Source organism: Streptomyces sp. NPDC102490 (assembly GCF_044765285.1).
Taxonomy (GTDB): Bacteria; Actinomycetota; Actinomycetes; order Streptomycetales; family Streptomycetaceae; genus Streptomyces.
Genome location: NZ_JBIWJU010000003.1, coordinates 171,252 through 228,922, shown reverse-complemented (window position 1 = coordinate 228,922; position 57,671 = coordinate 171,252). Strand labels below are relative to the sequence as shown.

Genomic DNA, 57,671 nt, shown 5'->3' with positions numbered 1-57,671 from the left:
CCCGCACCCGGTCCGCCTCCTCCGCGACCACCGCACGGGTCAGTGCCACCAGGTCGACCGGCCGATGGTCGGCCGGCCGCGCCGGGCCCGCCGCGAGGCTCGCGGACAACAGCAGGTCGTCCAGCACCTCACCGAGCCGGCCGACCGAGCCGACCAGTCGCGTCAGCCCCTCGCGGTGCGGCGCCGGCATGCCCTGCGCCGCCGCCTGCCGCGACAGCAGCTGCGCCCGCGTGTACACCTGGGTGACCGGGGTGCGCAGCTCGTGACTGGCGTCCGTGACGAACCGGCGCTGCCGGGTGAGCGCCTCGGCCAGCGGGGACACGGCGAGCCGCCCGAGGACCACCCCCGTGACGGCCGCGGCCAGCAGGCCCACCACCTCGGCGACGCCCAGCGCGAACCACAGGTGCCGGCGGTCGGCCAACTGGAACCGCAGGTCGAACACCGCCTGCACGACCTTTCCGTCCGCCCTGACCTGGGTGCGCACCAGATACCGGGTGTCGTCGCGCCGCACGGTGCGCTCCACCGCCTCGTGGGTCCGGCGGACCCGCCGCATGTCGGCCTCCACGGGGAAGCCCGCCGGGGCGTTGGCCAGCGCGGTCGCGCCGCGCGCGAACAGCCAGGTGCACACCGGCGGACTGGACAGGTCGCCGCGCGCCGCGCCGTAGCGCAGCTCCCGCCACACCTGGTCGCTCTGCGCCCGCGTCATGACGGTGTCGGCGACGCCGCCGACGACGGTGACCAGCAGGGTGATGATCGCGCCGGTCAGTACGGCGATGCGCAGGCGGGCCCGGCGGACGGCCGCCCGCTCCCCGGACACCGACACGCTCACAACGCGCCCAGGCGGTAGCCCAGTCCGTGCACCGTGCGCACCACCTGCCGCCCGAGTTTGCGGCGCAGGTAGTAGACGTAGGTGTCGACGATGGAGGCGGCGGGTGCCTCCTGGAACACCTGCCGGCGCAGCTCCGCCCGGGTGTGCACGGCGTCGGGACGCGAGGCGAGCACCCACAGCAGGGCGAACTCCCGCGCCGCGAGCGCGATCCGCTCGCCGTCCGGCGACTCGACCTCGCGCGGGCCGACGTGCAGGCGCCCCGAACCGATCCGCAGGACGTCACTGCCCTCCAGCGAACGCCGGCACAGGGCCCGCAGCCTGGCCCCGAGTTCGTCCAGGTCGAAGGGTTTCACCAGGTAGTCGTCGGCGCCGGCGTCCAGGCCGTCGACCCGGTCGTGCACGGTGCCCATCGCGGTCAGCATCAGTGCCGGTGTGCGGATCGCGCGGGTCCGCAGCCGGCCCAGCAGATCGAGACCGTCCAGCACCGGCAGCCGCCGGTCGACGACGAACACGTCGTACCGCCGGGTGAGGCCGAGGTGCAGTCCCCGTTGGCCGTCGGTCGCGACATCGACCGCGTAGCCCTCGTCCCGCAGCACCTCGGACAGCATGAGGACCAGTTCCCGGTCGTCCTCGATCAGCAGCAGCCGCCACGGGTCCCGCGCGAGCCCCTGTGTCATGTCCACTCCCCTTCAGCCCCGCAACGGCCTCAACGCCCTTGTGCCACAAGGAAGTTCCCGATCGAGAAGGGGGACGGACGCCGTCCTGCCGATCGCGTCCGGAGAAGGATTGGCATCGATAACATCGTCTGCCATAGTCACAGCCATCGACGGTCAAGGAGGAACCGTGCAGCGATCCACCCTCACCTACGCCGACGGCACCCTGCTGCGGAACGGGCACCCGCACCGCGTGCTGGCCGGCTCGCTGCACTACTTCCGGGTCCACCCCGGACACTGGGCCGACCGGCTCCGACGGCTGGCCGCCCTCGGTCTGAACACGGTCGACACCTACGTCCCGTGGAACTTCCACGAACGCACCCCCGGCGACATCCGCTTCGACGGCCCGCGCGACCTGGCCCGCTTCGCCCGGCTCGCCCGGGACGAGGGCCTTGACGTCGTCGTGCGGCCGGGCCCGTACATCTGCGCCGAGTGGGACAACGGCGGTCTGCCCGCCTGGCTGACCGGCACCCCGGGCATGCGGCTGCGCACGTCCCACGGCCCTTTCCTGGACGCGGTCGACCGCTGGTTCGACGCGCTGATCCCCCGCGTCGCGGACCTCCAGGCCGGCCGGGGCGGACCGGTCGTGGCGGTGCAGATCGAGAACGAGTACGGCAGTTACGGCGACGACCACTCCTACGTCCGCCACATCCGGGACGCCCTCGTCGCCCGGGGCATCACCGAACTGCTCTACACCGCGGACGGACCGACCCCGCTGATGCAGGACGGCGGAACCCTGCCCGGCGAACTGGCGGCGGCGACCTTCGGCTCACGTCCCGCCGAGGCCGCGGCACTGCTGCGCGGGCGCCGGAGCGGGGAGCCGTTCTTCTGCGCCGAGTTCTGGAACGGCTGGTTCGACCACTGGGGCGAGAAGCACCACGTCCGGTCTGCGGCGAGCGCCGCCGAGGACCTCGGCGGCATCCTCGACGAGGGCGGCTCCGTGAGCCTCTACATGGCGCACGGAGGCACCAACTTCGGGCTGTGGGCGGGCGCCAACCACGACGGCGAACGCATCCAGCCGACCGTCACCAGCTACGACTCGGACGCCCCCGTCGCCGAGAACGGCGCCCTGACCCCGAAGTTCTTCGCCCTGCGGGAGAGGCTGACCGCGCTGGACGGCGCCGCGGCCCGGCGCCCGCTGCCCGCCGACCCCCCGCTGCTGGCGCCCCGCGACCTGCCGGTCACCCGGCGCGCGGGCCTGCTCGACGCGCTGCGCGCGGTGTCCGAGCCGGTGGCCGCACCGCTGCCGCTGAGCTTCGAGGAACTGTCCCTGGCCTCCGGGCTGGTGCTCTACGAGGCCGAGCCGCTGCTGCCCCCGGGGGACCACGAGGTGACCGTCACGGGCCTGCACGACCGCGCCCAGGTCTTCGTCGACGACACACCCGTCGCCGTACTGGACCGGGAGAGCGCCTCCTTCACCGTCTCCGGGACCGGCGCGCGGGTCCGGCTGGCCCTGCTGGTGGAGAACCAGGGACGGATCAACTACGGCCCGCTGCTCGGCCAGGGCAAGGGCATCCTCGGCGGTGTCCGGGTGGAGCGGCGGCTGGTGCACGGCTGGACGACGCGTCCGCTGCCGCTCGACGCCTGGACCCCGCGGGACACGGCACGCGCCGCGGCGGCGGCCCCCTCGGACGGCCGGGCAGGGTTCGCCACCGCGGTCCTGTCCGTGACCGAGCCCGCGGACACCTTCGTCGCCCTGCCCGGGTTCGGCAAGGGGTTCCTGTGGGTCAACGACGCCCTGCTGGGCCGCTATTGGGAGATCGGACCCCAGAGCACGCTCTACCTGCCCGGTCCGTTCCTGCGCCCCGGCGACAACACCCTGACCGTGCTGGAACTCGAACGCCTCGGCGACCGTGTATCCCTGCGCGACCGCCCCGGCCTCGGGCCGTCGGAGGAGTACGTCGAGACCTTCGGCTGACGGCTTCGGCCGACAGCGGCCGGGTGCGGCCCGCCTCCCGAAGGAGCAGCGGGCCGCACCCGGCCGGAGGCTCAGCGGACGTCGGCGGGGCGTTCGCCCGGCGGATACCCCGTGGGAAGGTCCACGGGCACGCCGTACACGCGCATTTCCGCCGCGGCCGCGTAGGGCTGCCCGTTGAGCGCGTCGAGCGCGGTGAACCGCACGTAGGAGGCGCGGACCCGGTCGAAGGAGACGCGTTGGGTCTGCGGGACGTCCTTCAGGGTGCCGCGGGCCACCGTCGTCCAGTCGGCGCCGTCGTCCGACACGGCGACCTCGTAGCCGGCGACACGTCCGTTCTGGCCGCCGCTCTGCCGGCCCAGGTATCCGAACCCGTCGATGTCGGCGGCGCCGCCGAGCCTCAGCGTCACCCAGTGCGGATACGGCGCCTGGGAGGCGGTGTAGTCGGTGTGCCAGATGGTGCCGGCGTCACCGTCGAGGACGTTGGCGACCGGCCCCTCCCCGGCCCCCGACGAGCCGTTCTCCGAGTCGGCGGTCGCGGTCATCGCACCCGGCGCGAGAACGGGTTCCGCGGTCACCGCGGCGCGGGCCTCGGACGAGACGGTCCTGGTGGTCCCCGCGTGGGCGTAGGCGGCCGTCACCTTCCACGTGGCGGAGGTGTCGGTCGTACCGGCCGGCGGGGTGAGGAGCCAGGTGGTGCGCACGGTCGCGCCCGGCTCCACGCGCTCGAAGAGGTTGCCGTCCTTCTCCTGCACCTCGGCCTTCCAGCCCTCGGGCAGCCCCTGGAGGGCGATGCCCACGTTGTCGGCGTCGGCGGACTCGTGGTTGGTGAACGTCGTGACGTACGCACCGGGCACGCCGGGGCTCAGTTCGACACCGGAGGGTGCCGTGACGGCGGCGCAGGCGGTCCCGGTCTCCGCCTCGCCCAGGTCGGTCACGGCGAAGTCGTCGAGGACGAGATCGGTGCCCCGGGCGCTGCCGAGCCTGCGCAGTCCGACCCAGGTGTCCCCGCAGCCCGCGACGATCTCCCGGGAGTAGGCCGCCGTGTCCAGGGCCGGCGCCAGCACCTCACGGGTGATGTCCCGGGAGGTGGTCTTCCCGTCGGCGACCCGGTCCGCGCCGGTCACCCAGGCCCACTGACCCTCGATGTTGGTCTGGTAGGAGAAGGAGACCCGGTACCGGTGGCCCTCCTGGAAGGGCACCGTCGCGGGGGTCGTGCGGTGGACCAGCCCGGTGTTCTCGGCGTGGGACTTCAGCGAGTGCCGGCCGGCGAGCACGTCGTCGACCGCCTTGCCCCGCAAGGTGCCGGAGTCGTAGGGGGAGTAGGCGTTCTTCCACTCCTTCTGGCTGTAGGGCACGTGCAGGTCGCTGATGCTGGTCCGGGGGTCGGTGACACCGCCCGCGTCGCCCTTGACGAACGGCCCCCAGCCGGGCTGGTTGCCCTCGAAGTCCTCGTGCGCGACGACCGTGCCGTCCTGGGAGCGGGGGAGCGGGGCGGTGGTGTCCGCCATCACGCGTACGTCGTCCAGGACGACCGGGGCACCACCGGCGACGGCGCCGAGGTCCACGGTGACCGTGCCGTCGCGCGGCGCGGTGAAGGAGACCGCGGCCCGCTGGGAGTACGTGTCCCGCTTCTCGTCGGACGCCATCCGGTTCCGGGCCGGGGTGATGTCGAAGGTCCTCGCCTCCGTGTCCCGGCCGCCGCGCACCCGCAGCGTCGTCTCCCGTCGCTCGCCGGGGCCGATCTCGACGTCCGCGCCGAGCGTGTACCGCTTGCCCGGGGTCAGACCGCGGACCCGCTGCGCGATGCCCGAGGCGCCGTCGCCCAGGCGGACCACGTTGTCGCCGTTGCCGGCCCGGACGATCTCGGCGCCGCCCCGCGGGTTCCAGTCGTCGAGGTCCCCGCCGTTGAAGCCGGGGTCGGACAGACCGGTGAACTGGCCGTAATGCGCGTCCCGGTGCGGCGCTGCCTTGCCGCCGTCCGGCACCAGGACGTACGGCTGCCCCTTCTCGGCGGTGAGGGTCACCCGCCCGTCGTGGGCCGCCACCCGGGCCTTCTTCGCCCGGCCCTGGTCGGTGAGCGCGTAGAGGGTGAAGTCTTCGTGGTCCGCGAACTGTTCGGTGAGTTCGAAGGTGTGCGCGCCGCCGGAGGCGCTGTAGAAGTACATCTTGTCGGCGTCGAGGGGCGAGGTGGTGCCGTCGCCCTTCCCGGCGTTCTGCCAGGGCAGCAGGTAGGTGTCGCCCTTGAGGACGTCGGTGCCGTCCATGGAGATCCGCCGCTCGCCGTCGACGTTCCGCACGCTCACCCCGCCGGTGAGCCGCGCGGACCTGCCGCGGTCCCAGTCCAGCACCTGGAAGTGCTGGAGGAACTTGGTCGGCAGGTTGTCCGTCCAGATGTTGCGGTAGAAGGCGTTCCAGTCGTTCTGGCCGGTCCAGCCCTCGAACTCGACGACACTCGCGCCGCCGAGCAGCGGGTCGACGTTCCACACGTCGCGGTCGGAGTTGGCGATGAACCGGACGATGTCGGAGTTGATGCCCTTGTTGGTGGCGCCGCCGTAGTTCTTGTCGGCGGCCCAGTGCGACCACACCGAGGAGCCCTCGAACTTGTACGCCCACTCGGTGGCGACCTCGAAGCCCATCTTCCGCAGCTCGGCGGCCAGGCCGTCGGCCAGCCAGCCGCTGGAGTAGTAGGCGTCGATGTACACGGTCCTGATGCCCGGCGCCTCCTCGCGGAGCCGCTTGAACCGGTCCAGGACGGCGCCGGTGCCCAGGTCCTTTCGCTGGTCGATGTGGTACGCCTGGTTGAGCCAGTCCCAGCCGTTCGGCTGTCCCTCGACCATGTCCTGGCTGAAGGTCCTCGCCTGTGCGTAGGCCTCGGTGGCGTTGACGTGCACGGCGAAGTCCGCGTTGTAGTCGGCGCCGGTCCGGGTGAGTCGGTTCAGGTCCTTCCAGCCGCCCGCGCGGACGTTCTCGTTGCCGCCGTAGTCGGGGTGGGCGGAGTCGTGGCCCTCGCTCGCGTACCCCTTCTCCAGCACCCACTGTCCGAGGTCGTCGGTGGCCAGGGAGATGCGCTTGGTGTTGTCCAGCGTCTTCAGGAACGGGTTGGTGGCCTGGCTCGCGAAGTTGAACGGGATGCGCTGGACGACGCGTTCGGGCACCCGGTCCGCGCCGAGCGGGCGCCGCATGTGCTCCCGGTGGGCGAGGGCGCCGTCCTGCCAGTCGACCGTGCCGTCCCGGTTGGCGTCGGCGGCGAGGACCACCGTCGCCCGGGGCAGCGCGTAGGTGTCGACGCGCGGATCGGTCGCGCCCTGGGGGTGGTAGGTGTACGTGCCGACCGACAGCTCCGCCCGCCGCCGCCCTTCGCCCGCGTCGACGATGCGGGACCGCAGACGCGTGTTCCCGTTGGTGTTGTCGTCCTGCGGCGAGTCCTCGGTCGCGTTGGTGATGACGCCCGCGGACAACTGCGCGTTCCCGACGAACGCGTACGGGGTGTCCACGGGCGCCTTGTCCGGGACGGTGTCGCCGGTGACGGGAATGAAGCGGTCGGCGGTCGTCGTCGAGTCCGTGGAGATCTTCGTCCGGGCGAGGTTGGCGCCCGGGTCGGCGGAGTCGACCGAGACCAGGGACTGACCGGGGATCGCGAGGGTGCGCACGCCCGACGCGGCCTCGCCGGAGATCTTCTCGACGGCGAAGACGACCGTCGTCTCCCCGGTGACCGTGATGCTGGAGGTGATCGTCAGGCCGGGCAGGTCCGCGAAGGTGGAGGTGTAGGTCGCCCTGCCGCCCTTCGCCTTCATCGTCGTGGTCGCGCGATGGGTCTCGCCGTTGACGGTGAAGCCGTCCAGGGCCGTCGCCTGCCCGCCGAGACGGCGCTGACCCAGGCGGTAGGAGATGACCTGGGGGAACTCCTTCGCCACGGTGACGGTCAGCCCGCCCCGGCTCAGTTCCACCGGTGTGGCGGCCCCGGGCGCCGGGGCCGAGACGGCCCGGGGCGGGGCCGCGCCGGCGGGCAGGGCGGCGGTCGACAGCAGACCGGCCGTGAGGCCCAGCGCCGCGATGACGGCACCGGGACGCGGCACGCGTGCGCGGCCCGGTGGGGGAGATGAGGAGGCTGTCGGGGTGTCCACTCTGGCCGCTCGCTTAGGTGTGATCGCTGCCATCTCGTTGCGCTCGCCCTTCTCCGTGTCGACAGAGGCGCCTTCAGAGAAACTTGATCCGCGCGAGGTTCGCGTTGGCGGGAACTATGGCAGAGGATGTTATCGATGCCAATGGGTCGCGCCTGGCTAGACTCCGGGGCGGAACCATTACCTACGACTACCTGCGACGGCGGCCCGGGCCGCGGTTTTCGTGGAGAGGCGAGCGATGTCATCGGAAACGCCGGCGGCCGACCGGACGCCCGTGAGCAGGCGGACGGCCGACGACACCGCCGTCCGGCAGCCCGGCATGGCCGACGTGGCCCGGCTCGCCGGGGTCTCCGCCCAGACGGTGTCCCGCACCCTGGCCGGTCACCCCAACGTCCAGCACAGCACCCGCGCCAAGGTGCTCGCCGCGGTCGAGGAACTCGGCTACCGCAAGAACAACGCGGCCCGGGTGCTGTCGTCGGGGCGCAGCCGGACGATCGGCGTCGTGACGCTGCGGACCACCTTCTACTCCCGTGCGAACCTTCTCTTCGGCATCGAGGCCGCGGCGCGCGAGGCCGGGTACGCGGTGAGCACCGCCGCCACGACGTCCCTGGACACCGCGGCCATCGAGGGCGCGCTGGCCCGGCTGGCGGAGCAGGACGTCGAGGGGGTCATCCTGTCGGTGCCGCTGGTGCACGTGAGCCCGGGGATCGAGCGGCTCACCCGCTCGGTGCCGACCGTCACCGTGGACGGATCGAGGACACCGGCCACCGAGGTCGTCGCCGTCGACCAGACCCTGGCGGCCCGCCTGGCGACCCGGCACCTGATCGAGCTGGGCCACGAGACCGTCTGGCACGTGTCGGGGCCCCAGGCGTGGCTCGACGCGGCCAGCCGCTGCGCCGGCTGGCGCGAGACCCTGGAGGAGGCGGGACTGTCCGTGCCGCCGGTGCTGGAGGGGGACTGGACCCCCGCCTCCGGGTACCGCAACGGGCTGGTCCTGGGCAAGATCCCCGACGTCACCGCGGTGTTCGTGGCCAGTGACGAGATGGCCTTCGGAGTGATCCGGGCGCTGCACGAAGCCGGCCGCCGGGTGCCGCGGGACATCTCCGTCGTCGGGGTGGACGACATCGCGCTCGCCGAGTACTGCTCGCCCTCGCTGACCACGGTGGCCCAGCCGTTCGCCGAGATGGGTGCCCTCGCGGTCGCCCACCTGCTGCGGCACATCGCCGATCCGGACGCGGCACCGGAACCGGCCTCCGTCGAGCCCGTGCTGGTCGTGCGTGCCAGTACGGCGGCGGTCGACGGCGCGGCCGGACGCCGGTCCTGAGCGCTCACGGTACGCCGCCCGGTCAGGCCCGGTGGGAGGTGCGGGACGCCGGTGCCGGGGCAGGCAGGGGGCTGGTCGCCGCCCGGGTGACGTCCCCGACCAGCTCGACCACGTCCGGGCCGTACGCCTGCGAGTTGACCACCTTGAGCAGCAGCACGAAGGAGTTGTTGCCGTGCTTGCGGGCCAGTTTCTCGTGGTGCCGGGCGAGGTAGCGGGTGGCGGCCTGGTTGGTGACGGCGCGCTGGCCGCAGAAGAGGAACGCGGGCCGGGCCTCGCGCCGGTCCCCGGCGGTCAGGCGGGCCAGCAGCACGTACTCCGTGACACCCGCCTCCAGCCGGTAGCGCTCGCCGCCGATCTGGAAGGCGCCCCGGTCCGGACCGGGCTCGGAGTCGACGTTCATCCGCACCCCGGGCAGCATCGCCGCCATGTGGGCGACCATGCGCCGATTCGAACCGGGACCGCCCACACAGAACTCCGTACGCTCGCCGAAGCCCTGGCCGACCATGTCCTGGGTGACCACGTGGGCGTGCGCGCCGCAGTCCTTGATGAGCGCGGAGAGCTCCAGCAGCGCGAAGACGTCGAAGCGGTGGACGGCCGGTTCGGAGGCGGCCGGGTCCCGATTGACGACGAGCAGCGACTCGGAGCTGTCCGGCAGCCCGAAGAACGCCTGCTTGCGGCGGAGTTTCCGCTTCCACAGGTAGGTGCGGGCGAGCCAGCCCAGCATGGCGCTGATGCCCGCCGCGACCACACCCAGGACGATGTTGCGTACGTCGTCAGTCATGGGCGCGCATGCTAGCGGGCCTCTGCGTACCGGTGTTCGACGGTCGGCGGGGTGCGGGCGCACCACGCGCCCGACACGCGCTGCCCGCATGCTCCTGACGCGGCCATGGCGATCAACTAAGCTGCCCGGACGGCCTTTCCCTGGAGGTGCGGATGCGTCGCCCTGTCGCACGGAATCTGACGGTCCTGGCGGTCTCGGCCGCCGTGGTGGTCTCGGTGGGGGCGGCCGCGCCACCCACGGCCCAGAGCAGGCCCGCGGCCCCCAAGACCCCGGTCGCCGTCGGGTACGGCGGCGCGGTCTCCAGCGTCGACAAGGACGCCTCCGCCGCCGGCATCGAGGTGCTCCGCAAGGGCGGCAACGCCGTCGACGCCGCCGTGGCCACCGCCGCCGCGCTCGGGGTCACCGAGCCCTACTCCGCCGGGGTCGGGGGCGGCGGCTACTTCGTCTACTACGACGCCAAGTCCCGCACCGTGCGCACCATCGACGGCCGCGAGACCGCGCCGCTCACCGCTGACGAGAAGCTCTTCACGGAGAACGGCAAACCGCTCGCCTTCGCCGACGCCGTCACCAGCGGCCTGGCCGTCGGCACCCCGGGCACCCCCGCCACCTGGCAGACGGCCCTGGACCGGTGGGGCAGCCGCCCGCTCTCCTCCGTGCTGAAGCCCGCCGAGCGCCTGGCCCGGCACGGCTTCACCGTCGACGAGACCTTCCGCTCCCAGACCGCCTCCAACGAGCAGCGGTTCCGCTACTTCCCGGACACCGCCGAGCTGTTCCTGCCGGGCGGCGAACTCCCCGTCGTGGGCTCGACGTTCAAGAACCCGGACCTGGCGCGCACCTACCGGGAGCTGGCGCGCAAGGGCGTCGGCGCGATCTACCACGGCGAACTCGGCGAGGACATCGTCGACACCGTCAACAAGCCGCCCGTCGACCCGGACTCCGGCTGGAACGCCCGCCCCGGCGACCTGTCCGCCAAGGACCTCGCGGCCTACGCGGCCAAGCTCCAGCCGCCGACGAAGACCTCCTACCGCGGCCTGGACGTCTACTCCATCGCGCCCTCCTCCTCCGGCGGCACCACCGTCGGCGAGGCCCTCAACATCCTGGAGGGCACCGACCTCTCCGCCGCGGACCAGGCCGGCTACCTGCACCGCTACATCGAGGCCAGCCGCATCGCGTTCGCCGACCGCGGGCGCTGGGTCGGCGACCCCGCCTTCGAGGACGTACCCGCGAAGGAACTGCTCTCGCAGCGGTACGCCGACTCGCGCGCGTGCCTGATCAAGGACGACGCGGTGCTCACCAGCCCGCTCGCCCCCGGCGACCCGAGGCACCCGGCCTCCTGCGCGGGCGGCGGCACGGCCGCGCCGACCACGTACGAGGGCGAGAACACCACGCACCTCACGGTGGCCGACAAGTGGGGCAACGTCGTCGCCTACACGCTCACCATCGAGCAGACCGGCGGCAGCGGCATCACCGTGCCGGGGCGCGGCTTCCTGCTCAACAACGAGCTGACGGACTTCTCCTTCGCCCCGGCCAACCCGGCCGTCCACGACCCCAACCTGCCCGGGCCCGGCAAGCGCCCGCGCTCCTCGATCGCCCCGACCATCGTCCTGGACCGGCACCACAAGCCGGTCGTGGCCCTCGGTTCGCCCGGCGGCGCCACCATCATCACCACCGTGCTCCAGACCCTCACCGGCTTCCTCGACCGCGGACTCCCGCTCGTCGACGCGATCGCCGCCCCGCGCGCCAGCCAGCGCAACGCCGCCCAGACCGAGCTGGAACCCGGGCTCTACGACAGCGCCGTACGGGCGGAACTGGAGGCCCTCGGCCACTCCTTCAAGCCCAACCCCGAGATCGGCGCCGCGACCGCCGTACAGCGCCTGGCCAACGGCACGTGGCTGGCCGCCGCCGAGAAGGTGCGGCGCGGCGGCGGCTCCGCGATGGTCGTCGAACCGGTGCGACGGAAGTAGTCAGAGTTCGGGGACGGGCCGCTCGGGCGTCCGGAACGCCAGCCGCCCGTCCTCGACGTCGACCGTCACCCGGCCGCCCTCCGCGACCCGCCCGTCGAGCAGCAGCCGGGACAGCTCGTTGTCGACCTCGCGCTGGATGGTGCGGCGCAGCGGGCGGGCGCCGTACTCGGGCTGGTAGCCGCGCTCGGCGAGCCAGTCCACGGCCGCGTCGGTGAAGTCGACGGTGATGCCCTGCGCGTGCACCATGCGGCGGGTCTGCTCCAGGAGCAGGCTGGTGATCTGCCGCAGCTGCTCGCCGCTGAGCTGGCGGAAGACCACGATCTCGTCGACGCGGTTGAGGAACTCGGGCCGGAAGTGCTCCCGCAGCGGGCGCAGCACCTGCTCGCGCCGCGCCTCCTCGTCCGCCTCCGCGCCACCCGCGCCGAAGCCGATCCCGGCACCGCGCCGGGTGATCACGTCCGAGCCCAGGTTGCTGGTCATCACGACGACCGTGTTGGAGAAGTCCACCGTCCGGCCCTGCGAGTCGGTCAGCCGCCCGTCGTCCAGGACCTGGAGCAGGATGTTGAAGACGTCCGGGTGCGCCTTCTCCACCTCGTCGAGCAGCAGCAGCGAGTACGGGTGCCTCCGCACCACCTCGGTGAGCTGGCCGGCCTCCTCGTGCCCGACGTAGCCGGGCGGGGCGCCGACCAGGCGGCTGACGGTGTGGCGCTCCTGGTACTCGCTCATGTCGAGGCGGACCATCCGGTCCTCGCTGCCGAACAGCGCCTCGGCCAGCGCCCGGGCCAGCTCGGTCTTGCCGACGCCGGTCGGGCCGAGGAAGAGGAAGCTGCCGATGGGCCGGTCGGGGCTGGACAGCCCGGCGCGGGAGCGCAGCACGGCGTCGGAGACGACCCGGACCGCCTCGTCCTGGCCGACCACCCGCTCGTGCAGGTGGGACTCCAGGCCCAGCAGGCGGTCCTTCTCCTCCTGGGTGAGGCTGCTGACCGGGATGCCGGTCTGCCGGGAGACCACCTCGGCGATGGACTCGGTGTCCACGACCAGGTCGAGGCCCTCGTCGGCCTGGCCGTCGCCGGTGGCCTCGGTGATCCGCTGCTTCAGCTCGACGATCCGGTCCCGCAGCTGCGTCGCCTGCTCGTACTGCTCGTCCGCGACCGCCTGGTCCTTGTCCCGGACCAGCTGGTCGACCTCGCGCTCCAGGGCCCGTACGTCGGTGCCCTTGGTGCGCGCCCGCAGCCGGACCCGGGCGCCCGCCTGGTCGATCAGGTCGATGGCCTTGTCGGGCAGCCGCCGGTCGGTGAGGTAGCGGTCGGACATCTCGACGGCCGCGACCAGTGCCTCGTCGGTGTAGCGGACCTGATGATGGGCCTCGTAGCGGTCGCGGAGCCCGCGCAGGATCTCGATCGCGTCGGCGGTGGTGGGCTCCGGCACCAGGATCGGCTGGAAGCGGCGGGCGAGGGCCGCGTCCTTCTCGATCCTGCGGTACTCCTCCAGCGTGGTGGCGCCCACGATGTGCAGCTCGCCGCGGGCCAGGGCGGGCTTGAGGATGTTGCCGGCGTCCATCGAGCCGCTCTCGCCGCCCCCGCCGGCGCCGACGACGGTGTGCAGCTCGTCGATGAAGATGATCAGCTCGTCGGAGTGGGCGCGGATCTCGCCCACGATGTTGTTCATCCGCTCCTCGAAGTCGCCCCGGTAGCGGGTGCCCGCGACCACGCCGGTCAGGTCCAGCGCGACGACCCGGCGCCCGATCAGCACGTCGGGCACGTCGCCGTCGGTGATGCGCTGGGCCAGGCCCTCCACGATCGCGGTCTTGCCGACACCGGCGTCGCCGATCAGGACCGGGTTGTTCTTGCCGCGCCGGGAGAGCACCTCGACGGTCTGCTCGATCTCCTGCTCGCGCCCGATCACCGGGTCGATCCGGCCCTGCTGGGCCAGCTCGGTGAGGTCGCGGCCGTACTTGTCGAGGGTCGGCGTGTTCGTGGTCCGCGCGCCCTCGGTGCGGCCCTTCGCGGCCTCGGGCGTCTCGGTGGGCAGGTTCGAGGGCGCGAACCGGGCCGCGTTCAGGATGTGCCCGGCGGCCGAGTCCGGGTTGGCGGCCAGGGCGCTGAGCACGTGCTCCGGACCGATGTACCCGGTGCCGGTGGAGCGGGCCAGCTCGTGCGCGTCGAGCAGGGCGCGCTTGACGGCCGGGGTGAGCGAGAGCGACGTGGGCGGCGGGACCTCGCCCGGCGGATGCTGCACCGGGCCGGTCCGCTCGTCGATCTGCGAGGCCAGCGAGTCGGGGTCGGCACCGGCCCGGCTGAGCAGCCCCCGGGTCGGCTCGGTGGCGAGCGCGGCCCGCAGCAGGTGCTCGGTGTCCAGATCGCGGCTGCCGTGCTCGGCGGCGTACTGCGCGGCGCCGCGCACCAGCTCACGGGCGGGCTGGCTGAGCAGCCGGCCGATGTCGATCTGCCGAGGCCTGGGCCCGCCGAAGAAGCGTGCCAGGAATTCCGCGAACGGGTCGCCCTCCGGGCCCATGTAGCCGCTGGTCATCGTGTACCGACCTCCGCTGCATCGCTGATCGACGTGCCGGGGCCGGGTAACCCGGCAGGCGTGCGGTCATGCCCAACATGACACGTTATGTTCCGCCGGGCATGTCCGGCACCCGGCCGGAACCAGCGCCCTCGCCCGAGCCGTGGGCCGTGGGCGATGAGCCGGGCCGTGGCCCAGGAGCCGGGAGTCGTGGCCGGTGAGCCGTGCCGACCACCGGTCCGGGCTGCGGCCCGGCTCCGGGGCCCGACCACCGGGCCGCGCCTTCGATCCGGGCTCGGCCCGCGGCCTGGCTCACAGCCTGATCCCCGGGTGCTCGCACCTCGGGCCCGGTTCGGGCCCTTGGCCCGGTCGCGGTTCGCGCTTCGCGGTTCGCGATTCCGGCCGGTCTGTCGATTTGGCCCGACATGCGGCCTTGCCCCGCGGCCTCGACCTGTGGTCCCGGCCTGCGCCCCGCCCGCGGCCTCGACCTGTGGCCCCGACGCGTGGCCCCGACCCGTGGCCTTGCCCCCCGTGGCCCCGACCCGTGGCCTCGGTCTGCGGCCTCGGCCGGCGCCCGGCTCACCGCCCGGTCGCAGGCGGGCTCGCGGCTCGGTCCGCAGCTTGGGCATACGGCCACCCGGGACCTTGGTCGGTCCCGGGCCCGGATTCCAGCAGGGCTCTTGGCCCGGACGCGGCCCGGCCCGGGCCCCCGGGCCCCGCCCGCCCCCGACCCCGCCGTCTCTCAGATGCCGTCCCTCGACGTCAGGACGCGTGGGCCGCTGTTCGTGATGGCCACCGTGTGCTCCACGTGGGCCGCGCGGGAGCCGTCGTTGGTGCGCAGGGTCCAGCCGTCGGGGGCCGCGTGGTAGTCGTCGCGGCCGCCGGCGATCAGCATGGGCTCGAGGGCGAGGACCATGCCGTGCCGCAGCGGGAGCCCGCGTCCCGGGCGGCCCTCGTTGGGCACCCCCGGGTCCTCGTGCATGTGCCGGCCGATGCCGTGGCCGCCGAAGTCCTCCATGATCCCGTAACCGGCCGACCGGCAGACCGTGCCGATGGCGTGCGCGATGTCGCCGATGCGGTTGCCGACGACGGCCGCGTCGATGCCCGCCTCCAGGGCCCGCTCCGCGGTCTCGATCAGTGTCACGTCGGCGGGGCGCGGGGTGCCCACCACGAAGCTGAGCGCCGAGTCGCCCGCCCAGCCGTCCAGGAGGGCGCCGCAGTCGATGGAGACCAGGTCGCCGTCGCGCAGCCGGTAGCCGTCCGGGATGCCGTGCACGATCGCGTCGTTCACCGACGCGCAGATGACGCCCGGGAAGGGCGTCGGAGCGAAGGAGGGGCGGTAGCCGAGGAACGGCGAGCCCGCGCCCGCCTCCCGCAGTACCTCGTGCGCCACCGCGTCCAGCTCCAGCAGGGACACGCCCACGTCCGCGGCCTGCCGTACGGCCGTCAGGGCGCGTGCGACGACCTGTCCGGCCGCGTGCATGGCGTCGATCGATGTGTCCGTCTTCAGTTCCACCATGCCAATTACTATACCGGTATTTTAATTGGGAGCGTGCACGGTGGTGATCGATCCGCCACGGGCGGGTCCGGTACGGGAAGCCGGTATTAGAATGACGTCATGGTACGCACCCCTCTGACCCCCGAAGAGCGCGAGCGCGGCGAGCAGCTCGGGCGGCTGCTCCGCACGGCCCGCGGCGAGCGGAGCATGACGGCGGTCGCCGCCGAGGCCGGCATCTCCGCCGAGACGCTGCGCAAGATCGAGACCGGCCGGGCGCCCACCCCGGCGTTCTTCACGGTGGCCGCGCTGGCCCGCGCGCTGGGGCTGTCCATGGACGAGCTGGTGGGCAGGTGCGCGCCCGCGATGGCCTGAGCCGGCGGCACTCACCCACAGGAGTGCGAAACACGATCGACACCGCGCCTTGACGACGATGGTCTTGGCAAGCCCCTCCGGCCAGGCTTACGTTCGTCCCTCTACGGCCCGCTCTACGGGCGTAGAGGCTCTGACGTCGTGTCGAAGGAGCAGCTCATGGCCAACGTCGTACGTGCCGCTCTCGTCCAGGCCACCTGGACCGGCGACACCGAGTCCATGGTGGCGAAACACGAGGAGCACGCCCGCGAGGCCGCCCGGCGGGGCGCCCAGGTCATCGGGTTCCAGGAGGTGTTCAACGCCCCCTACTTCTGCCAGGTCCAGGACCCCGAGCACTACCGCTGGGCCGAGCCGGTGCCCGACGGCCCCACCGTCCGCCGCATGCAGGCGCTGGCCCGCGAGACCGGCATGGTGCTCGTCGTCCCCGTCTTCGAGGTCGAGCAGTCCGGCTTCTACTACAACACCGCGGCCGTGATCGACGCCGACGGCACCGTCCTCGGCACCTACCGCAAGCACCACATCCCGCAGGTCAAGGGCTTCTGGGAGAAGTTCTACTTCCGCCCCGGCAATCTCGGCTGGCCCGTCTTCGACACCGCCGTCGGCAAGGTCGGCGTCTACATCTGCTACGACCGCCACTTCCCGGAGGGCTGGCGCCAACTCGGCCTCGGCGGCGCCCAGCTGGTGTACAACCCGTCCGCCACCCACCGCGGCCTCTCCGCCCACCTGTGGCAGCTCGAACAGCCCGCCGCGGCCGTCGCCAACGAGTACTTCGTCGCCGCCATCAACCGGGTCGGCGTCGAGGAGTACGGCGACAACGACTTCTACGGCACCTCGTACTTCGTCGACCCGCGCGGCCGGTTCGTCGGCGAGACGGCCAGCGACACCAAGGAGGAGCTGGTCGTCCGCGACCTGGACTTCGACCTCATCGACGAGGTCCGGCAGCAGTGGGCCTTCTACCGCGACCGCCGCCCCGACGCCTACGAAGGGCTGGTGCGGCCGTGACCAAGGACCTGTTCGCCCGTCACCGCGCCGTGCTGCCCGACTGGCTCGCGCTCTACTACGAGAACCCGCTGGAGATCACCCACGGCGAGGGCCGGCACGTCTGGGACGCCGAGGGGAACAAGTACCTCGACTTCTTCGGCGGCATCCTCACCACGATGACCGCGCACGCCCTGCCCGAGGTCACCAAGGCCGTCGCCGAGCAGGCCGGGCGGATCATCCACTCCTCGACCCTCTACCTCAACCGCCCGATGGTCGAACTCGCCGAACGCGTCGCCCAGCTGTCCGGCATCCCCGACGCCCGCGTCTTCTTCACCACCTCCGGCACCGAGGCCAACGACACCGCCCTGCTGCTCGCCACCGCCCACCGGCGCAGCAACACGATCCTGGCGATGCGCAACAGCTACCACGGCCGCTCCTTCAGCTCCGTCGGCATCACCGGCAACCGCGGCTGGTCCCCGACCTCCCTCTCCCCGCTCCAGACCCTCTACGTCCACGGCGGCGTCCGCACCCGCGGCCCCTACGCCCACCTGGACGACCGGGACTTCATCGACGCCTGCGTCGCCGACCTGAAGGACCTGCTCGGCCACACCCGTGCCCCCGCCGCGCTGATCGCCGAACCCGTCCAGGGGGTGGGCGGCTTCACCTCCCCGCCGGACGGCCTGTACGCCGCCTTCCGCGAGGTGCTGCACGAGCGGGGCATCCTGTGGATCGCCGACGAGGTGCAGACCGGCTGGGGCCGCACCGGCGAGCACTTCTGGGGCTGGCAGGCGCACGGGAGGAGCGGGCCGCCGGACATCGTCACCTTCGCCAAGGGCATCGGCAACGGCACGTCGATCGGCGGCGTCATCGCCCGCGCCGAGATCATGAACTGCCTGGACGCCAACAGCATCTCCACCTTCGGCGGCACCCAGCTCACCATGGCCGCGGGCCTCGCCAACCTCAACCACCTCCTCGAACACGACCTCCAGGGCAACGCCCGGCGCGTCGGCGGCCTGCTCATCGAACGGCTGCGGGCCGCCGCCGCCCAGGTGCCGCACGTGCGCGAGGTGCGCGGGCGCGGCCTGATGATCGGCGTCGAGCTGACCCGGCCCGGCACCGACGAGGCCGCCCCCGAGGCGGCGTCCACCGTGCTGGAGGCGGCCCGCGCCGGCGGACTGCTCGTCGGCAAGGGCGGCGGCCACAGCACCAGCGTGCTGCGCGTCGCCCCGCCGATGTCCCTCACCGTCGCGGAGGCCGAGGAGGGCGCCGCGATCCTCGAACGCGCCCTGCGGAGCATCTGAGAGCCGCGTTCCGCGTCCCGGGCCCAGGAGGCGCCGCCATGACCACCACCCCCGAGACCCCGGTCCAGCAACCCCAGCAGCTCCGGGAGCCCTGGGAGCCGGCCCTGACGGTCCGTCAGGTGCTCGGCCTCGAACGGGTGCGGGCCGGACAGCCCGAGGTGGTGGCCGGTGCCCACCGGCTCGACCGGCCGGTGCGCTGGGTGCACGTCGCCGAGGCCGCCGACGTCGGCGTGATGCTCAGCGGCGGCGAGATGGTCCTGACCACCGGCGTGCTCCTCGCCGGTGACGAGGACAAGCAGGGCGAGTACATCCGCTCCCTGGACCGGGCCGAGGCCGCGGCCGTCGTGCTCGGCCTCGGCCGCGCCTTCCCCGCCCCGCCCGACGTGATGCGCAGGGCCGCCGAGCGCTGCGGGCTGCCCCTGGTCGTCCTGCACCGGCCCTTCCCCTTCGCCGAACTCACCGAGGAGGTGCAGTCCCGGCTGCTGCGGCGCAAGTTCGCCGCCGTCAGCCTCTCCGAGGCGGTACGCACCGAACTGACCGGCCTGATCACCGCCGGCGCCCCCGTGCAGCGCCTGCTCGACGAGGTGGCCCGGCACGCCGGCTGCCCGGTCGTCGTCACCAACCTCGCCCACCGCGTCCTCGCCACGGCCGGGGAGCGGGCGGCCGTCGACGACGTGCTGCGGGACTGGGAACGCATCGCCCGCCAGGCCGGTGCCGGGTCCGCCGACGGCTGGCTCCGCGCCGAACTGAGCTGCCGCGGGGAGCGCTGGGGGCGGCTGGTGCTGTGCGGCTACGGCGGTGACCGGGCCGCCGGACGGCTGCTCGCCGACCGTGCCGCCGAGGCCCTCGTCCTGCACCGCATGCTCGCCGGTGACGGGACCCACGGGTCCCAGGGGGCCGCGTCCGCGGGTTCCTGGGACGCGTGGGAGGAGCAGTCCGCGCGGAGCCTGCTCACCGACCTGGTCACCGGGGCCGTACCGGCGCGGCAGCTGCTGCCCCGGGCGCGCGCCGCGGGCCTGCCGGTCAACCGGCGCGTCTTCGTGCCCCTCGTCGTCCGCGAGCGGGACCCCGCCCGCCCCGCCCGGGTGCTGCGGCGGCTCGGACTGCCCGGGATCGCCGCCGGGCTCGCCGACGGCCGGGTGGCCGTCCTGCTCAGCCTCGCCCCCGACCAGGACGCCCGCGCCCTGACCGCCCACTTCGCGACCCGGCTGCGTGCGGAACCGGACTCCCGCCACGCCGTGGTCGCCGCCGCCGAGGCCCGCGCCGACTGGGCCGACGTACCGGCGGGACTGCGCGAGGCGCAGCACGTCGCCGACGCCGTCGCGGACTCCGCGACCGCCCTGGACCCGCCGCCCGTCGTACGCCTGCGCGACGTCCACCTGCGCGGCCTGGTGCGGCTGCTGCGGGACGACCCGCACGTGCAGTCCTTCGCCGAGCGGGAGCTGGACGGGCTGCTGCGCGGCCCCGACCAGGACCTGCTGCCCGTCCTGCGCACCTACCTCGCCACCGGCCGCAACAAGTCCCGCACCGCCCAGCTCCACCACGTCTCCCGGCCCGCGCTCTACCGCCGACTCGAAGCCATACAGGGCCGCCTCGGCGTCGACCTCGACGACTTCGAGCAGGCCGCCTCCGTCCACATCGCGCTCCTCGCCCACGACGCCCAACAGGGGTGACACCGTGCAATGCCCGACCCCCGCAGACGTGACACCGTGCCACTCAATCCGGCCACCCGGCGTCCCTAGTCTCGCCGTACACCGAGCGAGTGGAGGCCGAAGATGAGCCGAGTGATCCGTGCCGCGCTCTTCCAGACCGCCTGGACGGGCGACAAGGAATCGATGATCCAGGTCCACGAGCAGGCGGTGCGCGACGCCGCCGCCCAGGGCGCACAGGTCATGTGCTTCCAGGAGCTGTTCTACGGACCGTACTTCTGCCAGGTCCAGGACCCCCAGTTCTACGCCTACGCCGAGCGCATCCCCGACGGCCCGATCGTGGAGCGCTTCCAGCGGCTCGCCCGCGAGCACGGCATCGTCCTGGTGCTCCCCATGTACGAGGAGGAGCAGCCCGGCGTCCTCTACAACACCGCCGCCGTCATCGACGCCGACGGCTCCTACCTCGGCAAGTACCGCAAGACGCACATCCCGCAGGTGCGCGGCTTCTGGGAGAAGTTCTACTTCCGCCCGGGGAACTCCGGCTGGCCGGTCTTCGACACCGCCGTCGGCAAGGTCGGCGTCTACATCTGCTACGACCGGCACTTCCCCGAGGGCTGGCGGGCGCTGGGCCTCGAAGGCGCCGAGATCGTCTTCAACCCGTCGGCCACCTCCCGCGGCCTGTCCGGCTACCTGTGGCAGCTGGAGCAGCCGGCGGCGGCCGTCGCCAACGAGTACTTCGTCGGCGCCATCAACCGGGTCGGCGTCGAGGAGTTGGGCGACAACGACTTCTACGGCACCTCGTACTTCGTCGACCCCGAGGCGCAGTTCGTCGGCGAGGTCGCGAGCGACAAGGAGACCGAACTCGTCGTCCGCGACCTCGACCTGGCCAAGCTGCGCGAGGTCCGCGACCGCTGGCAGTTCTACCGCGACCGCGCGCCGGGCGCGTACTCCCCGCTGACCGCGCCCTGACCCGCCCGCCGGGGCCCCTGACAGGAGGGAACAGCAGCATGAGCAGCCGTACCGTCATCCGCGGTGGCCTCGTCGTCACCGCGTCCGACGAGATCCACGCCGACGTCCTGGTCGAGGACGGCCGCGTCGCCGCCCTCGCCGCGACCGGCACCCCGGCCGCCGAGGCGTTCACCGCCGAGCGGGTGATAGACGCGAGCGGCAAGTACGTCATCCCGGGCGGCGTCGACGGGCACACCCACATGGAGATGCCCTTCGGCGGAACCTACGCCGCCGACACCTTCGAGACGGGCACCCGCGCCGCCGCCTGGGGCGGCACCACCACCATCGTCGACTTCGCCATCCAGAGCGTCGGACACTCCCTGCGCGAGGGACTGGACGCCTGGCACGCGAAGGCCGAGGGCAACTGCGCCATCGACTACGGCTTCCACATGATCGTCTCCGACGTGAACCAGGAGACGCTCAAGGAGATGGACCTGCTCGTGGAGGAGGGCGTGACCTCCTTCAAGCAGTTCATGGCGTACCCCGGCGTCTTCTACTCCGACGACGGCCAGATCCTGCGCGCCATGCAGCGCGCCGCCGGGAACGGCGGCCTGATCATGATGCACGCCGAGAACGGCATCGCCATCGACGTCCTGGTCGAGCAGGCCCTCGCCCGCGGGGAGACCGACCCGCGCTTCCACGGCGAGGTCCGCAAGGCCCTCCTGGAGGCCGAGGCCACCCACCGTGCCATCCGGCTCGCGCAGGTGGCCGGGGCGCCGCTGTACGTCGTGCACGTCTCGGCGACGGAGGCGGTCGCCGAGCTGACCCGGGCCCGCGACGAGGGCCTGCCGGTCTTCGGCGAGACCTGCCCGCAGTACCTGTTCCTGTCCACCGACAACCTTGCCGAGCCCGGCTTCGAGGGCGCCAAGTACGTGTGCAGCACCCCGCTCCGGCCGAGGGAACACCAGGCGGCGCTGTGGCGGGGTCTGAGGACCAACGACCTCCAGGTGGTCTCCACCGACCACTGCCCCTTCTGCTTCAGCGGACAGAAGGAGCTGGGCCGGGGCGACTTCTCCAAGATCCCCAACGGGATGCCGGGCGTCGAGAACCGCATGGACCTGCTCCACCAGGCCGTCGTCGAGGGCCGCATCAGCCGCCGCCGCTGGATCGAGATCGCCTGCGCCACCCCGGCCCGGATGTTCGGGCTGTACCCGAAGAAGGGCACCATCGCGCCCGGCGCGGACGCCGACATCGTCGTCTACGACCCGCACGCCGAGCAGGTCCTCTCCGCCGAGACCCACCACATGAACGTCGACTACTCGGCGTACGAGGGCAAGCGGATCACCGGCCGGGTGGAGACCGTGCTCTCGCGCGGCGAACCGGTCGTCACCGAGCGGGAGTACACCGGACGCAAGGGCCACGGCGTCTACACCCCGCGCGCCACCTGTCAGTACCTGAACTAGGAGCGGTGCCCATGGACTTCGGACTCGTCCTGCAGACCGACCCGCCGGCCTCCCGCGTCGTGGAGCTGATGCAACGCGCCGAGCACAACGGCTTCAGCCATGGCTGGACCTTCGACTCCGCCGTGCTGTGGCAGGAACCGTTCGTGATCTACAGCCAGGTCCTGGCCCACACCAGCACGCTGAAGATCGGCCCGATGGTCACCAACCCCGGCACCCGCACCTGGGAGGTGACCGCCTCCACCTTCGCCACCCTCAACGACATGTTCGGCAACCGCACCGTCTGCGGCATCGGCCGCGGCGACTCCGCGATGCGGGTGGCGGGACGCAAACCCAACACCCTCGCCCGCATCAGCGAGGCCATCAAGGTCATCCGCGCGCTGGGCAGGGGAGAGGAGGCCGACCTCGGCGGCGGCACCGTCGTCCGCTTCCCGTGGATCAAGCCGGGCGCCGAGGTCCCCGTCTGGATGGCCGCGTACGGCCCCAAGGCGCTGAAGATGACCGGCGAGGAGGCCGACGGCTTCATCCTCCAGCTCGCCGACCTCTACCTGACCGAGTACATGGTCAAGGCCGTCCGGGACGCCGCCGAGGCCGCCGGGCGCGACCCGTCCGAGGTGACCGTCTGCGTCGCCGCCCCCGCCTACGTCACCGCCGACGACTCGCCCGAGGCCCTCGCCCACGCCCGCGAGCAGTGCCGCTGGTTCGGCGGCATGGTCGGCAACCACGTCGCCGACCTGGTCGCCAAGTACGGCGCCCACACCGGGGCCGTGCCCGACGAACTCACCGACTACATCAAGGCACGCGAGGGCTACGACTACGCCCACCACGGGCGCAGCGGCAACCCGGACACGCAGTTCGTGCCGGACGAGATCGTCGACCGGTTCTGCCTGATCGGACCGGTCGAGAAGCACATCGAGAAGCTGACCGCCCTGCGCGCCCTCGGCGTCGACCAGTTCGCGCTGTACGACATGCACGACGCGCAGGAAGCCGTGATCGACACCTACGGCACCAAGGTCATCCCGGCCGTCAACGCCTGACCCCGTCCCCGCCCGCCCCGCGCTCCGGGGCGGGCGGGCCCCGGGCGCACCCGCGCACCCCCCTCGGCACCGCCCGCACGGCCTCTCCCGTCCTCTCGCACGATTGGCCTGCCCATGACCGACACCGCGCCCACGGCCATACCGCCGTCCGCCCAAGTCACCCTGCCCGACGGGCGCGTGGAGCTCGCCCCGGGCTCCCCGCCGCCGAGCGGTCCCTACGCCAACGAGGACCTGCTGCCCGTCCCCGTCGAGGGGCGCACCTGGACCACGTACAACTTCTCCGCCCTGTGGGTCGGCATGGCCCACAACACGGCCTCCTGGACCCTCGCCTCCGGTCTGATCGCGGTCGGCATGGACTGGAAGCAGGCGGTGTTCACCATCGCCCTGGCCAACCTGATCGTCCTCGCGCCCATGCTGCTCACCGGGCACGCCGGACCCAAGTACGGCATCCCCTTCCCGGTGTTCGCCCGCGCCTCCTTCGGCATCCGCGGCGCCAACCTGCCCGCCGTCGTGCGGGCGTTGGTGGCGTGCGGCTGGTTCGGCATCCAGACCTGGATCGGCGGCGAGGCGATCTACTTCCTGGCCGGCAAACTGATCGGCGACGGCTGGACGGACGCCGGCACGATCGGCGGCTACGCCTGGACCATGTGGCTGTCCTTCGCGCTCTTCTGGGTGCTCCAGGTCGCCATCATCTACCGGGGCATGGAGACCATCCGCCGCTTCGAGAACTGGGCGGCGCCCTTCGTCCTGGTCGGCGCCTTCGTGATGCTGTGGTGGATGGCCGACAAGGCGGGCGGCTTCGGCCCGCTCTTCGACCAGCCGTCGAAGCTGGGCTGGGGCGGCGACTTCTGGAAGCTGTTCTGGCCCTCCCTGATGGGCATGATCGGCTTCTGGTCCACGCTGTCCCTCAACATCCCCGACTTCACCCGCTACGGGAAGAGCCAGAAGGCCCAGACCCGCGGCCAGGCCCTCGGCCTGCCGACGACGATGACCCTGTTCGCCTTCCTGTCCGTCATGGTCACCTCCGGCTCCCAGGCCGTGTACGGCGAGCCGATCTGGGACCCGGTACAGCTCGCCGCGAAGACCGACAACGTGGTCGGCCTGCTCTTCGCCCTCGTCACCGTCCTGGTGGCGACCCTGTCCGTGAACATCGCGGCCAACCTGGTCTCACCGGCCTTCGACTTCTCCAACGTCGCCCCGCGCAGGGTGAGTTTCCGGGCGGGCGCGCTCATCACGTCCGTGCTGGCCGTGCTGATCTTCCCCTGGAAGCTGTACTCCGACCCGCAGGGCTACATCTTCACCTGGCTCGGCCTGGTCGGCGGCCTGCTCGGCACGGTGGCCGGCATCCTCATCGCCGACTACTGGATCCTGCGCCGCGCCCGCCTCCACCTCGTCGACCTGTACCGCAGGGGCGGACGCTACTGGTACGACGGCGGCTGGAACTGGCGCGCGGTGCTCGCCTTCACCGTCGGCGGTGTCCTGGCCATCGGCGGCGCCGACTTCCACCCCCTGGTCGACGGCCGCCCCGTACCGTTCCTCGAACCGCTGGCCGACTACGGCTGGGCGGTGGGCCTGGGCACGTCCCTGGTCCTCTACCTGGCCCTGACGCTGCTGCCCGCCACGCGGCCGGGGGCCGAGACCGCCGGCCCCGCTCAGCCCTAGCCGTGCCGCAAGGCGGCCACGGCCTCCTTGGCCGCCTTGATGGCGCCCTTGTTGATCTCGGTGGTGCCGGGGGCCTTCTTCGACTCGAAGTCGCTGCCGTTGTACGTGATCATCACCAGGGCGTTGGCCGCGCGGACCAGTACGGTGCCCTCGCGGGTCTGCTGCTTGTCCTCGGTGGTGAGGTTCACGACCGAGTAGGCGCTGTCGCCGAGGCCCGGGACCGCGCCCCCGCCGCCGCGGTCGGCGACCCGTTCCCGGTACGACTTCCGCGCCGCCTCGTCCGTCTGCATCACCTCGAAGGAGACGTCGAGCCAGCGGTAGTCGTAGCCCTTGAGCGCGTTCCAGGAACAGGTGCGGCGCACCCCGGTGTCCGTGGACGGGATCTCCTTGCCGGCCGCCTTGGCGCCCGGCACCAGCGAGGTGACCGTCTTCCCGGCCAGGGCCTCGCACGGTGCCGGTGCGGCGGCGTACGTCTTCATCGCCGGCCGGGTCGCCGGTGCGGACGCCGATCGGTGCGCGGTGTCGGGCGGCGTCCTGTCCTGCGCGGCCGGGGAGGTGTCCGACCCGGACGACAGCGCCCAGCCCGCCGTGGCGAGCACGGCGACCGGCGCCAGACGGGCGGCCAGGGCGAGCGGCAGGGGAAGAGAACGCACGGCGCACTTCTCGTGGGGGACGGTGCGGAGGGTGCCCGCACTGCGGACGGGACGCCAGTGTCACACGAGTCCCCGTGGGGCGAAAGGCCGAACTCGGTGCGTGCCCGGGCGGTGACGCAGACGTACGGCGGCCGTCAGGGCCGTACGGCCGTCACCAGCCACACACCGGCCCGCATCCGCACGCCGGTGTCCGTGGCGTGGGGGAGCAGCGCCGCCTCCAGTTCGGCGAGCCGTCCGGCGGGCAGGGACCGGCCCGGGAAGCGGGACAGCAGGAAGTCGACGGCGTCCGGGACGTCCCGGCCCCACACCGCCTCCACGGTGACCGGGGCGACCGCCACCTCCCGGTACCCGGCCCCGGAGAGGACGTCCCGGACGTGTCCCGGATCGGAGAGCGAGGCCATCGCGCTCTGTGCGGCGGTCGCCTCGGGGCCGGGCTCCTCGCCGACGAGACGGGCGAACAGGCCCAGCGTCCGGGCCTCTTCCGAGTGCTCCCCGGGCGGCTGCGGGCAGACGAAGGCGAGCCGCCCGCCCGGGCGCAGGGCCCGCGCCAGATTGCGGAAGGCGGCGGCGTGGTCCTCGAAGAACATCACGCCGCCCCGGCTGACGACCACGTCGTACCCCTCCGCCGGAAACCGGTGCACCTGCGCGTCGGCGCACTCGTACGCGGCGTTCGCGAGGCCCTCGGCGGCGGTGCTCGCGCGGGCCCGCGCCAGCAGCGGCGCGGAGATGTCGACGCCGACCGCGTGCCCGGGGGCGGCGAGCCTGGCCGCGATCCGGGTCGTCGCGCCGGCCCCGCAGCCGACGTCGAGGACACGGTCGCCGGGAGCGACGGCCGCCGCGCCGAACAGGGCGTCGTTGACCCCGGCGAGCATCGCGTCGTAGCGGGCCCGGTGGGTGGCCCAGTGCGTGCCGACGGGGCCGTTCCAGGCCTCGGCCTGGCGGGAGTTGGTGAGCTGGGTCATGAGGTCTCCCGAGGAGTGGCGCGGGCGCCGGCGGCGGTCAGGGCCGTCTCGACGCGGTCCACGGCGGTGAACGCGCCGTACGCGACGAGGTGGACCAGGCAGTGGTCGGTGTGCTCGGGACGGCGCCACGCGGCGACGTCCGCGTCCGTGATCCGGTACGGCGCGAGCGCGGCCAGCAGCGCCAGCCGTGCGCCGGGCCGCTCCCGCCGGTCGGGGAACGGGTCGGGGGCGGCGGGCGGGTGGGAGCCGTCCCAGTCGCGCACCGCGGCGCGTACCAGGTCCTGGTCGTCGGCGTCCAGGAGACCGGCGCCCGTCGCGGCGGTGGCGCTCAGCGCCGCGTACGCCGGGCCGACCGGTGTCCCCGCCGCCCACTCCGGTCCCGGGCCGGGGTCGTCCAGCAGGGGCAGGGAGGCGCCGGGCACGGCGGTCCGGCGCACCGTGCGGGACAGCGACCGGCCCGCCAGGCTCCGTACCGGACGCAGCCGTTGCGCGTCGGCCGGGAGCAGCCTCTCGGTCACCAGGGACGACACGACGCGGTTGATGAAGTGGAAGGCCAGCACGGTGCCGAGGTAGCCGGGAGCCTCCTCGGCCGGGAACGGATACGGATCCCGCGCGGCGCCCGGGACCCGGGTGCGCCGCGCCCAGTCGAGCACGCGCGCGTGCCGCTCGTCGGTCGGCTCCTGCCCCCGGGCCAGCCGCTCGGCCAGGGCGTGGTCGCCGGTGGCGTGCAGCAGCATGGTGTGCGCGTCCACGCAGAACCGGCACCTGTTGGCCTGCGACACCCCGAAGGCGGCGACCTCCTTGCCGGTCCGGTCGCCGGGGCCGGCGAGCAGGGACTCGCGCATCAGCGCCCAGGCCGGGGCGACCAGCGCGGGCGCCGAGGAGAGGACCACGAAGGGGGCCGGTTCGGGGATGCCGAAGTCCCGCGCGGCCTGTGCGTAGACCTCGGCGACGCGGCCGGTGGCCGACTTCGGGGGCAGCGGTTCGGTGTGACGGAAGGGTGTGGGCATGGACAGCAGCCTGCGCCGCGAGGGCGCCCGGTGTCGTCGTACGGGCGGATGCGGCCGGCGCTGCGCCGCCGGGACCCGGCCGGGCGGCCGGCTACTTCGCCGGGAGTAGTACCGAAGCCGTCCACAGGGCCGACGCGGCGGTCCACGGCGGCGCATAGGGTGCGGGCATGAGTGGGCGTCGGATCGATCGCGAACGGCTCGCCGACATGGTCCTCGCGGCCGTGGTCGGCGCGCTCGGCGTGACCGTCGCCGCGTTCGACGAGGACACCACCGCACTCGACCACCTGCTCGTCGTCCTCGCCTCGGCGGCGCTCGCCTTCCACCGTGCCGCCCCGCGCGCGGTGCTGGCCGTCGCCACCGTCCTCGGCACGGCGTACGTCGTGCACGCGCACCCCGGCCCGCTGTCCGCGCTGCCCGTCCTGGGCGCCGTGCACACCGCCGCCCGGGTCGGCCACCGGGCGGTCGCGGCGGCCGGCAGCGCCGTGTTCCTGGCCGGATACGTGGCCACCGGCCCCGGCACGCAGCACGTGGCCGAGCGGGCCGGACTGCTCGCCGGCTGGTTCCTGTGCGCCGTCGTGACCGGGCTCGCCGACCGGAACTGGCAGGCGTACCTGCGCCAGACCGAACAGCGGGCCCTGGAGGCGGAACGCACCCGGGAGGAGGCGGCCCTGCGCCGCGCCGGGGAGGAACGGCTGCGGATCGCCCGCGAGTTGCACGACTCGCTGACGCACAGCATCTCCATCGTCAAACTCCAGGCGGGAGTCGCCGTCCACCTCGCCCGCAAACGCGGCGACGAGGTGCCGCCCGCGCTGCTCGCCATCCAGGAGGCCAGCGGCGAGGCGATGCGCGAACTGCGCTCCGCCCTCCAGGTGCTGCGGGCCGACGAACCCACCGGCACCCCGGCCCTGCTCGTCGAGCGGGCCCGCGCGGCCGGACTCGCCGTCGACCTCACCGTCACCGGGGACGAGCGTCCGCTGCCCCGGGCACTCGACCGTGCCGCCTACCGCATCGTGCAGGAGGCCCTCACCAACGCGGCGCGGCACGCCGGACCGGCGAGGGTGCGGGTCCGCATCGACTACGGCACGCGGAACACGGGGGAGGCCATGGCAGACGGGTCCGTGGGGGTGCTGACGGTAGACGTGGACGACGACGGGGCCGCCGATCCGGCCCGCCCGCCGGTGCCGGGTACCGGCCTGACCGGCATGCGCGAACGCGTGAGCGCCCTCGGCGGCACCCTGCGCGCCGCCCCGCGCGCGGAGGGCGGCTTCTCGGTGCGGGCACGGCTCCCGCTGGGGGAGACGGCATGAGCGGCGTCCTGCGGGTCGCGCTCGTCGACGACCAGGCACTGATGCGGGCCGGATTCCGGGCCCTGCTCGACGCCGAGGAGGGCATCGAGGTGGTCGGCGAGGCCGCCGACGGGGAGCAGGGCGTGGCGCTGGTGCGGGCCCAGGTGCCCGACGTGGCGCTGGTCGACGTGCAGATGCCGGTGATGTCGGGCATCGAGGCGACCCGCCGCATCGCCTCCGACCCGGCCCTCGCCGCCGTACGCGTCGTCATCCTCACCAACTACGGACTGGACGAGTACGTCTTCGAGGCACTGCGGGCGGGAGCCAGCGGCTTCCTCCTCAAGGACACCGAACCCGCCGACCTGCTCCAGGCCATCGACGTGGTGGCGCGCGGCGAGGCGCTGCTCTCCCCGTCGGTCACCCGCACCCTGATCGGCGAGTTCGTCGCCCGGCCCCCGGACCGGACCACCGCACCCGGCCTCGACTCCCTCACCCGCCGGGAACGCGAGGTCACCGCGCTCGCCGCGCGCGGCCTGAGCAACGAGGAGATCGCCGCCCACATGGTGATCAGCCCGCTGACCGCCAAGACGCACATCAGCCGCGCGATGACCAAGCTGGGTGCCCGCGACCGCGCCCAACTCGTCGTGTTCGCCTACGAGTCGGGCCTGGTCGCGGTGCGCGGCACGGCCTAGCGGGCGCGGGTCGGGGCCGCGGCGGCCCTCACGGCACCCGGGCGGTCCACTCGGGGGAGGAGAACTTCACGCGCGCCAACTCCCGGGCCCGGGCCAGCTCCTCGTCCGTCACCTTGCCCTGGCTCAGCCCGTACCGCCCGCCGAAGGAGGAGATCATCCGCTCGATCACGGCCTCCCGGGCCAGCCCGGTCTGCCGGCGCAGCGGGTCCACCCGCTTCTTCGCGGACTTCGTGCCCTTGTCGGACATCTTCTCCCGCCCGATCCGCAGCACCTGGAGCATCTTGTCCGCGTCGATGTCGTACGACATGGTCACGTGGTGCAGGACGGCGCCGGGGCCGCCCCCGGGACCCACGACGCGCTTCTGCGCGGCGCCCGCGATCTTGCCCTGGTTGGTGGCGATGTCGTTCAGCGGCTGGTACCAGGCGCGGATGCCCATCTCGCCGAGCGCGCCGAGCACCCAGTCGTCGAGGTAGGCGTAGCTGTCCTGGAAGGACAGGCCCTGCACCAGCGCCTCCGGCACGGACAGGGAGTAGGTGATCGTGTTGCCGGGCTCCACGAACATCGCGCCGCCGCCGGAGATGCGGCGCACCACCTCGATGCCGTGCCGGGCGGCGCCCTCGGGGTCCACCTCGTTGCGCAGCGACTGGAAACTGCCGATGATCACCGCCGGGGCGCCCCACTCCCACACCCGGAGCGTCGGCGGACGCCGGCCCGCGGCGACCTCGGCGGTCAGCACCTCGTCGAGCGCCATGTGCAGCGCGGGGGACTGCGGGCCCTCGTGGATCAGCTGCCAGTCGTAGTCCGTCCAGTCCGTGGCGTGTGCCAGCGCGCGGCGCACGGCGATGCCGACGCCCTCCGAGGTCAGCCCGTACATGACGGTGCCCTCGGGCACGGCCGCGTCGATCCGCGCGGCCAGCCCCGCCGCGTCGGTGTCCGCCGGGGCGCCCTCCAGCGCGCGGTTCACCGCGTCCAGCGCCTCGTCCGGTTCCAGGAAGAAGTCGCCCGCCACGCGCACGTGCCGCAGCACGCCCTGCTCCGCCTCCACGTCCACGACGACCAGCTTGCCGCCGGGGATCTTGTACTCACCGTGCACCGTTCTGCCTCCGTTCCGCATCCGGGGACAACCGCGCGCCCGGCCGGTGTGTTCCCGCCCGGGGCCGCCCCGGGCTGTCCCGGGCCGCCTCGGGCTGGGCCGCGCCGCGCCGGACCGCGCCGGACCGCGCCGCGCCGCGCCGCGCCGGGCCGGGCCGCGCCGTGCCGCGCCGCCTCGGCCGCCCCGGGTCGCGCCGCGCCGGTCTGGGCGGGCATACGATCCGGGCGGTCACCCGGTCCGGGCGGTCATGCGGTCCGGGCGGCCTCCCGGTCCCCGACGGGCACGGTCAGCCGGACCTCGGTGCCGCCCCCGCGCGCGGGACCGACCACGAGGTCGGCGCCGACCAGCAGGGCGCGCTCGCGCATGCCGCGGATGCCGGCTCCCTCGGTGGCCCCGCCGGAGCCGTCGAAGCCCCGGCCGTCGTCGCGCACCCGCAGCTCGACGGCGTCGCCCGCCCGCGCCAGGGTGAGCACCACCAGGCGGGCGCCGGAGTGCCGGGCCGCGTTGGTGAGGCCCTCCTGGGCGACCCGGTAGAGCACCAGGTCGGCGTTGTCGCCGAGGGCGGGCAGGCCGGGGGCGATCTCGTGGCGCACGGTGAGCGACGGCCCGGTGAACTCGTCCGACAGCGACCTCAGGGCGCTGGTCAGACCCAGCTCCTCCAGGACCCCCGGCAGCAGGCGGCGGGCGATGCGGCGGATCTCGTCCAGGCTGGCCCGGGTCGTCTCCTGCACCTGCGAGAGCTGCTCACGCACCGGGCCGGGCGCCTGGTCCGCGACCCGCTTGAGGTCCAGCAGCACGGCGGCGAGGGTCTGCCCCACCTCGTCGTACAGCTCCTGGGCGACCCGGTGGCGCTCCGACTCCTGCGCGCTCAGCGTGCGGGCGGCGCTCAGCGCGCGCTCGGCCTCCAGCCGGTCGAGCATGGTGTTGAAGCTGGTGATCAGCGCGGCGATCTCGCCGTCGCCGTCGACCTTCGGACGGACCCGCGGCCGCAGCAGGTCGGTCGTGGTCATGGCGTGCGCGAGCCGGCGCAGCGGCCCGAGGCCGATCCGCAGCAGCAGGACGTTGGCGACCAGGATCACCACCAGCCCCACCGTGAGAATCGCGGCCTCGGTGAGCAGGACGGGCGTCGACACGGTGACCGGTCCCAGCAGCAACGCGGTCGCGGCGATCAGCACCACCGAGTTGAACAGCGAGATTCTCCAGAACAAGGACACCGCAGCAGCGTCGGCGACGCACGGCACCCGGTCCATCGGGTCCGGCACCCATTTCGTCCCTCACGCACCCCCACCCCCGTGTCGCCGCCAACCCCCGGGCGGGCGACCGCAGTCCCCTTCCGCCCGCGCCACCGTCACCGTCACCGCCGACGGCGAACAGAGCCTCGTGTACCCGGCGCGGTCAGCCGAGCGGCTGGGCGCCGAGGACGGACAGCAGGCGCAGCTTGTCGTGGCTCTCGGTACCGGGGGTGGCGGTGTAGACGAGCAGGAGGTGCGACTGGTCGGGGTCGAGCAGGGTCTGGCAGTCCAGTTCGAGGAGCCCGACCTCGGGGTGACGGAAGCGTTTGACCCGGCCGGGGCGGACACCCACCTCGTGCGTGTCCCACAGGGCGCGGAACTCCTCGCTGCGCTCCAGCAGGAGGTCGGCGTAGTGCGCGGCCCGGGAGCCCGGCCCCCGCAGCGTGACGACCTGGCGCAGCCCGGACGCGAACATGCGGGAGAGCCGGGCGTGCTCCTCCGGCGCGTACAGGGCGCGGGTGTCCGGCAGGGTGAACCAGCGGTAGCCGATGCTGCGTTCCGGTCCGGTGTACTGGGTGGTGTCGCCGGTCAGGGCCACGCCGAGCGGCGTCTGGCGCAGCGTCTCCCCGAGTTCGGTGACGATCTCGGCGGGGGTGTCGGCCAGCCGGTCGAGGATGCGCAGCAGACCCGGGCCGACGTGCTCGCCGGCCGAGCCGCGCACCGGCGGGTTGTGCCCGGCCAGGCGGAACAGGTGGTCGCGCTCGTCCAGGGACAGGTGCAGGCCCTGGGCGATCGAGGCGGCCATCTGGGCCGAGGGCTGTGGGCCGCGCTCCCGTTCCAGGCGCGCGTAGTAGTCGGTCGACATGTGGCACAGCGCCGCGACCTCCTCGCGGCGCAGGCCGCTGGTCCGGCGGCGCGGTCCCCGCGGGAGTCCGACGTCCTCGGGCTGCAGCAGCTCCCGCCGGCGCCGCAGGAAGGTGGCGAGCCCGCTCCGGTCGATCTCCATGAGGCCCTCTCCTCCGGTGCCGCTTTCCCCCCCTTTCTATCGCCGTCGCGGCGGCGCAGCCACGGATCGCCGATCCCCCCTTACGGCGCCCGGCGCGTCCGCCGACGGCCGGGAAACCGGCGCCGACCTGCGGAGAGGGCAGGAGGCAGCCTTGCCCTCGGCCGGGCGATCAGGGGATCGGCAGACCCTGCATCCGGTCACCGGACCCGGTCATGGTGGAAGCGACGACACGACGAGGGCAGCAACGACACCCCCCGGGAGCCAGCTCATGCCACGCACCGACTTCGACCTCACCGTCCCCGATCTGACCGGCCGGCGCGCGCTCGTCACCGGCGCGAGCGACGGCCTCGGGCTCGGCATCGCCACCCGCCTCGCGGCCGCCGGCGCCGAGGTGCTCCTGCCGGTCCGCAACCCGCGCAAGGGCGAGGCGGCGCTGGACGCGATCCGGGCGCGGGTGCCCGGCGCGCAAGTGTCCCTGCGCACCCTCGACCTGTCCTCGCTCACCTCCGTGGCGGCCCTGGGCGACACCCTGCTGGCGGAAGACCGCCCGATCCACCTGCTCGTCAACAACGCCGGTGTCATGACACCGCCCGCGCGGCAGACCACCGCGGACGGGTTCGAGGTGCAGTTCGGCACCAACCACCTCGGCCACTTCGCCCTCGTCGCCCGCCTGCTGCCGCTGCTGCGGGCCGGCCGGGCGAGGGTGACCTCCCAGATCAGCGTCGCGGCGAGCCGGAACGCCATCAACTGGGACGACCTGAACTGGGAACGCTCCTACGACGGCATGCGCGCCTACAGCCAGTCGAAGATCGCGCTCGGCCTCTTCGGCCTGGAACTCGACCGCCGCAGCGAGGCCGGCGACTGGGGCATCACCAGCAACCTCTCCCACCCGGGCATCGCCCCCACCAGCCTGTTGGCCGCCCGTCCCGAAATGGGCCGCGCCCGGGACACCCTGAGCGTGCGGATCATCCGCGTCCTGTCCGCCCGCGGCATCCTCCTCGGCACGGTCCGCACCGCCCAGCTCCCCGCGCTGTACGCCGCCACCTCGCCGCAGGCCGAACGCGGAGCGTTCTACGGCCCCGGCGGCCCGGGCCGGCTGGGCGGCCCGCCCGCGCGGCAGAAGCTCTACAGCCGCCTGCGGAGCACCGACGACGCCCGTCGGATCTGGGCACGCTCCGAGGAACTGACCGGACTGCGCTGCGCGTGACGGCCGCAGGGCACGGATCAGCACGGCAACCGCACCAGGAACACCGTCTCCACGTGCGGCCGGCTTGCCACGGAGACCTCTCCGCCGTGTGCCCGCACCAGCTGCCCGACGATGGACAGCCCCAGCCCGCTGCCGCCCGTCCGCCTGCTGCGGGACTGTTCGGCCCGCCAGAAGCGGTCGAACACCCGGGGCAGGTCCTCCTGGCGGATGCCGCTGCCGGTGTCCTTCACCTCGATGGCGACGGCGCCCGCCACGCGGCGGGCGCCGAGGGTGACGCGGCCGTTGGGCGGGGTGTGGCGTATCGCGTTGGACAGAAGGTTGCCCAGGACCTGGCGCAGGCGGACCGGGTCGGCGTGGACCGAGAGGCCGTCCGGGACATGGACGACGGTCTCGACACGTCCGGCGTGCGCGGTCGCCCTGTGCGCGCTCACGGTCTGCTCGATCAGCGTGCGGAGGTCCAGCTCCTGTGGACGCAGGCGCAAGGTGCCGGCGTCGGCGGCGGCGAGCACCTGGAGGTCGTCCACGATGTGCTGGAGCAGGCCCGCCTCCTCCTGGAGCGAGGTGAGGAGCGCCGAGTCGGGCTCGGCCAGGCCGTCCTGCGCCGCGTCCAGCCAGCCGCGGATGTTGGTGAGGGGCGTGCGTAGTTCGTGGGCGATGTCGCTGACCATGACCCGGCGCTGCTCGTCGGTGCGTTCGCGGCGTTCCGACAGGTCGTTGAGGGCGGCCGCCAGATAGCCGGTCTCGTCCTTGGCGGTGACGGGGATACGGAGGTGCCGGCCCCCCGGGGCGCGGGCCGCACGGGTCAGCGCGCGCAGCGGACGTACCAGCCTGATCGCGATGACGCCGGTGACGGCGATGGTCGCGGCCAGGACCAGACCGGTGGTGGCCAGGACCCGGAGGGTGCCGGCCGAGGACAGGTCGAAGACCGCGGTGGCCGCGCGGGGCGGGCCGGTCACGAACAGCAGGGCCGCCGGGGCGACATGCGCCGCCAACTGCTCCCGTCGGCCTTCCTCCACACAGTCGTCCGCGACGACGGAACGCCGCGCGGAGTCGTCGCCGTCCACCCGGAAGTCCACGGTGATGGTCAGCGGTGCGGGCAGGCGTACGTCGTTGCGCTCCGCGCAGCCGCGGACGAGGCCGGTGAGTTCGGCCAGGGCCGCCGCCTCGGTCGGAGTGGGGGCGAACAGGTCCTTGGAAGCACAGGCCTGGGTGAAGTCCCCCGCGGTTCCGGGCGTGCGCACGGCGGGCCTGCCACTGGCCTCCTCGACGATGTGCGCGCGTACTCCCGTCCGGTCGTAGAGGCAGGCGACCTCCTTGCGGGCAAGCCGGCGCAGCTTCGCCCGCTCCTCGGCGGGCAGGCGGTAGGGGCCGACGGCTCGCGGGTCGATGCGGGAGACCTGCTCCGCCGGGCCGACTCCCTGATCCGTGGACGGAGCGACGTGCAGCGGATCGATCACGGCGCTCGCGTTGAGGGGCAGCCGTTCCGCGGCCGACCGGTGCGACGCGGCGATGACCTGGCGCGCCCGCGTGGTCAGGGTGATGGTGCGCCCCGTCGACCGGGAGAGACCGAGGACGGTGCGCTCGACACCGGTCCAGTTCCGGTGCGCCGCGGCGAAGCCCTCCAGCGTGTCCTGGATGGTGGCGTCGTCCGCGAGGACCTGGCCCCGCTCCTGCTCGAGGGCAAGGGTGGTGCCGCGTACCGTCAGCCAGGCCGTGGCCCCGATGGAGACCAGGGAGATCAGCACGGAGGTGATCAGGAGCCGGAGCAACAGGCTGTGGCGGAGCGGGACTTCAGACGCCACGGCGGCCTCGGGAGAGCTTGTAGCCGACGCCGTGGACGGTCAGCAGGAACTCCGGCCGGTGGGGCGAGGGCTCGATCTTCTTCCGCAAGTTCGCTATATGCATGTCAATGGTGCGTTCGGTGACGGCTCGGCCGTGGTCGGTGACGCAGTGCAGCAGCTGAGCCCGGGTGAAGACCCGCTCGGGGGCGGCCGCCAACGTGCTGAGCAGGCGGAACTCGCCGGGGGTGCAGTTCACGGGGCGGCCGTGGAGGGACACCTCGTGCCGGTCCGGGACCACGGTGAGCGGGCCGGCCTTGAGGAGTACGTGCTCCGTGTGCTCCGGATGCCGGCTGCGCCGCAGCAACGTCCGGACCCGAGCCACCAGTTCGCGCGGCCTGAACGGCTTGGTCATGTAGTCGTCCGCCCCGATGTCCAGGCCGAGGAGCAGGTCGTCCTCGGTGGAGCGGGCGGTGAGCATCAGAATGGGCATATCGCCCGTGGCGCGTATACGGCGGCATATCTCCAGCCCGTCCAGACCCGGCAGCATCCAGTCGAGAACGAGCAGGTCGGGCGGCCGCTGGATGGCTTCCTCGAGGGCTGCCGGGCCCTCGTGCACCGCGGTTACGGCATGTCCGTCGTGCACCAGGTAACGCCGGATCAGTTCCGCCTGTTTTTCGTCGTCTTCGGCCACCAGTACATATGCGGACATGGCCCGATGATAAACCTGGGGAGCGCGAGGTGAACGCCGGTACATCCGGTTCCCTTCCATGACAACTTCCTGACAATCGCGGGAAGGAGTCCGGTGGCGGGAAGTGCTGACACCTTTCTGACAAAGCCTTGTCACGCTTCCGGGCATGCGAAACAACTCAGGCCGCCCCGACGCCGGTTCGGACCGTTCGGGCAAGAAGCTCCTGTTCCTCTCCTGCGCCGTGGTGGCGGTGGCACTGCTCACCGGGATCACCGGCTGTTCCGGAGGAGACGCCGGGGGTCAGGAGGACGGAGTCGCCTCCGTCACGGAATCGGGTGGCGGCGGACAGGGCGGGGCGACGAGGAGTCCGGCGGCCGACGCCTCCGAGTCCGGCCGCCCCCAGATTCGGCTGGACAGTACGGACGCCGAGGAACTGCGCATGTACCAGGGCTATCTGCGTTGCCTCAAGGACCGCGGAGTGGACATTGCGCCGGCCGGGGACAAATTCGCGGACTGGGCCGATCCCGGATCGCTGGGATACCCCGGTGAGGATGTCGCCAAGGAACACCCGGAAGTGGAAAGGGCATGTCTCGGAAAGAAACCGATGCAGCCCCCGGAGCTCGACCCGAAGAAAAACCCCGACTACATGAACGATTACCACGAGTGGATCGAGTGCAACAACCGCAGAGGGGTCAAGGTGGACCCCCTTCCCGACGGAAGCGGCTGGAACTACAAGCCCGGTGCGAATCCGCCCGGGAATGCCGACCAGATCGACCAGGAATGCATGCGAGAGGCGTTCAGTGGTGAGTGAGCGCGACGCCGCGGACACCATGCCCCTGCGGGTGCCGGTCCAGGAGGGGGCAGACCCCCGCGAACCGGCGGCGGGCCGCCGGAAGAAGAAGGCCGTCCGGCTGGCCGTCGTCGCCGTGCTGCTGGCGGGAGGAACGGGCGCCGGGCTGCTGTGGGCCGGTCAGGACGGGAACGGCTCCGCACCCGAGTCCGGCCCGGAGATCAAACAGGTCGCCGTGGTCAGAACGGATCTGTCGGGCAGCAGGGAGATGCGGGGGACGCTCGGCTACGAATCCGCGCGCACGATCCGCAGTGCCGGCGAAGGGCGGGTGACGTGGCTCCCGGACCGGGGCGCGACGATCAGACGCGGCGGGCAGCTGTATCGCGTCGACGAGCGTTCCGCCGTGCTCTTCTACGGCAGCACACCCCTGTACCGCAGACTCGACACCCCCGGCAGCGTCGGCCGTGACATACGCGTCGTCGCCGACAGCCTCAAGGCACTCGGCTACGACATCGGTGCGCAGCCGGCGCCGGGCACGTCCGTCCGGCAGCGGACCCCCGCGGACGCGCCCCGGCCCATGACAACGGGCCCCCGGCAGGTGGAGACCACACCCCCGGCCGACCGGCCCTCGCCCCCGGACGGCGGCGCCGGCCAGGGGACCGATGCGGACCAGGAGGGGCCGCCGAGCCCAAGTCCCACGCGGTCCACGGTCAGAGAGGGGGACGGCGTACTCACCACGTCCCTGATGTCCGCGATCAAGCGCTGGCAGAAGACCGTGGGCCTGGATCCGACCGGCATCCTCGACCTCTCCGACGTGGTGGTGACGAAATCGGCGGTGCGGGTCGCGGACCTCCTCGCCCAGCCCGGGGACGAGGCGTCGGGAGACCTGATGACGGTGACCGCCACCACCAAGTCCGTGACCGTCCCGGTGGAGTCCCTCGACATCAGGTCCATCAGGTCGGGCGGTCGGGTCACCGTGGTGCTGCCCGACCGGTCCACCGCGGCGGGCCGGGTCGCCGCGATCAGCACCACCGTGCAGGCGGACCAGGACGACACGAGCGACGCCCGGCCGACCAAGATCAACGTCACCGTGTCGCTGGACGACCCGCAGGCCGTCAAGGGCATCGACTCCGCTCCCGTACAGGCCCGGTTCCAGGGGGAGTCCAAGAAGGACGTACTCGCCGTCCCGGTCGGCGCCCTGCTCGCCCTGCGCGAAGGAGGGTACGCGGTCCGGCTCGCCGGCGGCCGGCTCGTCCCGGTCGACACGGGCATGTTCGCCAAGGGACTGGTCGAGATCAGCGGCCGGGGCGTCAGCGAGGGCATGAAGGTGGAAACCACGGCATGACCCAGGTGATCAGCGTGCGGGAGGCGAGCGTGACCTATCCGCCCGAGGTGAGAGCCCTCGACCGGGTCTCCCTGTCCGTCGCGCGGGGCGAACTGCTGGCCATCCTCGGCCCGTCCGGCTCCGGCAAGTCCACCCTGCTCAACATCATGGGCACCCTGGCCCCGCCCACCAGCGGCAGCGTGGTCATCGAGGGCCAGGACGTGGCGGAGCTGTCCGACCGCCAGCTGTCCGCCCTGCGCGGGCGGCGCCTGGGTTTCGTCTTCCAGCACTTCCACCTGACGGACGGGCTCACCGCGGCGGAGAACGTGGCGACCGGCCTGCTGTACGCCGGTGTGCCCAGGAAGTACCGGAAGAAGCTGGCCGAGGAGGCCCTGGCCCGGGTCGGACTCGCCCGCCGGGCCGGCCACCTGCCGGGGCAGCTCTCCGGAGGCGAGCGCCAACGGGTCGCCATAGCCCGCGCGGTCGTCCACGAACCGGCTCTGGTCCTCGCCGATGAACCGACCGGCGCGCTCGACACCGCCAACGGCGCCGCCGCGCTCGCCCTGCTGACCGAACTCAACGCGGCGGGCACGACCATCGCCCTCATCACTCACGACCGGGACATCGCCGACCAGTTTCCCCGCAGGGTGCACCTGCGTGACGGTCGTCTGGTCGCGGACACCGCACTGACCGAAGGCCCGTCATGACCGCACCCGCCAAGCCGCCCCGCGCCGCACCGCGGCACGCTCCCCGGCGTGCCCAGGACAAGATCAGACCCGTACGTCTCGCCTTTCTCGACCTGTTGGGCCTGGGACTCCTCGGCCTGCGCACCCGCAAGCTGCGCGCCGCGCTGTCGGCGCTCGGCATCTCCATCGGCGTCGCCACCATGGTGGTGGTGACGGGAATCCCGGCCTCCAGCCACCGGGCGCTGATGGACGAGATGTCGGCCCTGGGCTCCAACATGCTGCGGGCGCAGCCGTTCTCGGGACAGGCCGTGCCGGTCCGGCTGCCCGAGGAATCGGTCGACATGGTGCGCCGCATCGAACCGGTTACCGCGGCGAGCGCGGTGGCCAACACCAACGCCGTGGTCCGGCGTTCCGACCTCATCGGAGAGGACGACTTCTCCGGTACGGGACTCAGCGTGCTCGCGGCCCGGCGCGAACTGCTGGGCGTGGTGGGCGGAGAAGTCTTCTCGGGACGGTTCTTCAGCGCCGCCGACGAACAGTTCCCCACGGCCGTACTGGGCCACGGGGCCGCCGCCCGGCTCGGCATCGGGGAGATCCCCGAGAACGACCCGGCTCCACAGATACAGATCGACAAAACGTGGTTCACCGTGATCGGCATCCTGGGTTCCCTACCGCTGGCCGACGACCTCGACAACGCCGTACTGACGGGATGGCCGGCCGCCAAGAAGACACTGCGCTTCGCGGGAAACCCCACCGTGATCTACGTCAAGGCGCGGGAGGCCCACCTGGAGGACGTACGGAACGTACTCGCCGCCACCGTGTTCCCGGAACAGCCCGGACAGGTCCAGGTCAGCCGCCCCTCCGACGCCCTGGCGGCCAAGCGCGCCACGCAGCACACCTTCTCCTCCCTCTTCCTCGGTCTGGCCGGTGTCGCCCTGCTGGTGGGCGGGATCGGCGTGGCCAACACCATGGTCATCTCGGTCCTGGAGCGCCGAAGGGACATCGGCCTCCGCCGGGCGCTGGGCGCGACCCGCGGTCAGATACGCGTCCAGTTCCTGACCGAGTCCACGGGACTGTCGCTGCTCGGCGCCGTCGCCGGAACCCTGTTCGGTGTCCTCGCCACCGTCGGCTACGCCGCCTACCAGGGCTGGCCGACGGTGATCGACCTGCTCTCGGTCACGGGCGGCTGCCTCGGCGCCGTGCTGATCGGCATGGCGGCCGGCGTCTATCCCTCGGTCCGCGCGGCACGCCTTCCTCCCACGGAGGCGCTGGCGTCGACGTGAGCCGGCGGTGGCCGACGAGGGCTGCGGCGATGCCGACGCAGGCCGGGGAGTGTGACGAAGGGGCGCAGCGCGATCGATAGCCTTCCGGGGGAGCCGGCGGGTGAGGCCGCCGGCGCGAACCGCGAGGTGAGACGCCCTATGTTCACCACCCGACCCACCCTCCAGGGCACCTTCGGCATGGTGTCCTCCACCCACTGGCTGGCCTCGCAGTCGGCCATGGCGGTGCTGGAGGACGGGGGCAACGCCTACGACGCCGCCGTGGCCGGAGCCTTCGTGCTGCACGTCGTCGAACCGCACCTCAACGGGCCCGCCGGAGAGGTACCGATCCTGCTCGCGCCGGCGGGCGGCGAGGTACGGGTGCTGTGCGGGCAGGGCGTGGCACCGGCCGGGGCCACGGTCGCGCACTACCAGGGGCTCGGACTCGACCTGGTGCCCGGCACCGGACCGCTCGCCGCCGCCGTGCCCGGAGCCTTCGACGCCTGGCTGCTCCTGCTGCGCGACCACGGCACCAGGTCCCTGGCCGACGTGCTGAAGTACGCCATCGGTTACGCCGAGCACGGGCACGCCCCCGTGGAGCGTGTCACGGAGACCGTGGAGACCGTCCGCGAGCTGTTCGAGACCGAGTGGACGTCCTCCGCCGAGATCTACCTGCCGGGCGGCCGCCCGCCCCGCCCCGGTGAGCTGCTGCGCAACCCCGCGCTCGCCGCGACCTGGAAACGGCTGCTCGCCGAGGCGTCCGGCGCGGGGAGTCGGGAGGCGGAGATCGACGCGGCGCGGGAGATCTGGCGCACTGGGTTCGTCGCCGAGGCCCTCGTACGCCAGGCCGGGCGGCCCACCCTGGACACCAGCGGCGCACGCCACACCGGCACCCTGACCGCCGCCGACCTCGCCGGCTGGTCCGCCCACTACGAGGCCCCGGCGACGTACGACTGGAACGGCTGGACCCTGTGCAAGGCGGGCCCCTGGAGCCAGGGTCCCGTGCTGCTCCAGCAGTTGGCGCTGCTGCCGCCCGAACTGCCCGCCTACGCCTCCGCCGACTACGTCCACCTGCTGGTCGAGGGCTGCAAGCTGGCCATGGCCGACCGGGAGGCCTGGTACGGCGACGCGGACGGCGCGGACCGGGTGCCGCTCGCCGATCTGCTGTCGCCCGAGTACAACGCGGACCGGCGGCAACTTATCGATGACAAGGCATCCTTCGACCTGCGGCCCGGCGCCCCGGGCGGGCGCACCCCGCGGCTCGGCGCGCGGGCGCTCGTCGCGGCCGAGGACGGGGAGGGCCTCGACGCCCTCGGGGTCGGCGAGCCGACGGTCGCCAAGAGCCCCGCCTCCCCGGTGCCCGGGGAGCCGGACGTCGCCGCCGACGGGGGGACCCGCGGCGACACCTGCCACCTGGACATCGTGGACCGCTGGGGCAACATGGTCTCGGCCACGCCCAGCGGCGGCTGGCTCCAGTCCAACCCCGTCGTGCCCGAACTGGGCTTCCCGCTCGGCACCCGGCTCCAGATGACCTGGCTGGAGGAGGGCCTGCCCAACTCGCTGACGCCGGGCCGCCGCCCGCGCACCACGCTCACGCCGTCCATCGCCCTGCGCGACGGGGTGCCGGTCATGGCGTTCGGCACCCCCGGCGGCGACCAGCAGGACCAGTGGCAGACGCACTTCTTCCTGGCCGTCGCCCTGCGGGCACGGGTGCGCGGCGGACTCGACCTCCAGGGCGCGATCGACGCCCCGAACTGGCACACCGACAGCTTCCCCGGCTCCTTCTTCCCGCGCGGCATGCGGGCCGGCTCCGTCACCGTGGAGTCCCGGATGCCGGCGGAGGTGGTCGAGGAGCTGCGGCGGCGCGGGCACGAGGTGACGGTGGGCGAGGCGTGGTCGGAGGGCCGCCTGTGCGCCGTCGCCCGGGACCCGGAGACGGGCGTGCTGTCGGCGGCGGCGAACCCGCGCGGCATGCAGGGGTACGCGGTCGGCCGCTGACGCCCGCCGACGCCCGCACGCGGTGTTCGTCGCGGTTCCACCCGGAGTACACCACCCGGGTGGGGATTGTCAGTGGCGCGTGCTCTCATGGAGTCATGATCGAGAACAACGAAACCATCGACGAGTTTCTCGCCCGGCACACCGACGACGTGGAGGAGGCCGTCCGCAAGGCGGCCGCGCAGGAGATCATGCCGCGCTGGCGCCGGCTCGCGGCCCACGAGGTCGACCAGAAGGCCGGCCCGCACGACCTGGTGACGGACGCCGACCGCAAGGCCGAGCTGTACCTCACCGAGGTCCTGGCCCGCCTGCTGCCGGGCTCGGTGGTGGTCGGCGAGGAGGCGGTGCACGCGAACCCGGCGTCGTACGGGGCGCTACGCGGCGAGGCACCGGTGTGGATCATCGACCCGGTCGACGGGACCCGGCAGTTCGTGCGCGGCGAGGAGGGATTCTGCACGCTGGTCGCGCTCGCCCAGCGCGGGACCGTGCACGCCTCCTGGACCTACGCCCCCGCCGACGACCGGCTCGCCACGGCGGTACGGGGCAGGGGCGCCTTCCAGGACGGCGAGCGGCTGTACGCGGGGCCGCCCGAGCCCGGCCGGGAGCTGCGGGTGGCCACGTCCCACCCGGACTACACGACGGACGAGCAGAAGCGGGACCTGCTGGCCCTGCGCACCCCGGGCGTGGCCCCCCGCCCCTGCGGCTCGGCCGGCCTGGAGTACCTGGCCGTCGCCCGGGGCGAGTCCGACGCCACGGCCTTCTCCTGGGAAGCGGCGTGGGACCACGCGGCCGGTCTCCTCCTGGTCGAGGAGGCGGGCGGCACCCACCTGACCCGCACGGGCGAGCCCTTCCGCATCACCGGGGGCAACGAACTGCCGTTCACCGCCGCCCGCGACGCGGCCACGGCCCGCCGGGTGGTGGCCCTGCTGTCGGGGGAGGCCTGATCCCCGGCGCCGTCAGGCCGTCACGCCCTCCTCGGCGAGGAACTTCTCCACGAACTCCCGCACGCGGCGGTCGAAGTCCGCGTACTGCGCCTCCCGCTCGGCGCCCGCGACCGCCTCGCCGACCCGCAGGTTGCCGGCGGCGTCGACGCGCTGGGGGCGTTCCTCGGCGTCGGTGAGCAGACCGACGGCCGAGTGGGCGAGACCGCAGTAGTAGGCGATGCCCTCGTTGAGGTTGGCCTCCAGGAGGGAGTGCATCCCCTCGGTGACCGGATCGTCGGCGGGGGCACCGGCCAGGCCCAGCCACAGCATGCGCTTGCCCGCGAGGCGCGGCTTGCTGCGGCCGTAGGCGAAGCCGTAGTTCCACACGCGGTCGATCCATCCCTTGAGGAGGGCGGGCACGCTCTGCCAGTACACCGGGAAGACGGCGACGATCACGTCGGCGTCGAGGACGCGCCGCATATGGGCCCGCGCCTCGTCCGAGTACGCCTTCTCCCGGTCGCCCCAGTCCGGCTGGTCCGCCGTGGTCATCCGCGGGTCGAAGCCCTCGGCGTGCAGGTCGAGCAGGTCGACGCGGTATCCGGCGGCCTCCAGGAGATCGGCGCCGCGGCGGGCGGTGTGGGCGGTGAGGGAGTCGGCGCGGTGGTGCGCGACGACCACCAGGGCGGTCCTGGCCTTGCTGCTGGGCTGCGTCACGGGGTCTCCCGGCTGGTCTCGGTCCATTGCGACGCCTCCAGTACAGCCGCGGCCGCGTAGATGATCCATGGGAGAAAGTCCGGGAGACATGTGTGATCGTCTACGCCAGCGAGGCGGATCCTTTGACGTCGCTTCGGCGCCGCCTGCAAAGGCCACAAGGGCCCCGGCCCCAGCACGTCCCGCGCACCCGCGACCGCGCGCTGTCGGACCCCGGGCATATCCTGATCCCCAGTGGCCATCGGCAGACGAAGGGGTCCGAAGGTGCCGTCGATGCTCGATGCGGTCGTAGTGGGTGCGGGGCCGAACGGGCTGACCGCAGCCGTGGAGCTGGCCCGCCGCGGCTTCTCGGTCGCCGTGTTCGAGGCGCGGGGCACCGTGGGCGGCGGCGCGCGCACGGAGGAGCTGACCCTGCCCGGCTTCCGGCACGACCCGTGCTCGGCCGCGCACCCGCTCGGCATCAACTCCCCGGCCTTCCGCCACCTCCCCCTGGAGCGGTACGGCCTCGAGTGGCTGCACCCCGGCCTGCCCATGGCGCACCCCTTCCTCGACGGCTCGGCCGCCGTGCTGTCCCGCTCGGTCGGCGAGACGGCCGCCTCCTTCGGGCCGCGGGACGCCGGTGCGTACCGCAGGCTCGTCGAGCGCTTCCTGCCCCGGTGGGACACCCTGGCCCGGGACTTCATGTCCCTGCCGCTCACCGCGCTGCCCCGCGACCCGGTCACCCTCGCCCGTTTCGGACTGGTCGGCCTGCCCCCGTCGACGTGGCTGATGCGCCGCTTCCGCGACGAGCGCGTCAAGACCCTCTTCGCCGGGCTCGTCGCGCACGTCATGGCCCCGCTCGGCGGGTTCGCGACCAGCGCCATAGGCCTGGTCTTCGCGCTGGCCGCACACGCCCGCGGCTGGCCCGTGGCCCGCGGCGGCTCCCAGTCCATCTCCGACGCCCTGACCGCGTACCTGAAGGACCTCGGCGGCACGGTGCACACCGACTACGAGGTCAAGCGCCTGGACGACCTGCCGCCCGCGCGGGCGTACGTCTTCGACACCTCGCCCACGGCCCTGGCCCGCATCGCCGGACTCGGCAACCACTACGCGAACTACCGGTACGGCCCCGGCGTCTTCAAGATCGACTACGCCCTTGACGGCCCCGTCCCCTGGACGGCCGAGGCACCGCGCCGTGCGGGCACCGTGCAGATCGGCGCCGACAGCGCCGAGATCGGCGCCGCCCTGGACGCCGCCTCCGGCACGGACCGCGCCCCCGAGCGGCCGTTCCTCATCACCGTGCAGCCCGGCGTCGTCGACCCCGGCCGCGCCCCGGCGGGCAAGCAGGTCTTCTGGGCGTACGGCCATGTCCCCAACGGCTGGACCGGCGACCTCACCGACGCCGTAGAACGCCAACTGGAGCGCTTCGCCCCCGGTTTCCGCGACCGCGTCCTGGCCCGCGCCACCGCCGGCCCGCCCGAACTCGCCGCCCGCAACGCCAACTACGTCGGCGGCGACATCGCCTCCGGCGCGGTCTCCGGCCTGCAACTCCTCCTGCGGCCCAAGCTCTCCCTGTTCCCGTACTCGACCCCGCACCCGGCCGTGTTCATCTGCTCGTCGGCCACCCCGCCGGGCCCCGGCGTCCACGGCATGTCGGGTCACAACGCGGCCAAGGCCGTCTGGCGGAGGCTGAGGCAGACATGACCGACATCACCCTGGTCCAGGGCGACATCACCCGCGAGAGCGCCGACGCCATCGTCAACGCGGCCAACTCCTCCCTCCTCGGCGGAGGCGGCGTCGACGGCGCCATTCACCGGCGCGGCGGCCCCGCGATCCTGGCGGAGTGCCGCAGGCTGCGCGCGGGGCACCTCGGCAAGGGCCTGCCCACCGGCCGTGCGGTCGCCACCACCGCGGGCGACCTGGACGCGCGCTGGGTGATCCACACGGTCGGCCCTGTGCACAGCACCACCGAGGACCGCTCCGGCCTCCTCGCCTCCTGCTACCGCGCATCCCTGCGCGTCGCCGACGAGTTGGGCGCCCGCACCGTCGCCTTCCCCGCCATCTCCACCGGCGTCTACCACTGGCCGCTGGACGACGCGGCCCGCATCGCCGTCGAGACGGTACGGGCCACGCAGACGTCGGTCACGGAGGTCCGCTTCGTCCTCTTCGACGACCGTGCGTACGAGGCGTTCGCGGCGCGGGTGGGCTGACCGCCGCCGGGGCCCGATGCGCCCCGGGCGCCGACGGCTCACCGGCGCCGCCGGGAGAACCCGGCGCCCCGGAAGCGGTCCCGTACCCGGGCGGCCCCGACGGCCGGCGCGGCGACGGCGATCGCCGCTCCGCCACCGATGGGCCACAGGGAGTCGACGACCATGCTTCTGCGCTGATCGGCCACGGTCGCCTCGCCCACGTCCTGCCCGTTGAGCAGCATCCGGCAGTCGACCGTCTCGGACGGGGTGCAGTACGGCTCGAACGTCGCGATGGCGTGCACGCCGAAGGCGACCAGCGCCACCCCGGCCGAGAGGGCGAGCAGCCACAGGAGGAAGGCCGCCGCCGTCAGCACCGGGCCGTCGACGGCGAGCACCACGCCCACGATCCCGCTCACGCAGACGATCGCCGCGTACCCCACGACGACCCACCCCCACCACCCGGTCGCGAACCCGACCGGCAGCAGGATCACCGAGAACGCCCCGCACCAGTACAGCCCGTTGCGAAGGCTGTTCTGTACCTCGTCCACCGGTCCGCTCCCGTCGTCGCAGGGGTTGTCGGGCGCGCGCCGTCGTTCCGGCCCGGCGGAACCGGCGCCGTGCCGACTCCAGCAGCCGCCGGATTGTTCAGCAACCGCTCCGCCCGCTGAACATTCGCCACCCCCGCCCGGCGCCCACCCCACCTGGCTTGACGCTTTATTGCGAGTGATGTGCAATAGCTGCGCATCGACAACAAGTGTGGGGGAGACATGACAGCCCGTCGGACCCGTGGGACCCGTCGGACCGACCGGAGACGTCCGATACGGAGTGCCGCCGCCGCGGTGGCGTTCGCCGCCGGTGCGGCCGCCTGCTCCGCGCCCTCGGACGGAGGCGAGGACGGCGACGCCGGGGCGGCCGGGTCCGTCGTGATCGGGGTCGCCTCGGAGCCGGACACCCTCAGCCCGCTGCTCGGCTACGGCAAGGACGGAAACTCCAAGATCTTCGACGGGCTGCTCGCCCGCGACACCGACCTGAAGCTGAAGCCCGCGCTCGCCACCGCGCTGCCGAAGGTCACCGACGGCGGCCGGACGTACACGTACACCCTGCGCGACGGCGTGAAGTTCAGCGACGGCGAACCGCTGACGGCCGAGGACGTGGTCTACACCTACCGCACCGTCCTCGACGAGAAGACCAACAACACCGCCCGCAGCGAACTCGACGCCGTCGAGACCGTCCGCGCCAGCGGGGACGACACCGTCGTCTTCACGCTCAAGTACCCCTACGCGCCCTTCGCCGCCCGCACCGTCCTGCCCATCGTCCCCGAGCACATCGCGGGCGGACAGGACCCCAACACCGGCGACTTCAACACCGAGCCGGTCGGCACCGGACCCTATGTGCTCACCCACTGGAGCAAGGGCGAGAAGCTCGGCTTCAAGGCCAACCCGCACTACTGGGGCCCCGAGCCCGCGGTGAAGTCGTTCACCATGGCCGTCATCGCCGACGACAACGTACGCGCCACCCGGCTGCGCTCCGGCGACCTCGACGGCGCCGTCCTGCCGCCGAACCTCGCCGCCACCTTCGCGAAGGACGACGGACGGCGGACCTACCGGGCCAGGTCCTACGACTTCCGGGCCGTCACCCTGCCCACCTCCGGCAAGGTCACCGGCGACCGCGCGATCCGCAGGGCCCTGGACGCCGCCGTGGACCGGCAGGCCATGGTCGACCAGATCCTCGACGGCGCGGGCCGGCCGGCGTACGGACCGCTGCCCGTCGACGACCCCTGGTACGCGCGCGGCATCGAGCGCCCCCACGATCTCGCCGCGGCCGAGCGCGTCCTGGACGAGGCCGGCTGGAAGCCCGGCTCCGGCGGCATCCGCGCCAAGGGCGGCCAGCGCGCCTCCTTCACCCTGTACTACCCCTCCGGCGACAAGGTCCGCCAGGACCACGCGCTCGCCTACGCCTCCGACGCCAAGAAGGCCGGCATCGAGGTGAAGGTCGAGGGCGCCACCTGGGAGGTCATCGAGCCGCGGATGAAGACGGACGCGGTCCTCGCGGGCCTGGGCAGCGTCGGCGACCCCGACTTCGGCCTGTACACCCTGCTGCACTCCACCCTCGCCGGCGACGGCTTCAACAACATGGCCCACTACGCCCATCCGGCCGTGGACGAAGCCCTCGACACCGGACGCCGCAGCCAGGACCCGGAGAAGCGCGCGGCGGCCTACGACGAGATCCAGCAGAACCTCGTCGAAGACCCCGGCTACACCTTCCTCACCCACATCGACCACCTCTACGTCCTCGCCGACCGCTGGGCCGGGCTGACCACCCAACTGGAGCCGCACGAGCACGGCTTCGCCAGCGGACCCTGGTGGAACATCGAGGACTGGCGGCCGAAGAAGTGATCCGGCCGACCCGGCGGCTGCCCTGGGGCGCGATGGGACGGCTGGCGGGGCGGCGCGCGCTGTTCGCCGTCCCCGTCGTCCTCGTCGTCACCCTCGGCGTGTTCGCGATCGCCGCCGCCTCGCCCTTCGACCCGGTCAAGGCGTACGCCGGCACCGCCGCGCTCGGCGCCGACCAGGAGACCCTGGACCGGCTGCGCGAGAACCTCGGGGTGGACGAGTCCTTCGTCGTCCGCTGGTGGCACTGGCTGACCTCCGCGCTCACCGGCGACCTCGGTCACTCCAGCGTGCTGCGGCAGCCGGTGACACAGGTCATCGGGGAGCGGCTCGTCTGGTCCGCGCTGCTGTGCGCCGTCGCCTTCGCCGTCGCCGTCACCCTCGGCACACTCCTCGGCGTGCTGGCCGCGCGCCGGCCCGGCTCGATGCTCGACCGGGCGGTCACCTCCCTCGCGTACACCCTGGAAGCCGCGCCGGTCTTCTGGATCGCGCTGCTCGCCGTGTGGCTGTTCGCCCTCCAGTGGGACGTGCTGCCCGCCGGCGGTCTGACCGACACCGCCAGCGAACACGTCACCCCGGGGCAGGTCGCGGGCCACCTCGTGCTGCCCGCCGGTGTGCTCGCCGTCTCCCAACTGCCCTGGTTCACCCTCTACGTGCGCCAAGGCGTCGCCGACGCCCTCGCCGAGGACCCGGTGCGCGGCGCGCGGGCCCGCGGCCTGGGGGAGGGCACCGTCCTGCTCGGACACGCCCTGCGCTCGGGGCTGCTGCCCGTGCTCACCCTGATCGGCTCCCGGGTACCCGAACTCATCACCGGCGCCCTGCTGGTGGAGAGCGTCTTCAGCTGGCCGGGCATCGCCGCCGCCACCGTCGAGGCCGCCACCGCCGTCGACTTCCCGCTGCTCGCCGCCCTGACCACCCTCGCCACCGCCGCCGTACTCGCCGGGAACCTGCTGGCGGACCTGCTCTACGGACTCTTCGACCCGAGGGTGGAACTCAGTGAGATGTGATGTCCATGGCTGACGTGGCCGCCGAGAAGACCGGCACCGTATGGCGCTCCCGCGGCGGCGAGGGCCGCTCCACCCGCACCCTGCGCCTGCGCACCTGCGCCGTGCTGCTGACCGCGACCGTGCTCGCCGTGCTGCTCGTGCCGCCGCTGGCGCAGCTCGACCAGCAGGCCGTCGACCTGGCCGCCAAGCTGGAGGCGCCCAGCGGCGCCCACCCGTTCGGCACCGACGACGTCGGCCGCGACCTGCTGCTGCGCTGCGTGTACGGCCTGCGCGTCTCGCTGCTCGTCGGGGTGGCGGCCGCGCTGACCGCGACGGTCGTCGGCACCGCCGTGGGCGCCGCCGCCGGGGCGCTCGGCGGCTGGGTCGACCGGGGCGTCATGCGGGTCGTCGACGCCTTCTCCTCCGTGCCCCACCTGCTGCTGGGCATTTTCATCGTCGCGATGTTCCGGCCCGGCGTCTGGCCGGTGGTCGCCTCCGTCGCGCTCACCCACTGGCTGTCCACCGCGCGCATCGTCCGCGCCGAGGTGCTGTCCCTGCGCGCCCGTCCGCACATCGACGCGGCCGTCTCCGGCGGCGCGTCCCGGTGGCGGGTGACGGTGCGGCACCTGCTGCCGGCCGTGCTGCCACAGGCCGCGCTGGCCGCCGTACTGATGGTGCCGCACGCCATGTGGCACGAGTCGGCGCTGTCCTTCCTCGGCCTCGGACTGCCCACCCACACCGCGAGCCTCGGCAACCTGATCCAGGAGGCCCGGGGTTCGCTGCTGGCCGGGCAGTGGTGGCCGACGCTCTTCCCCGGCCTGTTCATCATCGTGCCCACCCTCGCCGTCGCCGGGCTCGCGGGCGCCTGGCGGGAGCGGATCAACCCCCGCCGCCGATCGGAGCTGACGCTGTGACCGAGCGAGCCCCCGTGCTGTCGGTACGCGGTCTGTCGGTGCGCTTCCTGATGCCGGGCGGGCGCCGGGTCGCCGCCGTCACCGACGCCCGCTTCGACGTGGCGCCCGGCGAGTGCCTGGCCCTGATCGGCGAGAGCGGCTGCGGCAAGTCCGTCCTCGCCTCCGCCCTGCTCGGACTGCTGCCCGGCAACGCGCAGACCGCGGGCCGCGCGCTCCTCGGCGACCTGGACCTGCTCGCCGCCGACGAGCGGACCCTCGCCCGCACCGTCCGGGGCCGGCTGATCGGCCTGGTCCCGCAGAGCCCGGCCGCCCACCTCACCCCGGTCCGCACCGTCCGGGCGCACCTGGAGGAGACGGTCGCACACCTCACCGGGACCCGCGGGCGCCGGGCCGTGCGCGCCGCCGCGGAGGCCGCCGCCGAGCGCGCCGCGTTCCCGCCGGACCACCTCGACCACCACCCGCACGAACTCTCCGGCGGCCTCGCCCAGCGCGCCGCCACCGCCCTCGCCCTGGTCGGCGACGCGCCCCTGCTGCTCGCCGACGAGCCGACCACCGGGCTCGACCGGGACCTGGTGGACCGCACGGTCGACGAACTGCGGCGCCATGTCGACCGGGCCGAGGGCGGGGGTGCCCGGCCCGACGGCGGCCGTGCCCTGCTGATGATCACCCACGACCTGGCCGCCGCCGAGCGCATCGCCGACCGCGTCGCCGTGATGTACGCCGGGCGCATCGTCGAACTCGCCGACGCGGCCGCGTTCTTCGGCACCCCCGGCCCGCGCCACCCCTACAGCCGCGGCCTGCTCGACGCGCTGCCCGACCGTGCCTTCGCCCCCATCCCCGGTCTGCCGCCCGAACTGGGCGCCCTCCCCGGCGGCTGCGCCTTCGCCGCCCGCTGCGACCGGGCGACCGACGCCTGCGCCGCCCTGCCCCCGCTGCGCGGCCAGGTGGCCTGCCACCATCCGCACGCCGTACTCACGAAGGCGGCCGACCGTGCTTGAACTGCGCACCGTCACCGCCGGGTACGGCGGGAACACGCCCGTGTTCCGGGACGTCTCCCTGTCCGTCGCGCCGGGGGAGGCGGTCGGGCTGCTCGGCCCCAGCGGCTGCGGCAAGTCCACCCTCGCCCGCGTCGCCGCCCTGCTGCACCGGCCCGACGCCGGGACCCTCCTGCTGGACGGCACCCCCGTACGGCACTGGCGGCACCGCGCCCCGCGGGAGCAGCGCACCGCCTTCGGCGTCGTCTTCCAGCAGGCCCGCCTCTCCGCGGACCCCCGGCTCGCCCTTGCCGACCTGATCGCCGAACCGCTGCGCGCCACCGGCCGACGGGACGGGGCCGCCGACCGGGTCGCCGAACTGGCCGCCACCGTGGGGCTGACCGCCGACCTGCTGACCAGGCGCCCGCACGAGGTCAGCGACGGTCAGTTGCAGCGCGCCTGCCTGGCCCGAGCCCTGGTGCTGCGCCCGCGCTGGCTGGTGTGCGACGAGATGACGGCGATGCTCGACGCCTCGACCACGGCCGCCCTGGTCCGGGTCGTGGAGGACTACCGGGCCGCGACCGGAGCGGGACTGCTGGCCGTCGGCCACGACCGCGTCCTGCTGGACCGCTGGTGCGAACGCACCGTCGACTGGGCGGCCCTGACGCCCCCGGCACCGACCCCTCCACCAGGAACGAACAAAGACCGACGGGGTAATTGATTCGGTTGTGTTCGGGTCCTAGGGTGACCCGTGACTCAGTAGTCGCCGTGTCACCGGCAGTTGTGATCCACCCCCACGGCAACTGCGCTCGCAGCACCGTGCGTTGAGCCGCCCCCGAAGCCCACGGAAGGCCACGGTCATGCCGCACTCGCCCGTGTCACCCGCCCAGTCCCCGGCCGCTCCGGCCGGCCGTCCCCGCCCGGTCGTCAGCCGCCGCCGTCTCCTGGAGGGCGGCGCCGCCGTCCTCGGCGCCCTCGCCCTGTCCGCGTCGCCCGTCACGGCGCGGGCGGACGGACGCCGGGAGGCCGCCGACGGGCCCCCGGAGTGGAACGACTTCGGTGTCTTCCGGCTCGGCACCCAGCCACCGCACGCCACGCTCACGCCCTACGCGGACGTCGAGCAGGCCCTCGCCGGCGACCGCGCCCGCTCGCCCTACCGGCTGAGCCTGGACGGCAGCTGGAAGTTCGCCTACGCCGACCGCCCCGAGGACCGGGACGCCGACTTCCACCGCACCGACGTGGACGACGGGGACTGGGAGACCATCCCGGTCCCCTCCGTGTGGCAGCTGCACGGCCACGACTTCCCCATCTACCTGAACATCACCTACCCGTACTGGGGCCCCAACGGCCTCGGCGAGGACCCGCAGCCGCCCGCCGCGCCGACCCGCTACAACCCGGTCGGCCAGTACCGGCGCACCTTCACCGTCCCCCGCGACTGGAAGGGACGGCGCACCTTCCTCCACTTCGAGGGCGTCAAGTCCGCGCACTACGTGTGGATCAACGGCGAACTGGTCGGCTACGACGAGGACTCCTACACGCCGTCCGAGTACGACATCACCGACCACCTCAGGCCGGGCACCAACCAGATCGCCGTCGAGGTCTACCGCTACTCCGACGGCGACTGGATGGAGGACCAGGACATGATCCGGGTGAGCGGCATCTTCCGCTCGGTCCACCTCTACTCCACCCCGGCCGTGCACCTGCGCGACTTCAAGCTGGACACCCCGCTCGACGCCACCTACACCGGCGCCGAACTGGCCGTCACCGCGAGCGTGCGGGCGTACGGCGAGGGCGGCACCGGCCGCTACACCGTCGAGACCCAGCTGTACGACGCCCGCGGCCACGCCGTCTGGTCCCGGCCGCTGAAGCAGCCCGTCGACGTCGGCACGGCCCGCGCCGGCGAGGACGTCACCGTACGGGCCGCGAAGGCGGTGGCGAAGCCCAAGCTCTGGTCGGCCGAGCACCCGAACCTCTACACGGCCGTCCTGCGCCTGCGGGACCCCGCGGGCAAGGTGACCGAGACCGTGTCCCACCGGGTCGGCTTCCGCGAGTTCGCGCTCAAGGACGGGCTGATGCGGATCAACGGCGAGCCGGTGTCCTTCCGCGGCACCAACCGCCACGAGATGCACCCCTCCCGCGGCACCGCGCTCACCCGCGAGGACATGGTCGAGGACATCCGGATCATCAAGCGGATGAACATCAACAGCGTCCGCACCTCGCACTACCCCAACAACCCGTACTGGCTGGAACTGGCCGACGAGTACGGCCTCTACCTCGTCGACGAGACCAACCTGGAGACCCACGGCATCCGCGACGAGTACCCCGGCGACCACCCCGACTGGACGGCCGCCTGCGTGGTGCGCGCCCAGAACATGGTGCACCGCGACAAGAACCACGCCTCGGTCGTCATCTGGTCGCTGGGCAACGAGGCGGGCGGCGGCTCCACCTTCACCGCCATGCACGACTGGATCCGCTCCTACGACGACACCCGCGTCATCCAGTACGAGGGCGACGACCGCCCCGGCGTCAGCGACATCCGCTCGGAGATGTACGACAGCCCGCAGCGCGTCGAGCAGCGCGCCAAGGACACCTCCGACACCCGGCCGTACGTCATGATCGAGTACGCCCACTCGATGGGGAACTCCACCGGCAACTTCAAGAAGTACTGGGACATCGTCCGCCGGTACGACGTCCTCCAGGGCGGCTGGATCTGGGACTTCGTCGACCAGTCCCTCTACACCCCCGTCCCCGCCCGCACCCTGCTCACCGAGACCGGACCCGCCGGGCTGCGCGGCGAGATCCTCGCCACCCGCGGCACCCTCGACCGCGCCAAGGGCCTGTCCGGCAACACCGTCTTCGAGCGCGACGACAGCCTCGACCTCACGGGTTCCCTGACCCTGGAGGCCTGGGTCACCCCGCACGTGACGGGCTACCACCAGCCGATCCTCGCCAAGGGCGACACCCAGTACGCGCTCAAGCAGAACGGCCGGACCCTGGAGTTCTTCATCCACTCCGCGGGCCAGTGGATCACCGCGACATGGCCCGTGCCGGACGACTGGACCGGCCGCGAACACCACCTCGCGGGCGTCTTCGACGCGGACGCCGGGACCCTCACCCTCTACGTCGACGGCGTCGAACGGGCCACCCGCACCACCGACCGGCGCCCCAGCAACAACACCGCGCCCCTCGCACTCGCCACCGACGCCGACAACCAGGTACGGGAGTTCAGCGGCACCATCCGCCGCGCCCGTGTCTACGCCCGCGCCCTCGCCGCCGCCGAACTGGCCTCCGACAGCCGCGGCCCCGGCGACGACGGCGTGCGGTTCTGGTTCGACGCCGCCACCGTGAAGACCGAGCAGAAGCGGCCCCGGGACAAGACGTTCCTCGCCTACGGCGGCGACTGGGGCGACAACCCCAACGACGGCGCCTTCGTCGCCGACGGCATCGTCACCGCCGACCGCGGCCACACCGGCAAGGCCGCCGAGGTCAAGCGCGTCTACCAGGCGATCAACGCCGCCCGCGCCTCCGGCGGCGGCCCCGGCGCCGTCACCCTCACCAACGAGTACCTCTTCACCCACCTCCGCGAGTTCGACGGCCGCTGGGAACTCGTCGCCGACGGCGAGGTGGTGCGGAGCGGGAAGCTGACCCGGGACCAACTGGACGTGGCCCCGCGCTCCAGCAAGGACATCACCGTCCCCGTACGCCTGCCGGACCGCCCCGCCCCGGGCACCGAGTACTTCCTCCACCTCTCCTTCACCACCAAGGAGCCCACCCCGTGGGCGAAGGCCGGCTTCGAGGTGGCCCGGCAGCAACTCCCCGTCGAGACCGGCGCCCCCGCCGTGACCCCGGCCCGCCTGGAGAGCGTCCCGGCCCTGCGCCACGAGGACCGCGACAGGGACGTCAGGATCACCGGCAAGGGCTTCTCGGTCACCGTCGACAAGCGCACCGGCACCCTCACCTCCTACGAGGCGAAGGGCACCCGGCTGCTCACCTCCGGGCCCGTGCCCAACTTCTGGCGCGCGCCCACCGACAACGACAAGGGCAACGGCCAGCACACCCGCAACCAGACCTGGCGCGACGCGGGCGCCCGCCGCAAGGTCACCGGCGTCGCCGTGCGCGCGCTCGGCGACCGGGCCGTCGAGATCAAGGTCACCGGCACGCTGCCCACCTCGGTGGAGTCCACCTTCAGCGCCACCTACACGGTGTTCGGCAACGGCGAGATCAAGGTCGACAACACCCTGCACCCGGGCGCCGCCACCCTGCCCTACATCCCCGAGGTCGGCACCATGCTGTTCCTGCCGCGCCACTTGGACCGCGTGCACTGGTACGGCCGCGGCCCCGAGGAGAACCACTGGGACCGCAACGACGGCACGGACGTCGGCCGGTACTCCGGGACCGTCGCCGAGCAGTGGACCCCGTACATCCGCCCGCAGGAGAACGGCAACAAGACCGACGTCCGCTGGATCGCCCTCACCGACCGCCACGGCGTGGGCCTGCTCGCCTCCGGCGAACCCCTCCTGGAGGCCAACGCCTCGTACTTCACGCCGGAGGACCTGTCGGCCGGCGTGCGGCACGACTACCAGCTCACCCCGAGGGACGAGGTCGTCCTGCGCCTGAACCACCGTCAGATGGGTGTCGGCGGCGACAACAGCTGGGGCGCGCACACCCACGACGAGTTCAAGCTCTTCGCCGACCGGGACTACGCGTACACCTACCGGCTGCGCCCGCTCACCGACCTCCGGGACGCCACACGGGCCTCGCGGCGGCCCACGGCGACCGAGTAGCGGGGGATGAACGCGGGAGCCCGGGGTACTCCGGGCTCCCATGGACGAGGTTCTGGTCGGCGCCTGCTCGTGGACGGACCGGCAGCTCCTGGCGAGCGGCTGGTATCCGCGCGGGCGCCGCGACGCGGAGGGGCGGCTGCGGCACTACGCCTCGCGGCTGCCCGTCGTCGAAGTGGACGCCGGGTACTACGCGTTGCCGAGCCGGCGCAACAGCGAGCTGTGGCTGGAGCGCACGCCGGACGGCTTCCGCTTCGACATCAAGGCGTTCTCGCTGCTGACCGGCCACCCCACGCGCGCCGAGGCCCTCCCCGCCGACCTGCGGCGCGGCGTACCCGGGCCGCTCGGGCGGGGAGAGGCGAGCGACGGGCTGCTGGACGAGGTGTGGGGCAGGTTCGCCGAGGCCGTCGAGCCGCTGCGCAAGGCCGGGCGGCTGGGCGCCGTGCTCTTCCAGTTCCCGCCGTGGTTCGCGCCCGGCTCCCGGGCGGAGGCGGACCTCGACGCGTGCGTCCGGCGGGCGGAGGGCTGGCCGCTCGCGGTGGAGTTCCGGCACCCGGGCTGGTGGCAGGCGGAGCAGGCGGACACCACCCACGCCCTGCTCAGCGCCCTGGGCGTCTCGGCCGTCGGCACCGACATGGCGCAGGGCCTGTCCGGCTCCCTGCCGCCCGTCGTGCCGGTCACCCGGCCCGGCCTCGCCGTCGTCCGGTTCCACGGGCGCAGCCGGACCTGGGGGAGGGGCAGCAAGGAGGACCGCTTCCGGTACGACTACGACGTGACCGAACTCGCCGCTTGGGTGCCCCGCCTGCGGCGCGCGGCCCGTCAGTCGGAGGAGCTGCACGTGCTGTTCAACAACTGCTGCGCGGACGCCGCCGTACGCGCGGCCGAAACCATGCGGCGGCTGCTCACTCAGCCGTGTCGCTGATCCCCAGCCGCAGGTGCTCCACGTGGTACACGGCCTGGTCGAGCAGCCCGGCCACATGGTCGTCGTGCAGCGCGTACACCACCGACCGGCCGCGTCGCTCACCCACCACGAGGCCCAGGTTGCGCAGCAGCCGCAGCTGGTGGGAGCAGGCGGACTGCTCCATGCCGACCTCCGC

General features: G+C 73.2%; 46 protein-coding genes (2 of these 46 cut by a window edge). 29 read left to right on the top strand and 17 right to left on the bottom strand.

The window, feature by feature from the left end; genetic code table 11:
* Together ACIRGB_RS07660 and ACIRGB_RS07655 are read right to left on the bottom strand one after the other, a co-directional pair.
* Positions 1-823, bottom strand: partial view of a sensor histidine kinase gene (locus ACIRGB_RS07660; protein WP_403859763.1) — the 5' portion only. 458 nt of this gene lie to the left of the window's left edge; the window shows 823 of its 1,281 coding nt (coding positions 1-823); its start codon is at positions 821-823; the stop codon falls past the left edge of the window.
* Between the two features lie 2 nt (positions 824-825).
* Positions 826-1,506, bottom strand: a complete 681-nt coding sequence (locus ACIRGB_RS07655) for a response regulator transcription factor (RefSeq protein ID WP_403859760.1) — start codon at positions 1,504-1,506, stop codon at positions 826-828.
* A gap of 166 nt (positions 1,507-1,672) precedes the next feature.
* Here ACIRGB_RS07655 and ACIRGB_RS07650 point away from each other — a divergent pair, with 166 nt between their 5' ends.
* Positions 1,673-3,460, top strand: coding sequence for a beta-galactosidase (locus tag ACIRGB_RS07650; RefSeq protein ID WP_403859757.1), 1,788 nt, complete (start codon positions 1,673-1,675; stop codon positions 3,458-3,460).
* 71 nt (positions 3,461-3,531) lie between these two features.
* Here the strand turns inward: ACIRGB_RS07650 and ACIRGB_RS07645 are convergent, their stop codons facing one another.
* On the bottom strand, positions 3,532-7,536 hold the full coding sequence (locus ACIRGB_RS07645; RefSeq protein WP_403859754.1) for an endo-alpha-N-acetylgalactosaminidase family protein: 4,005 nt from the start codon (positions 7,534-7,536) through the stop codon (positions 3,532-3,534).
* Positions 7,537-7,819: 283 nt separating this feature from the next.
* On the opposite strand from ACIRGB_RS07645, the gene ACIRGB_RS07640 reads away from it, so the two are divergent.
* Entirely contained in the window at positions 7,820-8,905 is a 1,086-nt protein-coding gene (locus tag ACIRGB_RS07640; RefSeq protein ID WP_403859751.1) for a LacI family DNA-binding transcriptional regulator, read from the top strand.
* A gap of 22 nt (positions 8,906-8,927) precedes the next feature.
* Here the strand turns inward: ACIRGB_RS07640 and ACIRGB_RS07635 are convergent, their stop codons facing one another.
* Positions 8,928-9,686: a hypothetical protein gene (locus ACIRGB_RS07635; protein WP_403859748.1), complete on the bottom strand. Its 759-nt coding sequence runs from the start codon at positions 9,684-9,686 to the stop codon at positions 8,928-8,930.
* Positions 9,687-9,838: 152 nt separating this feature from the next.
* Here ACIRGB_RS07635 and ggt point away from each other — a divergent pair, with 152 nt between their 5' ends.
* Positions 9,839-11,650 (top strand): gamma-glutamyltransferase, encoded by a 1,812-nt coding sequence (ggt, locus tag ACIRGB_RS07630; protein ID WP_403859746.1) that lies wholly within the window; start codon positions 9,839-9,841, stop codon positions 11,648-11,650.
* Here ggt and ACIRGB_RS07625 read toward each other — a convergent pair whose 3' ends face one another.
* Positions 11,651-14,179, bottom strand: coding sequence for an ATP-dependent Clp protease ATP-binding subunit (locus tag ACIRGB_RS07625; protein WP_403859742.1), 2,529 nt, complete (start codon positions 14,177-14,179; stop codon positions 11,651-11,653). It abuts the gene before it with no gap.
* Between the two features lie 721 nt (positions 14,180-14,900).
* Positions 14,901-15,677: a type I methionyl aminopeptidase gene (gene map, locus ACIRGB_RS07620; RefSeq protein WP_403859739.1), complete on the bottom strand. Its 777-nt coding sequence runs from the start codon at positions 15,675-15,677 to the stop codon at positions 14,901-14,903.
* 99 nt (positions 15,678-15,776) lie between these two features.
* Here map and ACIRGB_RS07615 point away from each other — a divergent pair, with 99 nt between their 5' ends.
* The 8 genes from ACIRGB_RS07615 to ACIRGB_RS07580 all read left to right on the top strand — a co-directional run bounded on the left by ACIRGB_RS07615 (position 15,777) and on the right by ACIRGB_RS07580 (position 25,063).
* Complete coding sequence (locus ACIRGB_RS07615; protein ID WP_403859736.1) at positions 15,777-16,028, top strand: helix-turn-helix domain-containing protein; 252 nt, start codon at positions 15,777-15,779, stop codon at positions 16,026-16,028.
* Positions 16,029-16,184: 156 nt separating this feature from the next.
* A complete protein-coding gene (locus ACIRGB_RS07610; protein ID WP_403859733.1) occupies positions 16,185-17,027 on the top strand; it encodes a nitrilase-related carbon-nitrogen hydrolase in 843 nt (280 codons plus the stop codon).
* Entirely contained in the window at positions 17,024-18,307 is a 1,284-nt protein-coding gene (locus ACIRGB_RS07605; protein ID WP_403859730.1) for an aspartate aminotransferase family protein, read from the top strand. The genes ACIRGB_RS07610 and ACIRGB_RS07605 overlap by 4 nt, the downstream gene beginning before the upstream one ends.
* A 38-nt stretch (positions 18,308-18,345) precedes the next feature.
* Positions 18,346-19,980, top strand: coding sequence for a PucR family transcriptional regulator (locus ACIRGB_RS07600; protein WP_403859727.1), 1,635 nt, complete (start codon positions 18,346-18,348; stop codon positions 19,978-19,980).
* 102 nt (positions 19,981-20,082) lie between these two features.
* Positions 20,083-20,925 (top strand): nitrilase-related carbon-nitrogen hydrolase, encoded by an 843-nt coding sequence (locus ACIRGB_RS07595; protein WP_403859724.1) that lies wholly within the window; start codon positions 20,083-20,085, stop codon positions 20,923-20,925.
* A gap of 38 nt (positions 20,926-20,963) precedes the next feature.
* On the top strand, positions 20,964-22,367 hold the full coding sequence (hydA, locus tag ACIRGB_RS07590) for a dihydropyrimidinase (RefSeq protein WP_403859721.1): 1,404 nt from the start codon (positions 20,964-20,966) through the stop codon (positions 22,365-22,367).
* An 11-nt stretch (positions 22,368-22,378) separates the two neighbouring features.
* Positions 22,379-23,401, top strand: coding sequence for a TIGR03842 family LLM class F420-dependent oxidoreductase (locus ACIRGB_RS07585; protein WP_403859718.1), 1,023 nt, complete (start codon positions 22,379-22,381; stop codon positions 23,399-23,401).
* Between the two features lie 114 nt (positions 23,402-23,515).
* Positions 23,516-25,063 carry an NCS1 family nucleobase:cation symporter-1 gene (locus tag ACIRGB_RS07580; protein WP_403859715.1) on the top strand — a complete coding sequence of 516 codons (1,548 nt, stop codon included), beginning with the start codon at positions 23,516-23,518 and terminating at the stop codon, positions 25,061-25,063.
* On the opposite strand, the gene ACIRGB_RS07575 is transcribed toward ACIRGB_RS07580, so the two are convergent.
* From ACIRGB_RS07575 to ACIRGB_RS07565, 3 genes are all read right to left on the bottom strand, one after another.
* Positions 25,060-25,716: a hypothetical protein gene (locus ACIRGB_RS07575; RefSeq protein ID WP_403859713.1), complete on the bottom strand. Its 657-nt coding sequence runs from the start codon at positions 25,714-25,716 to the stop codon at positions 25,060-25,062. The two genes, ACIRGB_RS07580 and ACIRGB_RS07575, sit on opposite strands and share 4 nt — an antisense overlap.
* A 134-nt stretch (positions 25,717-25,850) precedes the next feature.
* On the bottom strand, positions 25,851-26,678 hold the full coding sequence (locus ACIRGB_RS07570) for a class I SAM-dependent methyltransferase (RefSeq protein WP_403859710.1): 828 nt from the start codon (positions 26,676-26,678) through the stop codon (positions 25,851-25,853).
* Entirely contained in the window at positions 26,675-27,688 is a 1,014-nt protein-coding gene (locus tag ACIRGB_RS07565; protein WP_403859707.1) for a carboxymuconolactone decarboxylase family protein, read from the bottom strand. The genes ACIRGB_RS07570 and ACIRGB_RS07565 overlap by 4 nt, the downstream gene beginning before the upstream one ends.
* 167 nt (positions 27,689-27,855) lie before the next feature.
* On the opposite strand from ACIRGB_RS07565, the gene ACIRGB_RS07560 reads away from it, so the two are divergent.
* Both ACIRGB_RS07560 and ACIRGB_RS07555 read left to right on the top strand, forming a co-directional pair.
* Positions 27,856-28,995 carry a sensor histidine kinase gene (locus tag ACIRGB_RS07560; RefSeq protein WP_403859704.1) on the top strand — a complete coding sequence of 380 codons (1,140 nt, stop codon included), beginning with the start codon at positions 27,856-27,858 and terminating at the stop codon, positions 28,993-28,995.
* Positions 28,992-29,666 carry a response regulator gene (locus ACIRGB_RS07555; protein ID WP_403859701.1) on the top strand — a complete coding sequence of 225 codons (675 nt, stop codon included), beginning with the start codon at positions 28,992-28,994 and terminating at the stop codon, positions 29,664-29,666. Before ACIRGB_RS07560 ends, ACIRGB_RS07555 begins: the two co-directional genes overlap by 4 nt.
* 28 nt (positions 29,667-29,694) lie before the next feature.
* On the opposite strand, the gene ACIRGB_RS07550 is transcribed toward ACIRGB_RS07555, so the two are convergent.
* The 3 genes from ACIRGB_RS07550 to ACIRGB_RS07540 form a co-directional block, all read right to left on the bottom strand.
* Positions 29,695-30,759 carry a biotin/lipoate A/B protein ligase family protein gene (locus ACIRGB_RS07550; RefSeq protein WP_403859698.1) on the bottom strand — a complete coding sequence of 355 codons (1,065 nt, stop codon included), beginning with the start codon at positions 30,757-30,759 and terminating at the stop codon, positions 29,695-29,697.
* Between the two features lie 245 nt (positions 30,760-31,004).
* Positions 31,005-31,973, bottom strand: a complete 969-nt coding sequence (locus ACIRGB_RS07545; RefSeq protein ID WP_403859695.1) for a HAMP domain-containing sensor histidine kinase — start codon at positions 31,971-31,973, stop codon at positions 31,005-31,007.
* A 181-nt stretch (positions 31,974-32,154) separates the two neighbouring features.
* Positions 32,155-32,997, bottom strand: a complete 843-nt coding sequence (locus ACIRGB_RS07540) for a helix-turn-helix transcriptional regulator (RefSeq protein WP_403859692.1) — start codon at positions 32,995-32,997, stop codon at positions 32,155-32,157.
* Positions 32,998-33,265: 268 nt separating this feature from the next.
* On the opposite strand from ACIRGB_RS07540, the gene ACIRGB_RS07535 reads away from it, so the two are divergent.
* The gene (locus ACIRGB_RS07535) at positions 33,266-34,204 is read left to right on the top strand and encodes an SDR family oxidoreductase (RefSeq protein WP_403859689.1); all 939 of its coding nucleotides are present in this window, start codon (positions 33,266-33,268) and stop codon (positions 34,202-34,204) included.
* A 17-nt stretch (positions 34,205-34,221) separates the two neighbouring features.
* Here ACIRGB_RS07535 and ACIRGB_RS07530 read toward each other — a convergent pair whose 3' ends face one another.
* Both ACIRGB_RS07530 and ACIRGB_RS07525 read right to left on the bottom strand, forming a co-directional pair.
* Entirely contained in the window at positions 34,222-36,006 is a 1,785-nt protein-coding gene (locus ACIRGB_RS07530; RefSeq protein WP_403859686.1) for a sensor histidine kinase, read from the bottom strand.
* A complete protein-coding gene (locus tag ACIRGB_RS07525) occupies positions 35,996-36,694 on the bottom strand; it encodes a response regulator transcription factor (RefSeq protein ID WP_403859683.1) in 699 nt (232 codons plus the stop codon). The genes ACIRGB_RS07530 and ACIRGB_RS07525 overlap by 11 nt, the downstream gene beginning before the upstream one ends.
* 145 nt (positions 36,695-36,839) lie before the next feature.
* Between ACIRGB_RS07525 and ACIRGB_RS07520 the strand changes: the two genes are divergently transcribed.
* The 6 genes from ACIRGB_RS07520 to ACIRGB_RS07495 all read left to right on the top strand — a co-directional run bounded on the left by ACIRGB_RS07520 (position 36,840) and on the right by ACIRGB_RS07495 (position 43,671).
* Entirely contained in the window at positions 36,840-37,484 is a 645-nt protein-coding gene (locus ACIRGB_RS07520; RefSeq protein WP_403859680.1) for a hypothetical protein, read from the top strand.
* A complete protein-coding gene (locus ACIRGB_RS07515; protein ID WP_403859677.1) occupies positions 37,477-38,808 on the top strand; it encodes a peptidoglycan-binding protein in 1,332 nt (443 codons plus the stop codon). Before ACIRGB_RS07520 ends, ACIRGB_RS07515 begins: the two co-directional genes overlap by 8 nt.
* Positions 38,805-39,494 (top strand): ABC transporter ATP-binding protein, encoded by a 690-nt coding sequence (locus ACIRGB_RS07510; RefSeq protein ID WP_403859674.1) that lies wholly within the window; start codon positions 38,805-38,807, stop codon positions 39,492-39,494. Before ACIRGB_RS07515 ends, ACIRGB_RS07510 begins: the two co-directional genes overlap by 4 nt.
* The gene (locus ACIRGB_RS07505; protein WP_403859671.1) at positions 39,491-40,756 is read left to right on the top strand and encodes an ABC transporter permease; all 1,266 of its coding nucleotides are present in this window, start codon (positions 39,491-39,493) and stop codon (positions 40,754-40,756) included. Before ACIRGB_RS07510 ends, ACIRGB_RS07505 begins: the two co-directional genes overlap by 4 nt.
* A 138-nt stretch (positions 40,757-40,894) precedes the next feature.
* Positions 40,895-42,730 (top strand): gamma-glutamyltransferase family protein, encoded by a 1,836-nt coding sequence (locus ACIRGB_RS07500; RefSeq protein WP_403859668.1) that lies wholly within the window; start codon positions 40,895-40,897, stop codon positions 42,728-42,730.
* Between the two features lie 95 nt (positions 42,731-42,825).
* On the top strand, positions 42,826-43,671 hold the full coding sequence (locus ACIRGB_RS07495; protein WP_403859665.1) for an inositol monophosphatase family protein: 846 nt from the start codon (positions 42,826-42,828) through the stop codon (positions 43,669-43,671).
* 12 nt (positions 43,672-43,683) lie between these two features.
* Here the strand turns inward: ACIRGB_RS07495 and ACIRGB_RS07490 are convergent, their stop codons facing one another.
* Positions 43,684-44,364 carry an NAD(P)H oxidoreductase gene (locus tag ACIRGB_RS07490; RefSeq protein WP_403859662.1) on the bottom strand — a complete coding sequence of 227 codons (681 nt, stop codon included), beginning with the start codon at positions 44,362-44,364 and terminating at the stop codon, positions 43,684-43,686.
* 270 nt (positions 44,365-44,634) lie between these two features.
* On the opposite strand from ACIRGB_RS07490, the gene ACIRGB_RS07485 reads away from it, so the two are divergent.
* Together ACIRGB_RS07485 and ACIRGB_RS07480 are read left to right on the top strand one after the other, a co-directional pair.
* A complete protein-coding gene (locus ACIRGB_RS07485) occupies positions 44,635-46,044 on the top strand; it encodes a phytoene desaturase family protein (protein ID WP_403859659.1) in 1,410 nt (469 codons plus the stop codon).
* Positions 46,041-46,550, top strand: coding sequence for an O-acetyl-ADP-ribose deacetylase (locus ACIRGB_RS07480; RefSeq protein ID WP_403859656.1), 510 nt, complete (start codon positions 46,041-46,043; stop codon positions 46,548-46,550). Before ACIRGB_RS07485 ends, ACIRGB_RS07480 begins: the two co-directional genes overlap by 4 nt.
* A gap of 38 nt (positions 46,551-46,588) precedes the next feature.
* On the opposite strand, the gene ACIRGB_RS07475 is transcribed toward ACIRGB_RS07480, so the two are convergent.
* Positions 46,589-47,077 (bottom strand): hypothetical protein, encoded by a 489-nt coding sequence (locus ACIRGB_RS07475; protein ID WP_403859653.1) that lies wholly within the window; start codon positions 47,075-47,077, stop codon positions 46,589-46,591.
* A 219-nt stretch (positions 47,078-47,296) separates the two neighbouring features.
* Here ACIRGB_RS07475 and ACIRGB_RS07470 point away from each other — a divergent pair, with 219 nt between their 5' ends.
* From ACIRGB_RS07470 to ACIRGB_RS07440, 7 genes are all read left to right on the top strand, one after another.
* Entirely contained in the window at positions 47,297-48,925 is a 1,629-nt protein-coding gene (locus ACIRGB_RS07470; RefSeq protein WP_403859650.1) for an ABC transporter substrate-binding protein, read from the top strand.
* A gap of 32 nt (positions 48,926-48,957) precedes the next feature.
* On the top strand, positions 48,958-49,926 hold the full coding sequence (locus tag ACIRGB_RS07465; RefSeq protein WP_403860624.1) for an ABC transporter permease: 969 nt from the start codon (positions 48,958-48,960) through the stop codon (positions 49,924-49,926).
* Positions 49,927-49,931: 5 nt separating this feature from the next.
* Complete coding sequence (locus tag ACIRGB_RS07460) at positions 49,932-50,819, top strand: ABC transporter permease (RefSeq protein ID WP_403859647.1); 888 nt, start codon at positions 49,932-49,934, stop codon at positions 50,817-50,819.
* Entirely contained in the window at positions 50,816-51,817 is a 1,002-nt protein-coding gene (locus ACIRGB_RS07455) for an ABC transporter ATP-binding protein (RefSeq protein WP_403859644.1), read from the top strand. The genes ACIRGB_RS07460 and ACIRGB_RS07455 overlap by 4 nt, the downstream gene beginning before the upstream one ends.
* A complete protein-coding gene (locus ACIRGB_RS07450; protein ID WP_403859641.1) occupies positions 51,810-52,514 on the top strand; it encodes an ABC transporter ATP-binding protein in 705 nt (234 codons plus the stop codon). Before ACIRGB_RS07455 ends, ACIRGB_RS07450 begins: the two co-directional genes overlap by 8 nt.
* A 139-nt stretch (positions 52,515-52,653) precedes the next feature.
* On the top strand, positions 52,654-56,577 hold the full coding sequence (locus ACIRGB_RS07445) for a glycoside hydrolase family 2 TIM barrel-domain containing protein (protein ID WP_403859638.1): 3,924 nt from the start codon (positions 52,654-52,656) through the stop codon (positions 56,575-56,577).
* Between the two features lie 40 nt (positions 56,578-56,617).
* Positions 56,618-57,496 carry a DUF72 domain-containing protein gene (locus ACIRGB_RS07440; RefSeq protein WP_403859635.1) on the top strand — a complete coding sequence of 293 codons (879 nt, stop codon included), beginning with the start codon at positions 56,618-56,620 and terminating at the stop codon, positions 57,494-57,496.
* On the opposite strand, the gene ACIRGB_RS07435 is transcribed toward ACIRGB_RS07440, so the two are convergent.
* Positions 57,477-57,671, bottom strand: partial view of a metalloregulator ArsR/SmtB family transcription factor gene (locus tag ACIRGB_RS07435; protein ID WP_003972519.1) — the 3' portion only. Its footprint extends 168 nt past the window's final position; the window shows 195 of its 363 coding nt (coding positions 169-363); its start codon lies beyond the right edge, outside the window; it ends in the stop codon at positions 57,477-57,479. The genes ACIRGB_RS07440 and ACIRGB_RS07435 overlap by 20 nt on opposite strands.

Coding starts and splice junctions, on each gene's coding strand:
- ACIRGB_RS07655 (WP_403859760.1), bottom strand. CDS start 1,506: ATGACACAGGGGCTCGCGCGGGACCCGTGGCGGCTGCTGCTGATCGAG.
- ACIRGB_RS07640 (WP_403859751.1), top strand. CDS start 7,820: ATGTCATCGGAAACGCCGGCGGCCGACCGGACGCCCGTGAGCAGGCGG.
- ACIRGB_RS07635 (WP_403859748.1), bottom strand. CDS start 9,686: ATGACTGACGACGTACGCAACATCGTCCTGGGTGTGGTCGCGGCGGGC.
- ggt (WP_403859746.1), top strand. CDS start 9,839: ATGCGTCGCCCTGTCGCACGGAATCTGACGGTCCTGGCGGTCTCGGCC.
- ACIRGB_RS07625 (WP_403859742.1), bottom strand. CDS start 14,179: ATGACCAGCGGCTACATGGGCCCGGAGGGCGACCCGTTCGCGGAATTC.
- map (WP_403859739.1), bottom strand. CDS start 15,677: ATGGTGGAACTGAAGACGGACACATCGATCGACGCCATGCACGCGGCC.
- ACIRGB_RS07615 (WP_403859736.1), top strand. CDS start 15,777: ATGGTACGCACCCCTCTGACCCCCGAAGAGCGCGAGCGCGGCGAGCAG.
- ACIRGB_RS07610 (WP_403859733.1), top strand. CDS start 16,185: ATGGCCAACGTCGTACGTGCCGCTCTCGTCCAGGCCACCTGGACCGGC.
- ACIRGB_RS07600 (WP_403859727.1), top strand. CDS start 18,346: ATGACCACCACCCCCGAGACCCCGGTCCAGCAACCCCAGCAGCTCCGG.
- ACIRGB_RS07595 (WP_403859724.1), top strand. CDS start 20,083: ATGAGCCGAGTGATCCGTGCCGCGCTCTTCCAGACCGCCTGGACGGGC.
- hydA (WP_403859721.1), top strand. CDS start 20,964: ATGAGCAGCCGTACCGTCATCCGCGGTGGCCTCGTCGTCACCGCGTCC.
- ACIRGB_RS07585 (WP_403859718.1), top strand. CDS start 22,379: ATGGACTTCGGACTCGTCCTGCAGACCGACCCGCCGGCCTCCCGCGTC.
- ACIRGB_RS07580 (WP_403859715.1), top strand. CDS start 23,516: ATGACCGACACCGCGCCCACGGCCATACCGCCGTCCGCCCAAGTCACC.
- ACIRGB_RS07570 (WP_403859710.1), bottom strand. CDS start 26,678: ATGACCCAGCTCACCAACTCCCGCCAGGCCGAGGCCTGGAACGGCCCC.
- ACIRGB_RS07565 (WP_403859707.1), bottom strand. CDS start 27,688: ATGCCCACACCCTTCCGTCACACCGAACCGCTGCCCCCGAAGTCGGCC.
- ACIRGB_RS07560 (WP_403859704.1), top strand. CDS start 27,856: ATGAGTGGGCGTCGGATCGATCGCGAACGGCTCGCCGACATGGTCCTC.
- ACIRGB_RS07555 (WP_403859701.1), top strand. CDS start 28,992: ATGAGCGGCGTCCTGCGGGTCGCGCTCGTCGACGACCAGGCACTGATG.
- ACIRGB_RS07540 (WP_403859692.1), bottom strand. CDS start 32,997: ATGGAGATCGACCGGAGCGGGCTCGCCACCTTCCTGCGGCGCCGGCGG.
- ACIRGB_RS07535 (WP_403859689.1), top strand. CDS start 33,266: ATGCCACGCACCGACTTCGACCTCACCGTCCCCGATCTGACCGGCCGG.
- ACIRGB_RS07525 (WP_403859683.1), bottom strand. CDS start 36,694: ATGTCCGCATATGTACTGGTGGCCGAAGACGACGAAAAACAGGCGGAA.
- ACIRGB_RS07520 (WP_403859680.1), top strand. CDS start 36,840: ATGCGAAACAACTCAGGCCGCCCCGACGCCGGTTCGGACCGTTCGGGC.
- ACIRGB_RS07510 (WP_403859674.1), top strand. CDS start 38,805: ATGACCCAGGTGATCAGCGTGCGGGAGGCGAGCGTGACCTATCCGCCC.
- ACIRGB_RS07505 (WP_403859671.1), top strand. CDS start 39,491: ATGACCGCACCCGCCAAGCCGCCCCGCGCCGCACCGCGGCACGCTCCC.
- ACIRGB_RS07500 (WP_403859668.1), top strand. CDS start 40,895: ATGTTCACCACCCGACCCACCCTCCAGGGCACCTTCGGCATGGTGTCC.
- ACIRGB_RS07495 (WP_403859665.1), top strand. CDS start 42,826: ATGATCGAGAACAACGAAACCATCGACGAGTTTCTCGCCCGGCACACC.
- ACIRGB_RS07485 (WP_403859659.1), top strand. CDS start 44,635: ATGCTCGATGCGGTCGTAGTGGGTGCGGGGCCGAACGGGCTGACCGCA.
- ACIRGB_RS07480 (WP_403859656.1), top strand. CDS start 46,041: ATGACCGACATCACCCTGGTCCAGGGCGACATCACCCGCGAGAGCGCC.
- ACIRGB_RS07470 (WP_403859650.1), top strand. CDS start 47,297: ATGACAGCCCGTCGGACCCGTGGGACCCGTCGGACCGACCGGAGACGT.
- ACIRGB_RS07465 (WP_403860624.1), top strand. CDS start 48,958: ATGGGACGGCTGGCGGGGCGGCGCGCGCTGTTCGCCGTCCCCGTCGTC.
- ACIRGB_RS07460 (WP_403859647.1), top strand. CDS start 49,932: ATGGCTGACGTGGCCGCCGAGAAGACCGGCACCGTATGGCGCTCCCGC.
- ACIRGB_RS07445 (WP_403859638.1), top strand. CDS start 52,654: ATGCCGCACTCGCCCGTGTCACCCGCCCAGTCCCCGGCCGCTCCGGCC.
- ACIRGB_RS07440 (WP_403859635.1), top strand. CDS start 56,618: ATGGACGAGGTTCTGGTCGGCGCCTGCTCGTGGACGGACCGGCAGCTC.